The 55,824-nt window shown below is 72.2% G+C and carries 54 protein-coding genes and 3 tRNA genes (2 of these 57 cut by a window edge); 38 read left to right on the top strand and 19 right to left on the bottom strand.

What is annotated here, in order from left to right:
- The 4 genes in view from AB0P29_RS04620 to AB0P29_RS04605 are tightly spaced (at most 27 nt apart) and all read left to right on the top strand, a layout consistent with a single transcriptional unit that may run on beyond the window.
- Positions 1–424 carry the 3' portion of a cytochrome c biogenesis protein CcdA gene (locus tag AB0P29_RS04620; protein ID WP_253035510.1) on the top strand. The gene continues 392 nt to the left of window position 1, outside the view, so only the last 424 of its 816 coding nucleotides appear in the window; the start codon falls outside the window, past its left edge; the stop codon is at positions 422–424.
- Entirely contained in the window at positions 405–2,153 is a 1,749-nt protein-coding gene (locus AB0P29_RS04615) for a cytochrome c biogenesis protein ResB (RefSeq protein ID WP_363378859.1), read from the top strand. The genes AB0P29_RS04620 and AB0P29_RS04615 overlap by 20 nt, the downstream gene beginning before the upstream one ends.
- Before the next feature lie 27 nt (positions 2,154–2,180).
- A complete protein-coding gene (ccsB, locus tag AB0P29_RS04610; protein WP_363378857.1) occupies positions 2,181–3,209 on the top strand; it encodes a c-type cytochrome biogenesis protein CcsB in 1,029 nt (342 codons plus the stop codon).
- 5 nt (positions 3,210–3,214) lie between these two features.
- Positions 3,215–4,084, top strand: a complete 870-nt coding sequence (locus AB0P29_RS04605; RefSeq protein WP_363378855.1) for a metal-dependent hydrolase — start codon at positions 3,215–3,217, stop codon at positions 4,082–4,084.
- 229 nt (positions 4,085–4,313) lie between these two features.
- Here AB0P29_RS04605 and AB0P29_RS04600 read toward each other — a convergent pair whose 3' ends face one another.
- Both AB0P29_RS04600 and AB0P29_RS04595 read right to left on the bottom strand, forming a co-directional pair.
- On the bottom strand, positions 4,314–6,617 hold the full coding sequence (locus tag AB0P29_RS04600) for a YhgE/Pip domain-containing protein (protein WP_363378853.1): 2,304 nt from the start codon (positions 6,615–6,617) through the stop codon (positions 4,314–4,316).
- Positions 6,614–9,478, bottom strand: a complete 2,865-nt coding sequence (locus AB0P29_RS04595) for an MMPL family transporter (protein ID WP_363378851.1) — start codon at positions 9,476–9,478, stop codon at positions 6,614–6,616. Before AB0P29_RS04595 ends, AB0P29_RS04600 begins: the two co-directional genes overlap by 4 nt.
- A gap of 106 nt (positions 9,479–9,584) precedes the next feature.
- Here AB0P29_RS04595 and AB0P29_RS04590 point away from each other — a divergent pair, with 106 nt between their 5' ends.
- Entirely contained in the window at positions 9,585–10,181 is a 597-nt protein-coding gene (locus AB0P29_RS04590; protein WP_363378849.1) for a helix-turn-helix domain-containing protein, read from the top strand.
- A 3-nt stretch (positions 10,182–10,184) separates the two neighbouring features.
- Here the strand turns inward: AB0P29_RS04590 and AB0P29_RS04585 are convergent, their stop codons facing one another.
- Positions 10,185–11,168, bottom strand: coding sequence for an o-succinylbenzoate synthase (locus tag AB0P29_RS04585; protein ID WP_363378847.1), 984 nt, complete (start codon positions 11,166–11,168; stop codon positions 10,185–10,187).
- 86 nt (positions 11,169–11,254) lie between these two features.
- Between AB0P29_RS04585 and metH the strand changes: the two genes are divergently transcribed.
- Positions 11,255–14,881 (top strand): methionine synthase, encoded by a 3,627-nt coding sequence (metH, locus tag AB0P29_RS04580; RefSeq protein ID WP_363378845.1) that lies wholly within the window; start codon positions 11,255–11,257, stop codon positions 14,879–14,881.
- A gap of 21 nt (positions 14,882–14,902) precedes the next feature.
- On the opposite strand, the gene AB0P29_RS04575 is transcribed toward metH, so the two are convergent.
- Positions 14,903–15,715: a DUF1206 domain-containing protein gene (locus AB0P29_RS04575; RefSeq protein ID WP_363378843.1), complete on the bottom strand. Its 813-nt coding sequence runs from the start codon at positions 15,713–15,715 to the stop codon at positions 14,903–14,905.
- A 76-nt stretch (positions 15,716–15,791) separates the two neighbouring features.
- On the opposite strand from AB0P29_RS04575, the gene AB0P29_RS04570 reads away from it, so the two are divergent.
- Positions 15,792–16,793, top strand: coding sequence for a LacI family DNA-binding transcriptional regulator (locus AB0P29_RS04570; RefSeq protein WP_363378841.1), 1,002 nt, complete (start codon positions 15,792–15,794; stop codon positions 16,791–16,793).
- Positions 16,794–16,875: 82 nt separating this feature from the next.
- Positions 16,876–18,387 carry an alpha-N-arabinofuranosidase gene (locus AB0P29_RS04565; RefSeq protein ID WP_363378840.1) on the top strand — a complete coding sequence of 504 codons (1,512 nt, stop codon included), beginning with the start codon at positions 16,876–16,878 and terminating at the stop codon, positions 18,385–18,387.
- Positions 18,388–18,504: 117 nt separating this feature from the next.
- Here AB0P29_RS04565 and AB0P29_RS04560 read toward each other — a convergent pair whose 3' ends face one another.
- On the bottom strand, positions 18,505–19,398 hold the full coding sequence (locus AB0P29_RS04560) for a zinc-ribbon domain-containing protein (RefSeq protein WP_363378838.1): 894 nt from the start codon (positions 19,396–19,398) through the stop codon (positions 18,505–18,507).
- 44 nt (positions 19,399–19,442) lie between these two features.
- Between AB0P29_RS04560 and AB0P29_RS04555 the strand changes: the two genes are divergently transcribed.
- Positions 19,443–20,192 carry a hypothetical protein gene (locus AB0P29_RS04555; protein ID WP_363378836.1) on the top strand — a complete coding sequence of 250 codons (750 nt, stop codon included), beginning with the start codon at positions 19,443–19,445 and terminating at the stop codon, positions 20,190–20,192.
- Between the two features lie 7 nt (positions 20,193–20,199).
- On the opposite strand, the gene AB0P29_RS04550 is transcribed toward AB0P29_RS04555, so the two are convergent.
- From AB0P29_RS04550 to AB0P29_RS04540, 3 genes are read right to left on the bottom strand one after another with little or no spacing between them, the layout of a single operon-like run.
- Positions 20,200–20,613, bottom strand: coding sequence for a glucose-6-phosphate dehydrogenase (locus tag AB0P29_RS04550; protein ID WP_363378834.1), 414 nt, complete (start codon positions 20,611–20,613; stop codon positions 20,200–20,202).
- 43 nt (positions 20,614–20,656) lie between these two features.
- Positions 20,657–23,395, bottom strand: a complete 2,739-nt coding sequence (locus tag AB0P29_RS04545) for an ABC transporter ATP-binding protein (RefSeq protein ID WP_363378832.1) — start codon at positions 23,393–23,395, stop codon at positions 20,657–20,659.
- Complete coding sequence (locus AB0P29_RS04540; RefSeq protein ID WP_363378830.1) at positions 23,392–23,928, bottom strand: hypothetical protein; 537 nt, start codon at positions 23,926–23,928, stop codon at positions 23,392–23,394. The genes AB0P29_RS04545 and AB0P29_RS04540 overlap by 4 nt, the downstream gene beginning before the upstream one ends.
- A 95-nt stretch (positions 23,929–24,023) precedes the next feature.
- On the opposite strand from AB0P29_RS04540, the gene AB0P29_RS04535 reads away from it, so the two are divergent.
- Genes AB0P29_RS04535 through AB0P29_RS04525 form a run of 3 tightly spaced genes read left to right on the top strand, consistent with a single transcriptional unit; the run spans position 24,024 to position 27,078 of the window.
- Positions 24,024–24,926: a 1,4-dihydroxy-2-naphthoyl-CoA synthase gene (locus AB0P29_RS04535; RefSeq protein ID WP_359919597.1), complete on the top strand. Its 903-nt coding sequence runs from the start codon at positions 24,024–24,026 to the stop codon at positions 24,924–24,926.
- 8 nt (positions 24,927–24,934) lie between these two features.
- On the top strand, positions 24,935–26,089 hold the full coding sequence (locus AB0P29_RS04530; RefSeq protein ID WP_363378828.1) for an AMP-binding protein: 1,155 nt from the start codon (positions 24,935–24,937) through the stop codon (positions 26,087–26,089).
- An 11-nt stretch (positions 26,090–26,100) separates the two neighbouring features.
- On the top strand, positions 26,101–27,078 hold the full coding sequence (locus AB0P29_RS04525; RefSeq protein ID WP_253035344.1) for a 1,4-dihydroxy-2-naphthoate polyprenyltransferase: 978 nt from the start codon (positions 26,101–26,103) through the stop codon (positions 27,076–27,078).
- A 3-nt stretch (positions 27,079–27,081) separates the two neighbouring features.
- On the opposite strand, the gene AB0P29_RS04520 is transcribed toward AB0P29_RS04525, so the two are convergent.
- Positions 27,082–27,339 (bottom strand): DUF4229 domain-containing protein, encoded by a 258-nt coding sequence (locus tag AB0P29_RS04520; RefSeq protein WP_253035345.1) that lies wholly within the window; start codon positions 27,337–27,339, stop codon positions 27,082–27,084.
- Between the two features lie 77 nt (positions 27,340–27,416).
- On the opposite strand from AB0P29_RS04520, the gene AB0P29_RS04515 reads away from it, so the two are divergent.
- Genes AB0P29_RS04515 through AB0P29_RS04505 form a run of 3 tightly spaced genes read left to right on the top strand, consistent with a single transcriptional unit; the run spans position 27,417 to position 30,515 of the window.
- Positions 27,417–27,812 carry a PLDc N-terminal domain-containing protein gene (locus AB0P29_RS04515; protein ID WP_253035346.1) on the top strand — a complete coding sequence of 132 codons (396 nt, stop codon included), beginning with the start codon at positions 27,417–27,419 and terminating at the stop codon, positions 27,810–27,812.
- A gap of 1 nt (position 27,813) precedes the next feature.
- Entirely contained in the window at positions 27,814–29,601 is a 1,788-nt protein-coding gene (gene menD / locus AB0P29_RS04510) for a 2-succinyl-5-enolpyruvyl-6-hydroxy-3-cyclohexene-1-carboxylic-acid synthase (protein ID WP_363378825.1), read from the top strand.
- A gap of 56 nt (positions 29,602–29,657) precedes the next feature.
- Positions 29,658–30,515, top strand: coding sequence for a PPK2 family polyphosphate kinase (locus AB0P29_RS04505; RefSeq protein WP_363378823.1), 858 nt, complete (start codon positions 29,658–29,660; stop codon positions 30,513–30,515).
- A gap of 4 nt (positions 30,516–30,519) precedes the next feature.
- On the opposite strand, the gene AB0P29_RS04500 is transcribed toward AB0P29_RS04505, so the two are convergent.
- From AB0P29_RS04500 to AB0P29_RS04490, 3 genes are all read right to left on the bottom strand, one after another.
- Positions 30,520–31,323: an alpha/beta hydrolase gene (locus AB0P29_RS04500; RefSeq protein ID WP_363378821.1), complete on the bottom strand. Its 804-nt coding sequence runs from the start codon at positions 31,321–31,323 to the stop codon at positions 30,520–30,522.
- Between the two features lie 9 nt (positions 31,324–31,332).
- Positions 31,333–31,470: a hypothetical protein gene (locus AB0P29_RS04495; protein ID WP_363378819.1), complete on the bottom strand. Its 138-nt coding sequence runs from the start codon at positions 31,468–31,470 to the stop codon at positions 31,333–31,335.
- 76 nt (positions 31,471–31,546) lie between these two features.
- Positions 31,547–32,962, bottom strand: a complete 1,416-nt coding sequence (locus AB0P29_RS04490; protein WP_363378817.1) for a DUF222 domain-containing protein — start codon at positions 32,960–32,962, stop codon at positions 31,547–31,549.
- A 398-nt stretch (positions 32,963–33,360) separates the two neighbouring features.
- Here AB0P29_RS04490 and AB0P29_RS04485 point away from each other — a divergent pair, with 398 nt between their 5' ends.
- The 4 genes from AB0P29_RS04485 to AB0P29_RS04470 are packed head-to-tail and all read left to right on the top strand — an operon-like array spanning position 33,361 to position 35,466.
- Complete coding sequence (locus tag AB0P29_RS04485) at positions 33,361–34,131, top strand: alpha/beta fold hydrolase (protein ID WP_363378815.1); 771 nt, start codon at positions 33,361–33,363, stop codon at positions 34,129–34,131.
- Positions 34,128–34,817 (top strand): alpha/beta hydrolase, encoded by a 690-nt coding sequence (locus AB0P29_RS04480; RefSeq protein ID WP_363378813.1) that lies wholly within the window; start codon positions 34,128–34,130, stop codon positions 34,815–34,817. Before AB0P29_RS04485 ends, AB0P29_RS04480 begins: the two co-directional genes overlap by 4 nt.
- 4 nt (positions 34,818–34,821) lie before the next feature.
- Positions 34,822–35,163, top strand: coding sequence for a hypothetical protein (locus tag AB0P29_RS04475; protein ID WP_363378812.1), 342 nt, complete (start codon positions 34,822–34,824; stop codon positions 35,161–35,163).
- 6 nt (positions 35,164–35,169) lie between these two features.
- On the top strand, positions 35,170–35,466 hold the full coding sequence (locus AB0P29_RS04470) for a hypothetical protein (protein WP_363378810.1): 297 nt from the start codon (positions 35,170–35,172) through the stop codon (positions 35,464–35,466).
- 6 nt (positions 35,467–35,472) lie between these two features.
- Here AB0P29_RS04470 and AB0P29_RS04465 read toward each other — a convergent pair whose 3' ends face one another.
- On the bottom strand, positions 35,473–36,717 hold the full coding sequence (locus tag AB0P29_RS04465; protein ID WP_217530697.1) for an isochorismate synthase: 1,245 nt from the start codon (positions 36,715–36,717) through the stop codon (positions 35,473–35,475).
- 79 nt (positions 36,718–36,796) lie between these two features.
- Between AB0P29_RS04465 and AB0P29_RS04460 the strand changes: the two genes are divergently transcribed.
- The 4 genes from AB0P29_RS04460 (at position 36,797) to AB0P29_RS04445 (ending at position 41,096) form a co-directional block, all read left to right on the top strand.
- Positions 36,797–37,543, top strand: a complete 747-nt coding sequence (locus AB0P29_RS04460) for a demethylmenaquinone methyltransferase (RefSeq protein ID WP_363378807.1) — start codon at positions 36,797–36,799, stop codon at positions 37,541–37,543.
- Between the two features lie 23 nt (positions 37,544–37,566).
- Positions 37,567–38,628, top strand: a complete 1,062-nt coding sequence (locus AB0P29_RS04455; protein ID WP_311285397.1) for a polyprenyl synthetase family protein — start codon at positions 37,567–37,569, stop codon at positions 38,626–38,628.
- 61 nt (positions 38,629–38,689) lie between these two features.
- A complete protein-coding gene (locus AB0P29_RS04450; RefSeq protein ID WP_363378804.1) occupies positions 38,690–40,063 on the top strand; it encodes an FAD-dependent oxidoreductase in 1,374 nt (457 codons plus the stop codon).
- A gap of 7 nt (positions 40,064–40,070) precedes the next feature.
- Positions 40,071–41,096, top strand: coding sequence for an alpha/beta hydrolase (locus AB0P29_RS04445; RefSeq protein ID WP_363378802.1), 1,026 nt, complete (start codon positions 40,071–40,073; stop codon positions 41,094–41,096).
- A 217-nt stretch (positions 41,097–41,313) separates the two neighbouring features.
- Here the strand turns inward: AB0P29_RS04445 and AB0P29_RS04440 are convergent, their stop codons facing one another.
- Entirely contained in the window at positions 41,314–41,913 is a 600-nt protein-coding gene (locus AB0P29_RS04440; RefSeq protein WP_363378800.1) for a TetR/AcrR family transcriptional regulator, read from the bottom strand.
- 109 nt (positions 41,914–42,022) lie between these two features.
- Here AB0P29_RS04440 and AB0P29_RS04435 point away from each other — a divergent pair, with 109 nt between their 5' ends.
- Both AB0P29_RS04435 and AB0P29_RS04430 read left to right on the top strand, forming a co-directional pair.
- Positions 42,023–42,847 (top strand): sugar phosphate isomerase/epimerase, encoded by an 825-nt coding sequence (locus AB0P29_RS04435; RefSeq protein ID WP_363378798.1) that lies wholly within the window; start codon positions 42,023–42,025, stop codon positions 42,845–42,847.
- Positions 42,844–43,971, top strand: a complete 1,128-nt coding sequence (locus tag AB0P29_RS04430) for a Gfo/Idh/MocA family oxidoreductase (protein ID WP_363378796.1) — start codon at positions 42,844–42,846, stop codon at positions 43,969–43,971. The genes AB0P29_RS04435 and AB0P29_RS04430 overlap by 4 nt, the downstream gene beginning before the upstream one ends.
- A gap of 58 nt (positions 43,972–44,029) precedes the next feature.
- On the opposite strand, the gene AB0P29_RS04425 is transcribed toward AB0P29_RS04430, so the two are convergent.
- Both AB0P29_RS04425 and AB0P29_RS04420 read right to left on the bottom strand, forming a co-directional pair.
- A complete protein-coding gene (locus AB0P29_RS04425; protein ID WP_363378794.1) occupies positions 44,030–44,215 on the bottom strand; it encodes a hypothetical protein in 186 nt (61 codons plus the stop codon).
- A 111-nt stretch (positions 44,216–44,326) separates the two neighbouring features.
- A complete protein-coding gene (locus tag AB0P29_RS04420; RefSeq protein ID WP_217530714.1) occupies positions 44,327–44,818 on the bottom strand; it encodes a YajQ family cyclic di-GMP-binding protein in 492 nt (163 codons plus the stop codon).
- A gap of 64 nt (positions 44,819–44,882) precedes the next feature.
- On the opposite strand from AB0P29_RS04420, the gene AB0P29_RS04415 reads away from it, so the two are divergent.
- From AB0P29_RS04415 to AB0P29_RS04390, 6 genes are all read left to right on the top strand, one after another.
- Complete coding sequence (locus AB0P29_RS04415) at positions 44,883–45,725, top strand: LysM peptidoglycan-binding domain-containing protein (RefSeq protein WP_363378791.1); 843 nt, start codon at positions 44,883–44,885, stop codon at positions 45,723–45,725.
- A 51-nt stretch (positions 45,726–45,776) separates the two neighbouring features.
- On the top strand, positions 45,777–46,091 hold the full coding sequence (locus AB0P29_RS04410) for a hypothetical protein (protein ID WP_363378789.1): 315 nt from the start codon (positions 45,777–45,779) through the stop codon (positions 46,089–46,091).
- Between the two features lie 43 nt (positions 46,092–46,134).
- Positions 46,135–46,623, top strand: a complete 489-nt coding sequence (locus tag AB0P29_RS04405; RefSeq protein WP_064002942.1) for an FBP domain-containing protein — start codon at positions 46,135–46,137, stop codon at positions 46,621–46,623.
- Between the two features lie 87 nt (positions 46,624–46,710).
- Positions 46,711–46,795, top strand: a tRNA-Tyr gene (locus AB0P29_RS04400).
- Positions 46,796–46,842: 47 nt separating this feature from the next.
- Positions 46,843–47,274, top strand: a complete 432-nt coding sequence (locus AB0P29_RS04395; protein ID WP_363378787.1) for a hypothetical protein — start codon at positions 46,843–46,845, stop codon at positions 47,272–47,274.
- Between the two features lie 117 nt (positions 47,275–47,391).
- Positions 47,392–48,429: a hypothetical protein gene (locus AB0P29_RS04390; RefSeq protein WP_363378785.1), complete on the top strand. Its 1,038-nt coding sequence runs from the start codon at positions 47,392–47,394 to the stop codon at positions 48,427–48,429.
- A 3-nt stretch (positions 48,430–48,432) separates the two neighbouring features.
- Here the strand turns inward: AB0P29_RS04390 and AB0P29_RS04385 are convergent, their stop codons facing one another.
- Positions 48,433–49,998 (bottom strand): NAD(P)/FAD-dependent oxidoreductase, encoded by a 1,566-nt coding sequence (locus AB0P29_RS04385; RefSeq protein WP_363378784.1) that lies wholly within the window; start codon positions 49,996–49,998, stop codon positions 48,433–48,435.
- Between the two features lie 31 nt (positions 49,999–50,029).
- Between AB0P29_RS04385 and AB0P29_RS04380 the strand changes: the two genes are divergently transcribed.
- The 5 genes from AB0P29_RS04380 to AB0P29_RS04360 all read left to right on the top strand — a co-directional run bounded on the left by AB0P29_RS04380 (position 50,030) and on the right by AB0P29_RS04360 (position 53,322).
- On the top strand, positions 50,030–50,818 hold the full coding sequence (locus AB0P29_RS04380) for an inositol monophosphatase family protein (RefSeq protein ID WP_253035627.1): 789 nt from the start codon (positions 50,030–50,032) through the stop codon (positions 50,816–50,818).
- A 185-nt stretch (positions 50,819–51,003) separates the two neighbouring features.
- Entirely contained in the window at positions 51,004–52,347 is a 1,344-nt protein-coding gene (locus AB0P29_RS04375) for a M23 family metallopeptidase (protein ID WP_363378781.1), read from the top strand.
- Between the two features lie 64 nt (positions 52,348–52,411).
- Positions 52,412–52,483, top strand: a tRNA-Thr gene (locus AB0P29_RS04370).
- 23 nt (positions 52,484–52,506) lie between these two features.
- A tRNA-Met gene (locus AB0P29_RS04365) sits at positions 52,507–52,580 on the top strand.
- Between the two features lie 307 nt (positions 52,581–52,887).
- Complete coding sequence (locus AB0P29_RS04360; protein WP_217530727.1) at positions 52,888–53,322, top strand: hypothetical protein; 435 nt, start codon at positions 52,888–52,890, stop codon at positions 53,320–53,322.
- 375 nt (positions 53,323–53,697) lie between these two features.
- Here the strand turns inward: AB0P29_RS04360 and AB0P29_RS04355 are convergent, their stop codons facing one another.
- Positions 53,698–53,955 (bottom strand): hypothetical protein, encoded by a 258-nt coding sequence (locus AB0P29_RS04355; RefSeq protein ID WP_217530731.1) that lies wholly within the window; start codon positions 53,953–53,955, stop codon positions 53,698–53,700.
- Between the two features lie 115 nt (positions 53,956–54,070).
- Here AB0P29_RS04355 and AB0P29_RS04350 point away from each other — a divergent pair, with 115 nt between their 5' ends.
- Positions 54,071–54,565, top strand: a complete 495-nt coding sequence (locus AB0P29_RS04350; protein WP_363379052.1) for a metallophosphoesterase — start codon at positions 54,071–54,073, stop codon at positions 54,563–54,565.
- Between the two features lie 15 nt (positions 54,566–54,580).
- Complete coding sequence (locus AB0P29_RS04345; RefSeq protein WP_363378779.1) at positions 54,581–55,240, top strand: hypothetical protein; 660 nt, start codon at positions 54,581–54,583, stop codon at positions 55,238–55,240.
- Here the strand turns inward: AB0P29_RS04345 and ligD are convergent.
- On the bottom strand, positions 55,201–55,824 hold the 3' portion of the coding sequence (gene ligD, locus AB0P29_RS04340; RefSeq protein WP_363378777.1) for a non-homologous end-joining DNA ligase. Its footprint extends 609 nt past the window's final position; 624 of the gene's 1,233 nt are visible here — the last part of the coding sequence; its start codon lies beyond the right edge, outside the window — the gene reads right to left on this strand; the stop codon is at positions 55,201–55,203. The genes AB0P29_RS04345 and ligD overlap by 40 nt on opposite strands.

The following is a 55,824-nucleotide window of genomic DNA, read 5'->3' as shown; positions in this document are numbered from 1 at the left end:
GGGCCTGATCTTCGTCGGGGTGCTCGGGCTCGCCCAGCGCACCTACCGTCCGCCGCTCACGCAGAACCTCGGACTCGTCGGGGCGCCGTTGCTCGGGGTCGCGATGGGCGTCGGCTGGGCGCCGTGCATCGGGCCGACCCTCGCGACGATCCTGAGCATGGCCTACAGCCAGGCCGATCCGACGCGCGCGGGTCTGCTCGCCGTCGCCTACTCGCTGGGCCTCGGCATCCCCTTCGTCCTGCTCGCCCTCGGTGCGTCGTGGGCGACGCGGTCGGTCGCGTTCATCCGCCGCCACATCCGCGTCGTCAACATCATCGGCGGTGCGATGCTCGTCCTCCTCGGCCTCCTCATGGTGACGGGGATCTGGACGACCCTGATGGCCTCGTTCCAGGGGGTGGTGGCCGGTGTCCCGACGTTCCTCTGACCCGCGCGCCGACGTCGTCGACGGCCCGCTCCGACCGGGCGACCACCTCGACCGCACCGAGGACCGCCTCGACCCCGCCGTGCGCGGGCGCGAGGAGTCCGACGGCATCACCCAGCCCGCGCTGGGTTTCGTCGGGTGGCTCCGGTGGGGCTGGCGTCAACTGACGAGCATGCGGACGGCCCTCGTCCTCCTGCTGCTGCTCGCGATCGCCGCAATCCCCGGATCGCTCGTGCCCCAGCGCAGCGCCGACCCGAACGGCGTCACGCAGTGGCGCGCCACGAACCCCGATCTGTACCCGACGTTCGACGCGCTGCAGCTGTTCGACGTGTACATTTCGGTGTGGTTCTCGGCGATCTACATCCTGCTGTTCATCTCGCTGATCGGATGCGTCCTCCCGCGCACGAAGCACCACTGGAAGGCGCTGCGGGCCCGCCCGCCGCGGACCCCCGTGCGGCTCTCGCGGCTCGCCGACCACAGCGAGACGACGGTCGCGGTGCCCGAGGGAAAGGATGCCGCGGGGCACGCCGCGCACGCCGTCGACCTCGCCGAGGCGCAGCTGCGCTCGGCCCGCTACCGCGTCGAGCGCTACGACCGGAACGGCGTCGCCTCGGTCTCGGCCGAGCGCGGCTACCTGCGCGAGACGGGCAACCTGATCTTCCACGGCGCCCTCGTCGGCGTGCTCCTGTCCGTCGGCATCGGCGGCGGCTTCACCTACATGGGGCAGACCGTGATCACCGAGGGCGACGGCTTTGTCAACTCGCTCGGCCTCGGCTACACGTCGTTCAACCCCGGCCGGTTCGTCGACACCGAGGCGCTGACGCCGTACTCGATCACCCTCGATCGGTTCGACGTGACCTACGCGCCCGGCTCGGGGCAGGCGGGCGACTTCGCCGCCCACGTCACGACCCGCTTCCCGGGTCAGGACCCCGAAGACCAGGTGATCGAGGTGAACCACCCGATCACGATGGCTGGCGACCGGGTCTACCTCATGGGCAACGGCTACGCGCCGACGATCACGGTGCGCAACGGCGCCGGCGACGTCGTGTTCAGCGAGTCGGTCCCGTTCCTGCCGCAGAGCGCGACGATGACCTCGCAGGGCGTCGTGAAGATCCCCGACACGGGCGGCGAGCAGCTCGGCATGGTCGGCTTCTTCTACCCGACGGTCGCCGAGCTCGACACCGGTGCGCTGACGTCGGCGTACGGCGACCTCCTCGACCCGCGGCTGACCTTCTTCGTGTACGAGGGTGACCTCGGCATCGACGACGGCACGCCGCGCTCGGTGTACGCGCTCGACACCGACGGCATGACCGAGATCGCGGGCCGCAACGCCGACGCCCCCTCGCTCGAGCTCTCACCCGGGCAGACGATCGACCTGCCCGGCGGCCGCGGCACGGTGACCTTCGAGGATGAGCGCAGCGCCGGCGCACCCGAGTCGGTCAAGCGGTACGTCTCGCTGTCGATCCACAACGACTCGAGCGCCACGTGGGTGCTCGTGTTCGCGATCCTCGCCATGCTCGGGCTGTTCACGGCGCTGTTCGTGCCGCGCCGCCGGATGTGGGTGAAGGCGACCCCGGTCGGCGACGACGAGGTGCGCATCGAGTACGCGGGCTTGGCCCGCGGCGAGGACCCGGCCATCGCCGTCGCGGTCGCCGACCTCGCCCGCCGCCACGGCACCGCGTTGGGTGAGCAACCGGCATCCGCCCCGGTCAGCCCGGCGAACGTAGACTGAAACCACCCATCTCCTCTGGAGGACCCCATGTCGTTCGATGACATCTCCGTCCTGCTGTTGTGGACCGCGATCGCGATCTACACGCTCGGCTTCCTCGCCTTCACCGTCGACCTCGCGCGCCGGTCCGAGCTCGCGATCGCCGCCCAGGACGCCAAGGCCAAGACGCAGGCGCGCACGCTCGTCGCCGCCGGCGGCGGGCAGACGATCGACGAGATCCGCGCGGAGGAGGCCGCCGCGAAGATCGCGCTCGAGGCCGCGCCGTCGCAGCGCGGACGCTACCTGTTCGCGCGACTGGGTGTCGTGCTCACCACGATCGCGTGGCTGTTCCACCTCGGCGCCGACGTGACGCGCGGCATCGCGGCGGGCCGGGTGCCGTGGTCGAACAACTACGAGTTCGCCCTTACCGGCACGCTCCTCGTCGTCGCCGTCTTCCTCACGGTGCTCGTCAGGTACGACCTGCGCTTCCTCGGCGCGTTCATCAACGGCCTCATCGTCGTCCTCCTCGGCGGCGCCGCCCTCGCGTACTACGTCGAGGTCGTGCCGCTGTCCGACCCGCTCAAGAGCGTCTGGCTCGTCATCCACGTCTTCGTCGCGTCGCTGGCGTCGGCGTTCTTCGCGATCGCGTTCGCGCTCTCGGTCGTGCAGTTGCTGCAGTCGCGCCGCGAGCGCCTCGCGCTGGCCGCGGTGGGGTCGGATGCCGCGCCCCGCACCCGCCTGTCGTTCCTGCGCACCCTGCCGAGCGCCGACGTCCTCGAATCCCTCGCCTACCGCTTCGCGATCATCGGGTTCGTGCTCTGGACCTTCACCCTCATCGCCGGCGCCATCTGGGCCAATGACGCGTGGGGCCGCTACTGGGGCTTCGACACGAAGGAGGTCTGGACCTTCGTGATCTGGGTCGTCTACGCCGGGTACATCCACGCCCGCGCGACGCGCGGCTGGCGCGGCACCCGGTCGGCGTGGCTGTCGATCGTGGGCTTCACGTCGGTGCTGTTCAACTTCACGATCGTGAACCAGTTCTTCAAGGGCTTGCACTCCTACAGCGGCCTGTCCAGCTGAGCCTCGTGACGCAGATCCCCGCCACCGTCGTGACCTACCCCGACGGGGACGTCACCGGAACGGCGACCGTCGTGCACGCGGTGCTACTCGCCGACGGGCGGACGGGCATCGTCCTCGATCGCACTCCGTTCCACCCCGTCGACACCGCCTGGCCCGATCAGCCCGCCGACGTCGGCGTGCTGCGAAGCTCGTCCGGCGAGTTCCCCGTCGTCACCGCCCTGACCGGGGGAGTCCGCGAGGGCGACCTCGTCATCGGTTCGGACCTCCCGGTGCGCATGGGCGCCGAGGGCTGGACGTTCGTCGTCGTCCACGTCGTCGACGCGCCTGCCCCCGCCGTCGGCGAGAGCGTAGAGGCGTACGTCGATCCCGAGCTGCGCGCTGCGCTGTCCGCCGGGCACACCGCCTGCCACCTGGCATCCCTCGCCCTCGACGCCGCCCTCGCGGATGCGTGGACGAAGGAGGTTCCGACGGATGCCGCGGGTCACCCCGCGTTCGACATGCTCGCGATCCAGACGTCCCGCATCACGGCGTACGGCTCGACCGACGTCTACCGCATCGGCAAGTCGCTGCGCCGGAAGGGGTTCGACCCCGCTGCGCTCGACGACCTGCGCGCCGTCGAGGAGCGCGCGAACGCGACGCTCGCCAGCTGGGCCGAGACGCCCGGAGCCATCGGCATCCATCGCGGGGATCGCACCCTCGCCGGTCGGCGCACGTGGCGCTGCGAGCTGCCCGAAGGTGCCGTCGAGCTGCCGTGCGGCGGCACGCACCGGACCTCGCTCGCCGAGGTCGAGGCCATCACGGTCGCCCTGGCCTCGGCCGAGGTCCCCGGTGGCGTCGAGCTGACGATGACCACCGGCATCCGCCTCGCCCACTGACCCGCGCGGTCGTCCTGCGCCCCGCGCCCGCGCCCGCGCCCCGCGCTCCGCGCGCTCGAGCCGGCCTGTGCGCCGAATCACCACTCGAGCGCCGAATCACCACCGGCCTGCCCGCAATCCGGTGGTGATTCGGCAGCCCGTTGGTGATTCGGCGGATGTGAGCGAGGAGGCTCGCAGTCGCAGTCGCAGTCGCAGTGGCAGTGGCAGGCGCGCGGGCCGGCGCCGCCGCTCAGGCGGGCTGGGCGAGCACCGCGCGGGCGGACGTGGAGCGGTGCCGCGTGACGGCCAGCACGCTCGCGGCGATCGCGAGCACCGTCCAGACGACGAGGGCGATCGCGGCGGGGGCGCCGCCTCCGGCATCCGTCAATGCGGCCAGCATCGCCGTGTAGGCGGGCGCCGTCGGCAGGAGCCCGGCCACGTCGAGGAGCGTGCCCGGAACGGTGGAGACGATGCCCGTCGCGACCGCCAGGACACCCACGAGCACCGAGACCCAGCGCCCGATGCCGCCGAGGAGGGCGACGAGCGCGTGGTTCACCGCGGCGAACGCGACACCGGCGAGGACGCACATCGCCGCGAACAGCGCCCACGCGCCGAGGTCGTACCCGGCGGCGAGCTGGACGACACCCGCGACGAGCACGCCCTGCAGCGCGCCGACCGCGGCGCCCGGGGCGAGCGCGCGCAGCGCGAGCGCCGCGGACGACCGCCGCGACGAGAGCGCCGTGCGCGGGATCGCCTGCAGCACGACGAAGGACGCAAGGCCGCCGAACCAGAGGGCGAGCGTCGCGAGAAGCGGGACGGCCGAGGCCCCGAACAGCGACGTGCCGGTGCCGTCGGCGACGACGGGCTCGGCCACGACCGCGGCGAGGTCCTTCGCCTGCGCGTCGGTGTAGGAGGGTACGCCGTCGACCGCCTGGTCGAGGCCGCCGGCGAGGTCACCGGTGCCGTCGGCGAGCTTGCCGACGCCGGTCGACAGCTCGCCGGCCCCGGTCGCCAGCGCGCCGACGCCGTCGGCGAGCTGGTCCGTTCCGTCGGCGGCGGTCCCCGCGCCGCTGGCGAGGGCCTGAGCCCCGGTCGACAGCTGCCCCGCGCCCGAAGCGAGCTGGTCTGCGCCGCCCGCGAGCTGGTCGGCGCCGCCCGCGAGCTGGCGCACACCCGTCGCGGCTTGCCCTGCCCCGTCGGCGAGCCCGGCGGCTCCGGTGGACAGTTGGCCCGCCCCGCCGGCGAGCTGATCGGCGCCGTCGGCGAGCTGCCCCATCCCGGTCGCGAGCTGCTGGGCCGCGGCGGCGGAGGTCTGCAGCCCCTGCGTCAGGGTCGGTCCGAAGTTCGCGAGGGTGTCGATGTCCTTCGCGAGCTGCTCCGCGTCGCCGACGGTGGCCTGCAGGCCGGGGAGCGCCGTCGTCGCCTGGGCCGCGGCATCCGTCAGCGAATCGCACAGCTCGGCCCCCGCCACCGCGGGGTCGCAGGCCTCGGCGGCGGCCGAGATCGCCTCGACGGCGGCCGTGACCGCCTCGCGGTTCTGGGCGCCGTCGGCGGTGAGCGCCTTGATCCCGTCGACGATGCCGCTCGGGACCGCGGGGATGGCCGCGGTCTGCTCCGCCGCCTTCGTGAGCCCGTCGGCGAGTTCCTGCGTGCCGGAGGCGATCGGCCGCGCACCGGCGGCCCACTCGTCGAGGCCCGTCGAGGTCTTCGCCGCGCCGTCCGCGAGCTGGTCGGCGCCGTCCGCGAGCCGGTCGATGCCGTCCGCCGCGGTACCGGCACCGTCGGCGAGGCCGCGGGCGCCGTCGGCGATGCCGGTCGCGCCGGTGGAGAGCGCCCCCGCGCCCGACGCGATGCCGGACGCACCGGACGACAGCTGCCGCACGCCGTCGGCGAGCGAGTAGCCGCCGTCGGCCGCGGTCGTCGCGCCGTCGGCGAGCTGCGCGGCACCGTCGGCGGCGCTCGTCGCGCCGTCGGCCAGCTGCGTCGCACCGTCGGCGGCCTTGCCGAGCTGCTCGTTCAGGGTGGTGAAGCCGAGGAACACGTTCTCGAGGTAGGTCGTGGTCAGCTGTTCGCCGAGGACGGATGCCGCGGTGCTCGTCACCTGGTTGGTGATGGCGTCGTCGACGATGCGCGCGTCGGGGGAGGGCGTCAGCTCGATCGTCGCGCGCTCGGGCGTGCCGCCGGGGGCGGTCGAGGTGGCGGCGGCCGAGAAGTTCTCCGGGATGGTGACGATCGCGTCGTACGTGCCGTCCTCGAGGCCCTCCGTGGCGTCGTCCTCGTTGGAGATCGTCCACGTCAGGTTGCTGTCGAGGTCGTCGGAGCCTTCGACGAGTCCGGCCGTCAGGAGGCGCCCGAGGGGTGTCGTCTGCCCGTTCACCTCCACCGGCTCGTCGTTGTTGACGATGGCGGTGTTCATCGCGTCGAGCCGCTCGGTCGGGTTGTAGAGCGCCGCGACCAGGATGCCGCCGATCACGGCCGGCAGCAGGAGCACGCCGAGCAGCGTGAGCCACGAGACGGGCCGTCGGGTCTGTGCGCGTTCGAAGAGGAGAGTCATGAGGGGATCACCTGGGTGTCGGCGTCGGTCGTGCGGAGGGTGGGGGCGGTGAGGCGCAGGAGCTCGGGCCTCGGCCGGTAGGCGTCGCCCAGGAGGACCCGCGCCGCGTCGAGGTCGCGCGCCGAGGCGACGATCGTCAGCGCACCGGCCTTCGCGGCGACCGCGTTGGCGGCGTCGCGGAGGAGCGCGGCGGCCTGATCGCGGGATGCCCCGGTCAGGGTGTCGAGACCGGCGATCACGACGAAGCGCGTGCGCCCGGCGAGGGCGCTGCGCAGCTCGCTGAGGGGGGCGTCGGCGCCGGCGAGATCGGCGACCGAGACGTGGGCGCGGACCCACGGCGCGCGCCCGGGCAGCAGGTGCCCGGAGACCCGGAGGAGTCCGGCCGCCGGCTCGATGCGCCCGGCGACGGTCAGCAGGAACGCCCGCGAGACGTGCGGGTCGTCGGCGGTCACGAGGAGCGTGCCGCCGTCGTCGAGCCGGACGCTCGCGCCGGAGAACAGCACGAGGTCGGTGTCGGCGGTCTCGGCGCGGACCTCGAGGTCGTCGGCCGCCAGCGCGCCGCGGTAGTCCGGCTCGGGCCAGTCGGCGTGGCTGCGCTCGTGCTCGACCGCCTCGCCCTCGATGTCGACCTTGGGAAGCAGGCGTTCGAGCCAGCGCGGCATCCACCACGCCTTCTCGCCCAGCAGGGCCATGACTGCGGGGGTGAGGGTCATGCGCACGAGGAAGGCGTCGACGGCGATGCCGACGGCCAGCCCGAGGGCGATCGGTTTGATCGAGCTGTCGCCTTCGGGGACGAACGCCGCGAAGACGGCGAACATGATGACGGCCGCGGCCACGACGACGCGCGCCGAGGCGGTGAAGCCGGAGCGGACGGCGGCGACGGCGGTCGCGCGGTCGGCGCGGCCCCCGCGGGCGCGCACGGCGTGGACGAAGTCCTCCCGCATGCGCGAGACGAGGAAGACCTCGTAGTCCATCGCGAGGCCGAACAGCACGCCCATGAGGATGATCGGCATGAAGCTGATGACGGGGCCCGTCCGCGTGACGTGGAGGAGGTCGGCGAGCCAGCCCCACTCGAACACCGCGGCGACCGCGCCGAAGGCGGCGAGGATCGACAGCAGGTAGCCCAGGGTCGCCTTGAGCGGCACCCAGATGGACCGGAAGACGATCATCAGGAGGATGAAGGAGAGCCCGACGACGAAGACCCCGAAGGGCAGCAGGGCCGCGCCCAGACGATCGGAGACGTCGATGCCGACGGCGGTGTAGCCGGTCACCTTGAGGTCGACGCCGTACTCCTTCTCCCACTCGTCGTGGTGAGACCGCAGTTCGCGCACGAGGTCGGCGGTCGCGGGATCGTCGGGAGCCGTCGTCGGAACGATCTGGATGAGGCCCGTGTCGGCGGTCTCGTTCGGCGTGGCGAGCGCGACCCGCTCGACGCCGGGGATCGCCTCGACCTCCTTCTTCAGGTCTTCCATGAGGCCGAGCGGATCGGTCGAGGTGACGATCGTGCCGGTCATGACGAGCGGGCCGTTCGACCCGGCGCCGAAGTATTCGGCGTTGAGATCGTAGGCCTGACGCGCCTGGCTCGACGGCGGCTGGACGCCCGCGTTGGGCAGGGCGAGGTGCAGGCTCGCCGAGGGGATCGCCATCACGCCGAGTCCGACGATGACGGCGACCGTCGCAATGATCGGATGCCGCGTCACGAGCATCACCCAGCGGTTGGGCGGCATGACGGCCGGGGCCGCGGGCGCGGCATCCGTCGTGTCGGCCTCGGCCTCGGTCTCGTCGGCCTCCTTCTTGCGGCGTCGCGTCGGGACGCCGCGCTGCAGCATCCGTCCGCCCCAGCCGACGACGCGCCCCTTCGCGAAACCGAGCAGGGCGGGCGTCAGGCTGACGGCGACGGTGACCGCGACCGCGACGGCGACGGCGGCGGCGATGCCCATGGTCGACAGGAACGGGATGCCGGCGATGCTGAGGCCCACGAGGGCGATCATGACCGTCACCCCGGCGAACACGACCGCCGAGCCCGCGGTGCCCACGGCGCGGGCGGCGGACTCCTCGGGGTCCATGCCGGCGCGCACCTGATCCTGATGGCGCGACACGATGAACAGGGCGTAGTCGATGCCCACCGCGAGCCCCAGCATCACGGCGAGCATGGGGGTGGTCGACGAGATCGACGCGACCGCGGTCGACACGAAGATGAGGGCGATCGCGAGGGCGACGCCGATCAGCGCGCTGACGAGGGGGAACCAGGCGACGGCGAACGAGCGGAACGTCACGATGAGGACGAAGAGCGCGACAAGCACGCCGATCACCTCGACGATCGACAGGGCCGGGAGGGACGTCGCGAACAGGTCGCCGCCGAGCGCGGACTGGGCGCCCGCGGGGAGCCGGTCGTGGAAGTCGGCGGCGGCCTTCTCCACCGCCGAGATGGTCGCATCGGTCACCTCGGTGGACTGACCGTCGAACTGCATCTGGACGAGTGCGGCCCGCGCGTCGTCGGAGACGAGACCGTCGACCATCTCGTCGAAGGGCGAGGTCGCCGAGGTGACCCCGTCGATGTCGCCGAGCGTCGTCACGAGGTCGTCGATCTCGCCCCGCAGCGGCTGGTCCTCGACGCTCTCGCCCTCGGGCGCGACGACGATGAGCTGCGCGCTCGCGCCGCTCGCCTGCGGGAACGTGCGGTTCAGCAGCTCGAGACCCTGCTGCGCCTCGGTGCCCGGGATCGTGAAGGAGTTGTCGGTGCTCTTGGCGAAGAGGGCCACACCGCCGCCGACGATCCCGAGCAGGACGAGCCACGCGATGAGCACGCGCCAAGAGTGGCGGTAAGCCCATCGGCCGAGGGTGAAGAGGATGGTGGACACGGGCGCTCCTGGTCAGAGTCGGACGGGTTCGATACAGCGCTGTATCCGATACGCATGTGTATCGTAGACCCGCATTCCGGTGCCGAGCCTGAGGGGTGGGTGTGAGATGACGCGAAGCCGAGAGAACACGCGAGCGCGCCTGCTCGAGGCCGCGCACGAGGTGTTCGCCGAGGTCGGACTGGATGCGGCATCCGTCGAGGCGATCTGCGAGCGCGCCGGGTTCACCCGCGGCGCGTTCTACTCGAACTTCGAGTCGAAGGACGAGCTGTTCCTCGCCCTCATCACGCGGGTCTCCGAGGACAAGCTCGACGAGGTGTCGGTGCGCGTCCGGCGGCTCTCCGGCACCGACAGCCCGATCGACCTCGTCCGCCAGATCGCCGACATGTCGCTTGCGGAACGCATGGAGCCGCAGCTGCTCAGCGAGGTGCGGACGCAGGCGCTGCGCGACCCGCGACTGGCGGAGGCGTTCCTCGCGTGGCGGGCGCAGATGCTGGGCCGCATCGAGACGATCGTCCGCGACGTGAGCGAGCGCCACGGACTGCCGCTGCGGATGCCGGTGGCCGACGCGGCGTCGCTGCTGCTGGACGTGTCGGAGCAGTGCAGCGTGCAGGCGGCCCTCGAGCGGCTGTCGGAGCGCCAGGCGAACCGGGCGATGCAGTCGCGCCTCGAGCAGCTCGTGCCGCTGATGGTCGGCGAGGCCTGACGCCTACTCGGCGAGGATCGCGTGGCAGCGCTCGAGGCGAGCGAGCCACCAGTCCCGCCGCTCGGGCTCTGCGGCGTGGTCGTCGAGCAGCGCGGCGTCGGGGGTGACGCGACCGACCGGCAGCGCGCCGGACCGCGGCCGCAGCGGCTCCGCCGCGACGTCGGCGGCGAGCAGCGACGCGGTGCCCAGCCCGCAGTCGAAGGCGAGGTCGGGCAGGGCCGCGGCGAGGGCCGTGCCCATCGCCAGGCCCACCGAGGTGTCGAGGGCGCTCGAGACGACGGCCGGCAGCCCCGCCTCGGCGACGATCTCGAGCGCACGACGCACGCCGCCGAGGGGCTGCACCTTGATCACGAGGAGGTCCGCCGCGCCCGCGCGGGCGACGGCGACCGGGTCGTCCGCCTTGCGCACGCTCTCGTCGGCGGCGATCGGGATGTCCATCCAGCGGATGCGGGTGCGCAGCTCGGCGAGCTCGGGCACCGTTGCGCACGGCTGCTCGACGTACTCGAGGTCGAAGCCGGCGAGGGCGTGCACGGCGTGCTCGGCCTCGTCGACGTTCCACGCGCCGTTGGCGTCGATGCGGATGCGGCCCTCGGGTCCCATCGCGGCGCGCACCTCCCGCACGCGCGCCACGTCGTCGGCGAGGGTCTGCCCGGGCTCGGCGACCTTGACCTTCGCGGTGCGGCATCCGTCGAACCGGGCGAGCACCTCGGGGACGGATGCCGCGGCCACCGCCGGCACCGTCGCGTTCACCGGGACCGTGTCGCGCACCGCCGCGGGCGTGCGCTCCCAGCCGTACTCGATCGCGGCCTCGAGCCACGCCGCCGACTCGCGGTCGTCGTACTCGACGAAGGGCGAGAACTCGGCCCACCCCTCCGGTCCCTCGAGCAGCAGCGCCTCGCGGACGTCGATGCCGCGGAAGCGGGTGTGGAGCGGGAGGGCGACCACCCGCGCGCTCGCGCGCAGGTCGGCCAGCGGAGGCAGGTGCATGCCCCCATCCTGGCCCTCGTCGCGGTCGTGACGCCCGTGGTCGGCGGGCGGGTCCGCGATGCCGCGCCGGAAGTAGACTCGCGCGGGTGAGCAGCCCCCTCGCCCTCCGTCACCCGCTCGACGTCGAGTCCGTCCCGCGCCCCGCCCGGGCGCAGGCGCTGCTGGACGCGCTCGCCGAGCGGGTCGTGATCGCCGACGGCGCGATGGGCACGATGCTGCAGCGGCACGACCCGACGCTCGAGGACTACCGGCAGCTCGAGGGGTGCAACGAGATCCTCAACGTCTCGCGCCCCGACATGATCGCCGCCATCCACGACGAGTACCTCGCCACCGGGATCGACGCCATCGAGACCAACACGTTCGGGGCGAACTGGTCGAACCTGTCGGACTACGGCATCGACGACCGCATCCACGAGCTCGCCGCCGCCGGGGCGCGCATCGCGCGGGAACGCGTCGACGCCGCCGAGGCGCGCGACGGCCGCCTCCGCTGGGTGCTCGGATCCCTGGGCCCCGGCACGAAGCTCCCGAGCCTCGGTCACACGACCTACGACCACCTCAAGCAGACCTTCGCGCTGCAGGCGGAGGGCCTCATCGACGGGGGCGCCGACGCGCTGCTGATCGAGACGTCGCAGGACCTCCTGCAGACCAAGGCCGCCGTCAACGGTTGCAAGCAGGCGATCGTGAGTCGCGGCATCCGTCTGCCGATCCTCGTCGAGGTGACGGTCGAGACGACCGGCACGATGCTCATGGGGTCGGAGATCGGTGCGGCGCTCACGGCGCTCGAGCCCCTCGGCGTCGACGCGATCGGTCTCAACTGCGCGACCGGTCCCACCGAGATGAGCGAGCACCTGCGGCACCTGTCGAAGCATTCGACCGTCACGGTCGCGTGCATGCCGAACGCCGGGCTCCCCGTGCTGACCGCCGACGGGGCGCACTACCCGCTCACGCCGGACGAGCTCGCGACGGCGCACGAGCAGTTCGTCCGCGAGTTCGGGCTGGGACTGGTCGGCGGATGCTGCGGCACGACCCCCGAGCACATGGCCGCCGTCGTCGAGCGCCTGCGCCCGGTCGCCGCGCCCGCACCGCGGTCGCCCGTGACCGAGCCGGGGGTCGCGTCGCTGTACCAGCACGTGCCGTTCGACCAGGACACCGCCTACCTCGCGATCGGGGAGCGCACGAACGCGAACGGGTCGAAGGCCTTCCGCGAGGCGATGCTCGAGGGGCGGTGGGACGACTGCGTCGAGATCGCGCGGAACCAGATCCGCGTCGGCGCGCACCTCCTCGACGTCTGCGTCGACTACGTCGGTCGCGACGGGGTCGCGGACGTGCGCGAGATCGTGTCGCGGTTCGCCTCGGCATCCACTCTTCCGCTTGTCATCGACTCCACCGAGCCCGCCGTCCTGCAGGCGGGTCTCGAACTGATCGGCGGGCGTCCGGTCGTGAACTCGGTGAACTACGAGGACGGCGACGGGCCCACCAGCCGGTTCGGGCGGATCATGCCGCTCGTGAAGGAGCACGGCAGCGCCGTCATCGCCCTCACGATCGACGAGCAGGGGCAGGCGCGCACCGCCGTCGACAAGCTGCGCATCGCGTCGCGGCTCGTCGACGAGCTGGTCGGCGAGTGGGGGATGCGGGTCTCGGACATCGTCGTGGACTGTCTCACCTTCCCGATCGCGACCGGTCAGGAGGAGACGCGGCGCGACGCGATCGAGACGATCGAGGCGATCCGCGGACTCGTCGAGAAGTACCCGGGCATCAACACGACCCTCGGCGTCTCGAACGTGTCGTTCGGGCTGAACCCGGCGGCGCGGTCGGTACTCAACTCGGTCTTCCTGCACGAGGCGACGCAGGCGGGTCTCACGTCGGCGATCGTCGATGCGGCCAAGATCGTCCCGCTCGCCTCGATCCCCGAGGAGCAGCGGAAGGTCGCGCTCGACCTCGTGTGGGACCGGCGCGAGACGGATGCCGAGGGGAACGTCACCTACGACCCGCTCGCCGTCATGCTCGACATGTTCGCCGGGGTCGACACCACCGCCCTGCGCGACCAGCGCGCCGCCGAGCTCGCCGCCCTGCCCGTGGGGGAGCGGCTCGAGCGTCGCATCATCGACGGAGAGCTGAAGGGCCTCGAGGCCGACCTCGACCTCGCGCGCGAGGGCGGCATCGCCCCGCTCGAGATCATCAACGACCACCTGCTCGAGGGGATGAAGGTCGTCGGCGAGCGGTTCGGCGCCGGCCAGATGCAGCTGCCGTTCGTCCTGCAGTCCGCCGAGGTGATGAAGACCGCCGTCGCGCTGCTCGAACCCCACATGGAGCGCACCGACGCGTCGGGCAAGGGCACGATCGTGCTCGCGACCGTCCGCGGCGACGTGCACGACATCGGCAAGAACCTCGTCGACATCATCCTGACCAACAACGGCTACACCGTCGTGAACCTCGGCATCAAGCAGCCCATCGCCGACATCATCGCCGCCGCCGAGGAGCACGACGCCGACGTCATCGGCATGAGCGGCCTGCTCGTGAAGTCCACGGTCGTCATGAAGGAGAACCTCGAGGAGCTCGCCTCGCGCGGGCTCGCCGGCCGCTGGCCCGTGATCCTCGGCGGCGCGGCGCTGACCCGCGCCTACGTCGAGGACGACCTCGCCGGGATCTTCCCGGGCGAGGTCCGCTACGCGAAGGACGCCTTCGAGGGCCTCGCGCTCATGGAGCCCCTCGTGAAGATCGCCCGCGGGGCGGACCCGGCATCCGTCGGCCTCCCGCCGCTGAAGAAGCGCATCCACTCCGCGGGGTCGAAGCTCACCCTGACCGAGCCCGAGGCGATGCCCGGGCGGTCGGACGTGGCATCCGACAACCCCGTGCCGGCGCCGCCGTTCTGGGGCACCCGGATCGTGCGCGGTGTCGCGCTCGCCGACTACGCCGCCTTCCTCGACGAACGCGCGACGTTCATGGGGCAGTGGGGGCTGAAGCCCGGGCGCGGCGACGACGGCCTCACGTACGAGCAGCTCGTCGAGACCGAGGGGCGGCCGCGGCTGCGGTACTGGCTCGACCGCATCCTCGCCGAGGGCATGCTCGACGCGTCGGTCGCCTACGGCTACTTCCCCGTCGTCAGCGAGGGCGACGACGTCGTCGTGCTGCACCACGGCGCGGATGCCGCCGGTCGCCTCGGGGTGCCGGGGTTGCTCGCCCCCGACGGCGGGTCTGGGGGCGAGGTCGGCACTGAGCGGCTGCGGTTCTCGTTCCCGCGCCAGCGGCGCGACCGGCACCTCTGCCTCGCGGACTTCGTGCGCTCCCGCGAGTCGGGGCAGGTCGACGTGCTGCCCGTGCAGCTCGTGACGGCGGGAGCCCGGATCGATCAGGTCACCGCGAAGCTGTTCGCCGAGGACCGGTACCGCGACTACTACGAGCTCAACGGGCTCGTGATGCAGCTGACCGAGGCGCTCGCCGAGTTCTGGCACGCCCGCATCCGTGCCGAGCTCGGCTTCGCCGGCGAGGATCCCGCCGACACGGCCGGGCTGTTCAAGCTCGAGTACCGCGGCGCGCGCTTCTCGCTGGGGTACCCGGCGTGCCCCGACATGGAGGACCGGCGGAAGGTCGTCGAGCTGCTGCATCCCGAACGGATGGGGGTCGAGCTCAGCGAGGAACTGCAGCTGCATCCCGAGCAGTCGACGGATGCCTTCGTGTTCCACCACCCCGAGGCGAAGTACTTCTCGGTCTGACGGGCGCCCGGTGAGCGGGCCTCACAGGCGCGTGTAGCGGGCGCGGAAGAAGGCGTAGACGCCGTACGCGATCCAGCCGGCGCCCACGAGGACGAGCAGGATCTTGCCGGCGGGGAGGTCGGCGATCGTGCGCAGGGCTCCGTCGAGTCCACTGGACTTCTCGGGGTCGTTGGTCGCCGCGGCGAAGAGGAACAGGACGCCGACACCCGCCATCGCGACGCCGCGGGCGATGTAGCCGACGGTGCCGAGGATCCGCACGCCGCGGCCCGCGGTCCCGCCCGGCACGCTCAGGTCGCGCTCGAATCGACGCGTGACGCCCTTGACCACGAGGTACCCCGCGATGGCGATCAGCACGATCCCGATGGCGACGACGAGGAACACACCGCCGGGCGTCGAGAGCAGGCCCGCGGTGAGCGAGGTCGTCGAGCCCGAAGAGCTCGACGACCCGCCGACGGCGAACGTGCCCGCCGTGACGGCGAGGGCGAGGTAGACGAGCCCCTTCGCGCCGTTCTTGACGATGTGCACGGCGCGGTCCTTGCCGGAGTCGGCGCTGCGGTCGAGGACGGCGCTCAGCAGATGCCACAGCCCGAGGGCGGCCAGCCCGATCGTCACGGCCCACAGCAGGAAGACGCCGCCGGGGGCTGCGGCGAGCTGCGCGAGGGCGCCCGACTGGTCGGCCTCCTGTCCGCCGGCGCCGCCGAGGGCGATCGAGATGGCGATCACGCCGATGAGGATGTGGACGATCCCGCTCGCGGCGAAGCCCGCCCGGGCGAGGACGTGGACCGCCCGGCTGTTCTTGGCGTCGTGGGCCGCGCTCTTGGCTGTCGAGGTCATGGCGTCAGCCTAGGGATTGCGACCGCCGGCCACGCAGGGGTTGCGCTCCGCTGTACAGTGACGCGCGGGAGGGCGGATGACACCGACACTGCACGACGTCGCACGGGTGGCCGGCGTGTCGATCAAGACGGTGTCGAACGTCATCAACGGCCACCCTCATGTGCGGGCGTCGACGCGGGAGAAGGTGCAGCGGGCGATCGCGGAGCTCGGGTACACCCCCAACCTGACCGCCCGGAGCCTCCGCAGCGGACGGACGGGCGTCATCGCCCTCGCCGTGCCGGATCTCTCGTTCAGCTACTTCGCCGAGCTCGCGGGGATGGTCATCGCCCGCGCCGAGGAGCGCGGCGTCGTCGTGCTCGTCGAGCAGACCGGCGGGGAGCGCGACCGGGAACGCGAGCTGCTGCGCAGTCCCCGGCTCGGGCTGACGGACGGGCTCATCCTCAGTCCGCTGGGGTTGGAGGCATCCGACCTCGCCGACCGCCCGCGGACGTACCCGACGGTGCTGCTCGGCGAACGGGTCTACGAGGCGGCCATCGATCACGTGACCATGCGCAATACCGAGGCGGCGCAGGCGGCGACGGCGCATCTTCTGGCCGCGGGCCGTCAGCGCATCGCCGTGCTCGGCGCGCACGACGACGACGGCGCGGCAGGGCTGCGCCTGCGGGGTCACCGCGCAGCTCTCGCCGACGCGGGTGTCGCGCACGATCCGGGCCTGATCGTCGCGACGCGGTTCTGGGACCGGGCGGGCGGCGCCGACGCCGTCCGCGACCTGCTCGCGCGCGGCGTGGACTTCGACGCGGTGTTCGGGCTGAACGACACTCTCGCGCTCGGTGCGATCCGCGCGCTGCAGGAGGCGGGGCGACGCGTGCCCGACGAGGTGGCCGTCGTGGGGTTCGACGACCTCGACGAGGCGGCGTACGCGATTCCGTCGCTCACGACGATCGACCCGGGTCGGCGGTGGATCGCGCAGACCGCGGTCGACACGCTGCTGCGCCGGGTGGGGGATGCCGCGGGCGAAGCGCGCGTGGTGTCGGCACCCTTCGAGCTGCGCGTGCGGGAGTCCGCGCCGGCGCGCTGACGCTCGGCTGAGACCTTGACGACCGGCATCCGCGCCGTCATCATGAATTACAACGTTTACCGGTCCGACAAGAAAGCCCTACATGACCTCTGCACGCCTCATCGTCGACGCCGCAGCCCCCATCGGGGAGGTCCGCCGCAAGATCTTCGGCGGCTTCGTCGAGCACCTCGGCCGGCACATCTACGACGGCATCTTCGAGCCGGGTCATGAGACGGCGGATGCCGAGGGGTTCCGCACCGACGTCATCGACCTCGTCAAGGAGCTCGGGGTCGACACGATCCGCTACCCGGGCGGCAACTTCGTGTCGGGCTTCCGCTGGGAGGACTCGGTCGGTCCCGTCGCCGAGCGCCCGCGCCGCCTCGACCTGGCCTGGCACTCGACCGAGACCAACGAGGTCGGCCTGCACGAATTCTCGTCGTGGCTCGACAAGGTCGGCAGCGACCTGATGATGGCCGTGAACCTCGGCACGCGCGGCACGCTCGAGGCGATCGACCTGCTCGAGTACTGCAACATCCGCTCGGGCACGACCCTCAGCGACCAGCGCGTCGCGAACGGCGCGACCGAGCCCTTCGACATCCGTATGTGGTGCCTCGGTAACGAAATGGACGGCCTCTGGCAGCTGGGTCACCGCTCGGCGGAGGACTACGGCAAGCTCGCGTCCCGCACCGCGAAGGGGATGCGGCAGCTCGACCCGTCGATCCAGCTCGTCGTCTGCGGCTCGTCGGGTGCGACGATGCCGACGTTCGGCGAATGGGAGCGGGTCGTCCTCACCCACACGTACGACGACGTCGACCTGATCTCGTGCCACGCGTACTACGAGGAGAAGGACGGCGACATCGGCAGCTTCCTCGCCTCGGCGGTCGACATGGACCGCTTCATCGAGACGGTCGTCGCGACCGCCGACCACGTCGCGGCCGTCAAGCGGTCGTCGAAGAAGATCGACATCTCGTTCGACGAGTGGAACGTCTGGTACCTCTCGCGGTGGGAGAACGTCGAGAAGATCGACGGCATCGACAACTGGCCGGTCGCGCCGCGCCTGCTCGAAGACGTCTACTCGGTGGTGGATGCCGTGGTGTTCGGCAGCCTCATGATCTCGCTGCTCAAGCACGCCGACCGCGTCGCGAGCGCGTCGCTCGCGCAGCTCGTGAACGTCATCGCGCCGATCATGACCGAGCCGGGCGGACCGGCGTGGCGCCAGACGACGTTCTTCCCGTTCTCGCTCACGTCGCGCCTCGCGCAGGGCGAGGCGATGCGGGTGCTCGTCGACGCGCCGTCGTACGAGACCGCCGTGTTCGGCGAGGTGCCGCTCGTCGACGCCGTCGCCACGCACGAAGACGCCACGGGGCGGAGCGCCGTGTTCCTCGTCAACCGCAGCACGACCGAGTCGATCGAGGTCACCGTCGACGTGTCGGGCCTCGGTGCCACCTCGATCGCCGAGACGCACACGCTCTCGGACGACGACGTGTACGCGAAGAACACGCTCGACGACCGGGAGCGCGTCGCGCCGCGCGCGAACGACTCCGCCGCCCTCGACGGCGGCACCCTGACGATCACGCTGCCCCCGGTGTCGTGGACGGCGGTCGCGCTCGCCTGAGACGGGTGCGATCCGATGGCGAGTGACACAGGTTCCATGGCATCCCGCACGTGCTAGCACCGGGCACGGTGCCGCTCGGCAACGCCCGCGTGATCGGTTGGAACGAGCCGATCTGACTCACCGCCGGTAGGCGTCGACGACGAGGTCGCCGCGGATCCCACGCAGCGCGTCGCGGATCGCCGGAACCGTCTTCGTGCCCGCCGTCCGCAGTACGACATCGTGCGGGCCGAGGGGCTCGAGCCCGCCGGTGCGGACCCGCACGACCTCCCAGCCTGCGGCGCGCAGCAGCGCATCCTTGCGCCGATCGGATGCCTCCCGCTTCCCCACGTGCTCGAGCCCGTGCCGCCCCGGAGTGTCGTACTCGATCGCGACTCGCAGTTCGGGCAGCAGGATGTCGGGCCACACCTCGCGGTGCCGGAAGAACGGCCGCCCGACGCGCACCGCCGTCATCCCCTCGGTGAAGAGCAGGGCTTCGCTCAGCTGCAGGCGCAGTCGCCCTTCGGCAGCGGATGCCGGTCGCGGCGCGCACGCGCTGACGAACGGCTCGCCGACGGGCAGGTCGGGGGTCTTCTCGCAGACCGCGGGCGCCGCCCGCTTCGATCGCGGGGCCGGAGCGGGGGCCACCGGCATCCGCACCGCCTTGGCGCGGTCGACGGCCGCGAGCACCTGCGCGGCATCCACCCGCTCGATGACCTTCACCGGTCGCGGCGCCGCGAGGGCGGAGCACTCCGGGCACCACGCCGAGCGCCGCCGCACCCGTCCCGGCCGTTCGCGCTGCTCGGTGGGTGTCGCCGCGAACCGGTGGCCGGCCGTGCACTCCCAGCACAGCAGCACGTCGGCAGCGGGCGGGATCTGCGACAGCGAGATCCCCTCGTTGAGGTCGGGGTGGTACTGCCGCACGAGCTCGGGGTAGGCGGCCCACGCCGACCGGTAGGTGCCGACGGGGTAGGGCACGTCGACGCCGCGCGAGAACTGGCGCCGCTGCCACCACCACCGCACCGGTTCCGTCACCGTGCCGACGGTAGGCGGGGGCTCGGACACGGCATACTGCGAGGATGCGCCTGCTCCGGATCCTGCTCCTCGTCGCGGGACTCGCCGTCGTGCTGACGGGCTGCGTGTCGACGGCGGGTCTGGAGTCGGCGCGGACCCCGACGTCGTCACGCACGGCCGTGTCGTCACCCGACGACGCCCACGCGTGCACGGTGGCGGCGAGCGAGGACCTCCGCATCGGCAACTCTGTAGACGGGATGCCGGGACTCGACGACGTGTCGACGATGCAATGGAGCTCGGCGCGGGACGTGCGAGGCGACGGATCGTGCGCCCCGGCCAAGACGGAGCCTGGCTATCCGGCAGCGGCGTGCACCATGGCAGTCGGTGACACCCCGGCATACTCCGAGCCCGCCGACGACATGTTCGCGGCGGGAGCGACGGATCAGACGCCTGCGCGCGTCGGCGGTGAGACGGACGACGCCGTCGAGTTCGCCTATGCGGCATCCGTCTGGCGATTCGGATCAGCCAGGCAAGCTGCCGGTGCACCACTCGTGGGCCTCATCGCCTCGTGCGACGGCGCTGTCGATCGGTCGGAGGGTGGCGTCCTGCGCTACGACGTCCTCGAAGGTGACGAGCCGCACCTGAGGGTCACCGTCGTCGACTCCTCGGTGTTGCTGCTGCGCAGCATGCAGACGGCAGGAGGGAACGGGACGACCGGTCTCTCGACGGGTTCGGGGCTTCTGCCCGGCTCAGCCATCGATCACCTCGAAGAATGGTGGCTCGCGAACGTTGCGGACGTCCCGCGTCAGCCGTGACGTCCGCTCAGGCGACCTGCTGACCGCACATTCCGCAGACGCCGGTCGCGGAGACCTCGACGAAGCAGTCCGGGCACATCGCGCGCACGACGTCGAGCGAGGCCGCGGGGCGCTTCGGGGCGACGGTGCGCTCGGGGCGCGGCTTCGGGGCGGTGCCGCGCGGCTTGCCGGGCCGGGCGACCGACGGCGGGGGCGGCGGGGCGGTCTTCGGGGCGTGCTCGGCGCAGTAATACCGCACGAAGCCCGCGTGATTGTTGGGATGCCGGTGCTTCACGACCCACAGTTCGGTGCGCTCGCGCGGCTCGCTGCCGGCGGGGCAGCTCACGCAGCGGGTCGGTTCGCCGGGCACGGCCTCAGCCGCGAGCACGGGCGTCTCGAATGGAAGAGCGTCCCGCCAATCGGATGATCTCGTGATCTTCATGCGGGGGGTCCCTCCGCGGCGCTCGTCGGGGGTGAGGGCCGCCCTACAAGCTTCGCACGACGGCGACGGGTTCGGGCGTCCCGGGCACTGCGACGGGCGCCGAGACCGGCTTCACGCGGCGCAGCGAGCGCAGCAGGGGGCGTCCCACGAGCGCGATCCCGACGACGGTGGTGACCGCGCGCACGGTGTCCCATCCCGCCGTCGAAGTGACGAGCGAGTAGAGCAGGAAGCTCGCGAGGTTCTCGGTCAGCGGCGCGCCGGGGACGTAGGAGATCGACGTCCCCGCCCCGACGGCGAACGGCCAGAACCAGAGGTTCATGACCAGGCCGAACAGGTACGACGCGATCACCCCGTACCCCGCCAGCATCACGACTTCGCCGCGCGCCCGCACCCGCGCCGGCAGGAGAGCGGCGCCTGCCGCCACCCAGCCGCACGCGAACATCTGGAACGGCAGCCACGGCCCGACCCCGCCCCACACGAGCGACGACAGCAGCAGCGACGCGGCGCCCAGCAGCATCCCGAACCGTGCGCCGTAGGCGCGGCCGGCGAGGATCAGCAGGACGAACAGCGCCTCGACGCCGCCGACCCCGGTCGACGCGAGCCGGATCGCGCCGCCGATCGCGGCGAGCGTCGCCAGCAGCGCGAGCGTGTGGGCCGACCGGATCGACGCGTCGACCGCCGTCGCGACGAGCACGACCGCGAGAGGGGCGAGCGCGAGGGCGATGACGGGCGCCGCGGCCTGCGCCTGCGACGGTAGCGCGGCGGCCACGAGCGGCCACGCGAACGCGCCGGCCGCGAGCAGGTTGGCGGCGAGCAGAACGAGGCCGCGCGAGCGCGGGCGGGCGGGCGCGGCATCCGATCGTTCGCGGATTCGGACGACGTCGCGGGATGCGGATGCCGGGGGCACGTTCGATCCGAATCCCGCGACGATCTCCGAATCCGACGGCAGGCCGCCCGGACGCAGCACGCCGCCGTCGATCCGCACCGCGCGGTCGGCCAGCACGCCCGCGAGTTCCGCGTCGTGCGTCGCGAACACGACCGCGGCGCCCGAACCGGCTGTCCGCACCAGCGCCGCCGCGACGAGCGCGCGGGCGGCGGGGTCGAGGCCGCGCGTGGGCTCGTCGACGAGCAGGGCCGCGGGCCGCCGGGCGCGCTGGATCGCGATCGCGAGACACCGTCGCTGGCCGGCGGACAGATCGAGCGGATGCCGCCGGCTCAGCGCCGTCGCCGCGGGCGAGTCCGCGGGCACCCCGAGCAGGTCCAAAAACACCGCGGCGGTGCCGGTCGTGCGGGCCCGACGGTCGGCGTGACGGCACTCGGCCTCGACGGTGTCGCGCACGAAGAGGTCGTCCGAGGCGTCGGGCACGAGCGCGACGCGACCCGTCGCCCGGGCCCCCGGCGCGCCGAGGGCGAGCGCCGTGAGGAGGCTCGACTTGCCCGCGCCGTTCGGTCCCTGCACGGCGACGATTTCGCCCGCCGCGACGCGGAGGTCCGCGCCGTCGCCCGCGACCCGCGCGCCGTGGCGGACGGTCACCCCGTGCGCCTCGAGGACGGTCGCGCCGACCTGCCGCGCGCCCGCACGGGGCAGCGGCACCTCCTCCCGCCGCCCGACGCCGACGACGCCGTCCGCGACGCCCGCGAACTCGTCCGCGCGGTGCTCGGCAACGACGACGCACACGCCCGACCGGCGAGCGAGATCCGTGAGCAGCGCGACGATCCGGGCGCGGGCGGCGGTGTCGAGATCCGCGAGCGGCTCGTCGACGAGCAGCAGTGCCGGGGCGTCGACGACGGCCGCCGCGATCGCGACGAGGGTCGCCTCACCGGCCGACAGCTCGCGCACGCGGCGGTCGAGGAGCGCCGTCACCCCGACGCGCTCCGCGGTCTCGGCGACCCGCGCATCGATCTCGGGGGTCGCCGCGCCGCGCAGGTCGAGCGCCAGTCCGATCTCGTCGCGGACGCGCTCGGCGGCGAACCCCTGACGCGGGTCCTGCAGCACGACCCCGACCGACCGGGCGGTGTCCCTCGGCAGCCGCGCGGCGCGCGGCATCCCGACCACGTCGATCGTCCCGGCGCTCCATCCGCCGTCGGTCGTCGTGTGCAGACCGGCGAGTCCGCGCAGGAGGGTGCTCTTGCCGGCGCCCGTGGGACCGACGACGAGGGTGAGCGTGCCGGCGGTCAGGTCGAGCCGGTCGACGGCCGCGACCGTCCGATCGCCGAAGCCCCACGCGGCGCCGTCGAGGCGCACGACGGGGTCGGCCTGCGCGACCGCTCCCGCGCCGGCGTACCCGCGCAGTTCGAGCGCGGTTCCGAGGGCGACGGCGCGCTGCAGGGTGCGCTCGAGCACCGGGGCGAGCAGCCGCACGCCGGCGCGCTCGCCGCGAAGGCGCGCGGCCCGTCGCGCGGCGCGCACCGCGTCGGCCAGCGCCGGGAGCGTCGCCCAGGCGAGCGCGAGGGCGCGCGCGAGGCCCTGCACCGGGCCGCGACGTGCGCCGCGCGCGAGAAGTCGCGGCACGTCGAGCACCGCGACGAGCGCGCCGACGATCAGGAGCGGCACCGCGATGGGCAGAGCGGATGCCGCGGCCTCCGCGATCCCGCCGGCGGTCACCGGGCCGAGCACCTCGACATGCGCGAACGGCGCGGGCAGGCGCCAGGACGGCAGGTCGAGGAGGAGCGTCCCGCCGCCGTCGGCACCGCCGAACAGGACGCGGTACAGCACCCGGACCACGACGAACCCGGCCGCGACGGCGGTCGCGGCCCGCAGCGGTCCGGGTCGGACGGTCACGGCGTCGGCGCCGCCGGTTCGCCGTCGAGCGAGAAGAGCAGTTCGAGGCTCTCGCCAGGGGAGAGCTGCAGGGTCGCGATGCCCTCCTGCGCGAAGCCCCACTCCGCGTCGGCGGACGGGCGCACCCACAGACCCCAGTACGCGAAGCCGGCGGGCATGCTCTCGCAGGACTCGACGTAGTCGGGGTCCTCGGTCGATCCGACGGGCTCGTCGGCTGCGGGCAGGCCGTTCACGCGGCAGACGATGGCGTCACCGTACTCGGTCGTCCCCTCGAGCTCGACCCCGGCGGCGGCGAGGGCGTCGGTCGCGCCGATCGGCTCGTCGGCCGGCACGCACGTGTCGAGCGCGACCTCGTCCGCGCCCGGCAGGTTCCCGCCATCGACGATGACGGTCACCCCGGAGTCGGCGGTGCACGTCGCGGTGGGCGGCGTCGGCGACGGCGAGCCGGGATCGGCCTTCGGCGCGGCGGGCGCGCAGGCGGACAGGGTGAGCGCCAGCACGGCGGCGGCGAGGGCGGGGAGGGCACGGGACATCACCGCTCCAGGGTAGGGGTGTGGGGCTCCTCGCGACGGCGCGTGTGACGCTGCGCGGCATCCGCTCGGCTCGGCCCCGCGCGTAGGCTGGCCGGGTGACCGTCTCCGAGCTCTTCGACCCGGCGGAGTGGACTGCGGCGCCCGGCGCCGAGGCCTACACCGACATCACCGCGCACGTCTCGACGGACGGGCGGATCGCGCGTATCGCGTTCGACCGGCCGGAGGTGCGCAACGCCTTCCGCCCGCACACCGTCGACGAGCTGTACCGCGCCCTCGACACGGCGCGGCAGGACCCGAGGATCGGCGTCGTGCTGCTGACCGGCAACGGTCCGAGCCCGAAGGACGGCGGGTGGGCGTTCTGCTCCGGCGGCGACCAGCGCATCCGCGGTCGCGACGGCTACACCTACGCCGCTGACGATGCGACGACTCCGGATCCCGCGCGGGCGGGACGCCTGCACATCCTCGAGGTGCAGCGCCTCATCCGGTTCATGCCGAAGGTCGTCATCGCCGTCATCCCCGGCTGGGCGGCCGGCGGCGGGCACTCGCTGCACATCGTCTGCGACCTCTCGATCGCCAGCGCCGAGCACGGGCGTTTCAAGCAGACCGATGCGGATGTCGGGTCGTTCGACGCCGGCTACGGCTCGGCGTACATGGCGCGTCAGGTGGGCCAGAAGGTCGCGCGCGAGGTGTTCTTCCTCGCCGAGGAGTACTCGGCGCAGCGCGCGTACGAGATGGGCGCCGTCAACCGCGTCGTGCCGCACGCCGACCTCGAGCGCGAGGCGATCTCGATGGCCCGGACGATCCTCGGCAAGTCGCCCACGGCGATCCGCATGCTGAAGTTCGCGTTCAACGCGATCGACGACGGGATGGTCGGCCAGCAGGTGTTCGCCGGTGAGGCGACGCGGCTCGCCTACGGCACCGACGAGGCCGTCGAGGGCCGCGACGCGTTCCTCGAGAAGCGCGACCCGGACTGGTCGCCGTACCCGTACCACTTCTGAGTCCCACGATGCAGCTGCGCCCGCTCGACTCCGCCGATCCCCGCGACGTGCTGCGGGCGCTGCGCTCCGCGGTGCTCGGTGCGGGGCCTGCGGTCGCGCTCGGCGCGGCATCCGATCTTCCGACCGACGTCCCCGCGGGCACGGCCGTCGTCGTCACGACGAGCGGATCGACGGGCTACCCCAAGTCGGTCGCGCTCAGCCGGTCGGCGCTGACCTCGTCGGCGCTCGCGACCGCCGAGCGGATCGGCAGCGGCGCCTGGCTGCTCGCCCTGCCCGCGACCTACGTCGCCGGCGTGCAGGTCATGGTGCGCGCGCTCGTCGCCGGGCGCGACCCGGCGATCCTCGCAGGCTCGTTCACGGCGCAGACCTTCACCGCCGCCGCATCGGCGATGGCCGCAAGCGACGGCGGGCGCCGCATCCCGACGTACACGTCACTCGTGCCGGCGCAGGTGCAGACGCTGGTCGAGGCGGGGGAGAGGGATGCCGCGGTCGCCCGCGCGTTCGCCTCGTTCGAGGCCGTGCTCGTCGGCGGGCAGGCCCTACCGCCCGCGCTCTCCGAACGGGCCGCGGCCCTCGGCGCCCGGGTCGTCCGCACCTACGGGTCGACCGAGACGAGCGGCGGCTGCGTCTACGACGGGCGGCCGCTCGAGGGCGTGCGCATGCGGATCGCAGACGGCGAGGTGCAGCTGAGCGGCCCGACGCTCGCCGACGGCTACCTCGGCGAGCCCGAGCTCACCGCCGAGGTGTTCGTGCGCGACGCGGACGGGACCCGCTGGTACCGCACGGGCGACACCGGGTCCGTCGAGGACGGCGTGCTGCGGGTGACGGGGCGCCGCGACAACGTCATCGTCTCCGGCGGGGTGAACGTTTCGCTCGACCGGGTCGAGCAGGCCGTGCGCACCGTGCCGGGGCTCGAGGGCGCCGTGATCGTGCCGACGACGGACGAGCGGTGGGGCGCGGCATCCGTCGTCGTCCTCTCGCGGGCGGCGCTCGCCGACCGAACCGAGCCCGACGTGCTCGACGAGGCGCGCCGCGTCGTCGCCGCGGCGATCGGTGCGCCGGCGCGACCGCGCGAGCTGCTCGTGCTCGACGCGGTGCCGTTGACGACGAGCGGCAAGCCCGACCGGGCGCTGCTCCGACGGCTGCTGGCGGAGGACGAATAGGATCCTTGCTCGTGGCCGCATCCCGAAAGACCTCCCGTAAGCCCGCCGCGAAGCGCTCCGGTTCGCGCGGCAACCCGGCGAAGGCGCGCGTCTCGTCCGCCCCGCCGAAGCCCGCCCCGGTGACGGCGCGCGACTGGATCGGCGCCGCGCGACTGCGCACCCTGCCGCTCGCGATCAGCCCGATCCTCGTCGGCACGGGTGCGGCGATCGCCGTCGGCGCCGGGTTCCACTGGGTGCTCGCGCTGAGCTGCCTCGTGGTGGCCGTGTCGCTGCAGATCGCGGTCAACTTCGCGAACGACTACAGCGACGGCGTCCGCGGCACCGACGACCACCGGGTCGGCCCGACCCGCCTCACCGCCTCGGGACGCGTCGCGCCCCGCGCCGTCCTGATCGCGGCTCTCCTCTTCTTCGGGATCGCGGCCGTCACGGGCCTCGCGATCGTCATCCGCACGCAGTTCTGGTGGCTGCTCGCCGTGGGCGCGGTCTGCATCGTCGCGGCGTGGTTCTACACCGGCGGCAAGCGTCCGTACGGCTACTTCGGCCTCGGCGAGCTGTTCGTCTTCGTCTTCTTCGGCCCCGTCGCGGTCATCGGGACGACGTTCGTGCAGGCGGGGTCCGTGCCGCAGGAGTCCTGGGTGCCCTCGATCGCCGTCGGCGCCCTCGCGTGCGGCGTGCTCGTGACGAACAACCTGCGCGACATCGATCAGGACCGCGTCGCCGGCAAGCGCACGCTGACCGTGCTCATCGGCAAGCGGGCGTCGCAGGTGCTCTACACCGTGTTCATGCTCGTGCCGTTCGCGGTCGTGCCGGTGCTGGCGGTCTTCTACCCGGTGGCGTGGTTGTCGCTCATCGTGCTGCTCGCGACGCTGTCGGCGACGCTCATCGTCTGGACGTACCGCACGCCGCGGGAGCTCATCGTCGCGCTGCAGCTCAGCTCGCTCGCGTCGCTCGCGTGGAGCGCGTTCATCCTCTGGGCGTACGTCGCCTGAGCGTCAGTTCGCGTCGTCGTCGACGGCTTCGTCGCTCGCGGCACGCTTGCGCGCCGCGCGGGTCTCGGCGATGCCGGTCGAGACCTCGTCGAGGGGGCGACGCAGGAAGAGCATCGAGAGGCTCAGCCCGATGAGGGCCGCGAAGATCGCCGCAAGCCAGTACTGCTCGCGCAGCACCGGGAAGAGCATCATGATCCCGAACGGGACGAAGAAGGCGAGCAGCCGCAGCAGCGCGTAGACGAAGGCTGACCGGGCACGCATACCGCCATTCTACGGCCGTGCACCCGGGGGTTCGCCCCGGCCGCCTCGGGCCGCGGGCGCGTGCCTAGGATGGAGGAATGGCGCGCGTGTACCTCGTTCTGGCGCTGCTGCTGGCCGCGTTCTGGGTCTACAGCATCGTCGATTGCGCCGTGCAGTCCCCGACCCGTCACCGCGGGGTCAGCAAGCCGATCTGGCTGCTCATCGTGATCCTGCTGCCGGTCGTGGGCGGCATCCTCTGGTTCGTCATCGGTCGCTCGCGCGCTTCGTCGAACCGGGTGGTCTTCCGCGCCCCCGACGACGACCCCGACTTCCTCGGTCGCCTCAACACCACGAGCGATCAGGACGAGCGCATCCGCCGCCTCGAGGAGGAGCTCGCCGCCCTCGACTCCGAGGCGCCCGACCCGCGCGAGCGCCCCGTCGACCCGCCGGCGGACGACGACTCCGACGAGCAGTCGCGCGGGTCGCGTTCCTGACATGACGCGCGACGGATCCGGCCGCGCGCCCGCGACCGACGCCGCGGCGGCGCTGCTCGGCCGGTTGATCGAGCGCGGGCTGCGCCACGTCGTCCTCTCGCCGGGCTCCCGGTCGCAGGCCCTCGCGCTGGTCGCGGCCGAACTCGAGTCGCGCGGCCTCATCCGGCTGCACGTGCGCATCGACGAGCGCGTCGCCGGGTTCACCGCGCTCGGCATCGGACGCGAGGACCGGATGCCGGCGGCCGTGATCTGCACGTCCGGCACCGCGGTCGCGAACCTCCTCCCCGCCGTGCTCGAAGCGCACCACTCCGGTGTGCCGCTGCTGCTGCTGACCGCGGACCGCCCGCCCGAGCTGCGCGGGGTCGGCGCGAACCAGGCCACGCGCCAGCCGGGGATGTTCTCGGGCTTCGTCCGACTCGAATCCGACCTGCCGGTCGCCGAGGCGCTCGCGGACGCGATCGACGGCGACGAGGTGGCGCCGTTCCGCGCCGCCGCCGACGAGGGGTGGGATGCCGCGGTGGGCGCCGGATCCCGCGTCGCCGGGCCCGTGCACCTCAACGTCCCGTTCCGCGAGCCGCTCGCCGGTGCGCTGCCGGAGTGGCTGCCGTCGTCGACCGGTGTCGTCGCGGCATCCGACCCTGCGGACGCCGCCGACGAGACCGCCGAAACGGAGTGGGGCGCCCACTACCAGGGCGGCGGGGGCGTCGGTGCGGCGCTCCAGGTCGCCGGTCCGGAGCCGGTCGTGCTCGCGGCGGGGCCGCGGACGGTCGTCGTCGCGGGCGCCGATGCGGGGACGGATGCCGAGCAGTTGGCGCACGAGGGCGGGTACCCGCTCATCGCCGAGATCGTGAGCGGCGCGCGGTTCGGTCGGCATCTCGTGCACGGGTACCGGCGGCTGCTGTCCGACCCCGAGCTCGGCGGCCGCGTCAAACGGGCGGTCGTGTTCGGGCACCCGACGCTGAGCCGCGAGGTCGCCCGGCTGCTGAGTCGCGCGGACGTCGAGGTGCTCGCGGTGCGCGGTCCGGGCGAGCAGCTGAACCTCAACGGCACGACGGTCGCCGTGGACGGCGTGACCGCTCCGTCGGCGGCCGCGGACCGGGAGTGGCTCGGAGCGTGGATGAGGGCGTCGCGGGAGCAGATCGTCGACCTCAGTCCCGCCGCGCCCGATGCCGATGCGCTGTCGTCGGCGGTGCCGGCCGAGCGGTTGGGGGCGATCTCCGCCGAGCTCGGCGCGATCCGCGCGCCCGTCGATCGGGCGGTTCTGGTGGATGCCGTGTGGCGGGCCACGTGGCCGCACGACCGGCTGCTGTTCGGGTCGTCGCGACTGGTCCGGGTGGCGGACGAGATCCTCGGCGGCAAGAAGGTGCCGGTGCACGCGAACCGCGGGCTCGCCGGCATCGACGGCACGGTCGCGACAGGGCTCGGGATCGCGGCCGCCTCGCAGCGCGGTGCGACGCCGGGGGTCACGCGGGTGCTGCTGGGCGACCTGGCGTTCCTGCACGACGTGGGGGCGCTGCTGCATCCTCCGGCCGAGGGGGAGCCGCGGATCCAGGTCATCGTCGGCAACGACGGCGGCGGGACGATCTTCGACGGTCTGGAGGTTGCCGGGATCGCCGGTGCCGAGGCGTTCGACCGGGTGCAGTTCACGCCGCAGACGGCACGTGTCGAAGAGATCGCCCGCGCGTACGGGTGGGAGTACCGCCGGGTGACGACGCGCGGCGCGCTCGACCAGGCGTTGACGTCGCCGGCCGGGGGACGCCAGATCATCGAGGTCCCGCTGACGCGGTAGCCGCGGCATCCGCAAGACCGTCGCGCGCAGGTCGCGGGCAGGGCAGGATATGCCGCATGAGTGCTGACGATCATTGGACCGGGTCTCCGTCGACGCTGTTGCGGGTGGGGGCGGGGTTCCGCCTCGCCGACGTCGACCCGGCGGCGACGCCCGGGTACGACGGTGACAAGAAGTCGGGGCAGGCGGATCTCGCCGCCGCGGCGGAGGAGTTCGATCAGTTGCAGGAGCGGCTGTACGCGCAGAGTCGCACGCAGTCGGATGCGCCGTCGGTGCTGCTCGTGCTGCAGGCGATGGATTCGGCGGGCAAGGGCGGGATCGTCCGGCACGTGATCGGGGCGACGGATCCGCAGGGCGTGCATCTGAAGGCGTTCAAGAAGCCGACGCCCGAGGAGCTGTCGCACGACTTCCTGTGGCGGATCGAGCGGGAGGTTCCCGAGCCCGGTTACATCGGGGTGTTCGACCGGTCGCATTACGAGGACGTGCTGGTCGGTCGGGTGCGGCAGCTCGCGGCTCCCGAGGAGATCGAGCGACGGTACGGCGCCATCGTCGACTTCGAGGACCGGTTGGCGGAGCGCGGTGTGCACCTTGTGAAGGTCATGCTGCACATCTCGCCCGACGAGCAGAAGTCCCGATTGATGGAGCGGCTCGACCGACCGGACAAGCACTGGAAGTACAACCCCGGCGACGTCGACGAGCGGGAGCTGTGGCCGGCGTACATGGACGCGTATCAGGCGGTGTTCGACCGGACGTCGACGGATCGTGCGCCGTGGTTCGTGGTGCCCGCGAACCACAAGTGGTACGCGCGGTTGGCGGTGCAGGCGCTGCTGATCGAGGTCCTGGAACGGATCGATCCGCAGTGGCCGGCGGCGGACTTCGACGTCGAGGCCGAGAAGGCGCGGCTCGCGGCGACCTGAGCGGTCAGCCTAGGTGCGAGCGGATGGCGCGGACGACGGCGTCGGGCCGTTCGACGGGGACGAAGTGCCCGCATCCGGGGATGACGTCGAGGCGGACGTCGGTGACGTGGTCGGGCAGCCTGTCGGCCCAGTCGGTCGGGAACAGCGGGTCGGCGCCGGGCCACAGCATCGTCGTCGGAACGGTGATGGGGGCCGTGTCGGCGGTGTAGCCGCGGTTGGCGACGTACCACTGCAGGCTGGCGGCGAACGCGCCCGGCCGTGCGTAGGCAGCGATGATCTCGTTGAGGTGCGGCGGGGGTGCGGCATCCGCTCGCCAACTGTTCCAGGTGTGGGTGAGGTAGGTGCGGACTGCGCGTTCGTCGCCGTCGATGAGCTGGGTGGCGACGGGGTCTCGGTGGAAGTGCTGGTACCAGAACACGGAGGCGAGGGCGGGGGATGCGGCGCGGTCGCCGACGCCCGGGTAGGCCGGGGTGAGGACGGCGCCGTGGAACCGGCTCGGGTCTGCGCGGAGGGCGGCTTGGGCGATGCGGCTGCCGATGTCGCAGCCGACGATGATGACTCCGGTCGTGATGCCGGCGTCGTCGAGCCCCGCGAGGACGCGTTCGGCGTGCGATTCGGCGGTGGATGCCTCGACGCTCGGGATGCCGTCGAATCCGGCCCCCATGCCGAGAAGGTCGGGGGCGAGAAGGTCGGGGGTGAGGGTGCGGAGGTCGGTCAGGTCGGCGGTGACCGCGTCGTAGTCGGAGGGGAGTCCCGGCCAGCCGTGCAGGAGGACGACGGTGCGGTCGTCGCGGATGTCGGTCGTCATGGCGGCACCCTACAGATCGTCGCGGACGTCGCCGATGACGCGGTCGATGCAGCGCCCGTCGGGGATGACGGCGGTCACGCCCGGCAGGAGCAGGAAGTCTGTGCCGATGCGCGAGCGGAGGGAGGCGACGTAGTCGGCCATCGGCATCGGTCGAGTGTGGGCAGTGGGTCGTGTCTGTGCGGAGGCGTGCGCGGCGGGGACGCGCTTGTTCGCGCCGCGGGCGTCAGAAGGGTGCGGGTTCCGCTGGTGCGGTCGGCGGTGGTGGTGCGGCAGGCGTGAAGGCGACGGCCGGTGTCGGTGCGTCTTCTCTGTAGATCCTGCCGAGGGGTGAAGTCCATTCCAGGACGCCACCCTTGAGTTGTCGGACCCTCCACGCGGTGAATTGCTTCATCGAGTGATGCCGTTGGCACAAATGAGCGAGGTTCGACAGTTCGGTGCGCCCGCCGAGGGCATGGTCGTGGGTGTGATCGACCTCGCAGCGGATGGCGGCGACGCGGCATCCGGGGAACCGGCAGTGCTGGTCCCGGGCTTGCAGGAACCGTCGCATCCCCGACGGCACACGGTACGAGTCGGTCGACACGGTGACCCCGGTGGTCGGGTCGTGGAACAGGCGCTCCCAGATGTGTGTGCCACCGGCGAGGGCGCGGGCCGTCGCGGGGTCGATCGGGGAGCGTCCGGTGAGGTCGCAGGGCCCGTCGTCTTCTCCGGTGAGTGTCGCGGCGGGGACGAGGACCTGTACGCGAGCGCGGATCGCGCCCAGCGGTCCTGCTGTGGTGTCGCGGGTGTCATCCAGCGCCGGGGTCCCGGCGAGGAGCAGATCGGCGAGCACGTCCGCCCGGACCTGATCGGTGGAGCGCTGGTCGGTGGCAATAATCGTGGCGGCGTCATCGTCGCGGTCGCCGTCAGTGTCGCCGTCAACAGTGCGTGTCGCGGCGGCTTCCCCGAAAGCGTCACCTGCCCCGCCGCGCGCGGCGGCGCGCTCGTCCCGGGTGTCGATGATCGCCCGCGCTTGCTGCGTGAGTCGGTCGTGGATGCCCTCGGCGATCACCGTCGGCAAGGTCGCGACCACATCGCTCATCCCATCCCGCCCCGGCACCAATCGCACGCACCGCCCAGCCGCAGCTTCCTCGTGCCGTTCCGCGAATGAGCGAGGGTGCATCCGGTACGCGAGGATCTCCAACTCTCCCCGCACCCGGTTCGGAGTGTCCCGTTCGCACCGGGTGATCGCCACCTGCTCGAACTCGGCCCACATCTCCGCGGGGAGGCTCGTCCCGGTCTCCACGATCGCCATCGCGTGCCCTCGGACGATCCGGCCCCGCTCCCACGCCTCGACAGTCGCCGGGAACCCTTCGATCAACGTCCGCGCTTCGCCGATGCGCCGTTGCACGGTCCGGTCGGTCACGCGCATGACCCCACCGACCTCGGCCGCGATCGACCGCAGGGCCATGTCGTGGACCTGCACGCGGGCGTTGCGCTGCGCGGTCTGCACATCCGCCAACCGCCCTGCAGCGGCCAGCGCCCGAAGCTCCCGGATCTGCACGCGCGCCAACTCGACGGCCACAGCCCCAACATCAGCGACGATCCCCGCCAGGGCGGCGAGATAGTCCTCGCCACCGGGGGTTTCCGCCGCATCCGTCATACCTGCACTCTGCCACCGACCACCGACATCCATCTCGGCAAAACCGGCCCAGAACACATGATGCGGACACACCGAAAATGAGAGTCCTCTCATTTTCGGGGATTCATTCGAGTGGCGGATCTTCCGCACCCTCCGTTCCGGCGCAGCCCCCATGCGGGCCGAGCACCCGCCGCATCCCGAACCGTCCCGGCGCCGCACCCTCGACATCCACCCCTTAGCGCACGACGTCATCGCGCCGGATTCGGACATCGTCATCGGATTCGGACCGGATGCCGCCACCGCATCCGATTCCGCGCCCACCCTCCGGATCCGCACCTCACCGCGCCGCCAGGTCAACCCCCGCACGACACGTCCCGCACCGGGCTACCGTGAACCTCTCCGGCGACGAAAGGCATCGCGTGAGGGCACGTCCAGACGGGCCGTCGATCCAGGAGGTCACGGTCGGCGGTAGCACCTTCCGCGTCGTCCTCTCGCCGCGCGCCGACGCGGCGCACACGTACCTCCTCGTGCACGGCATCGGCATGTCGCACCGCTATCTGCGCCGCCTCCACGCCGAGCTGGCGCACGACCACGCCGTCGTCTCGATCGATCTGCCGGGGTTCGGCGGGCTCCCTCAGCCCGCGCGCGAGCTCGACGTCCCTGCGATGGCCGCCGCGATCGCCCGCCTCCTCGCACACCTCGACCTCCCGCCGGTCGTCGCGGTCGGCCACTCGATGGGCAGCCAGTGGGTGATCGAACTCGCCGCGCAGCGTCCCGATCTGGTCACGCACGTCGTCGCGATGGGTCCCGTCGCCGACGACCGGCACCGCACACCCACAGCCCAGGCACTCGCGCTGGCGCTCGACATCTTCCGCGAGCCGCCGCTCGCGAACTGGCTCGTCCTCAGCGATTACGTGCGGTGCGGCATCCCCTGGTATCTGCGGCAACTGCGCCACATGCTGGCCTACCGCATCGAGGATCGGGTGCGAGCGCTCGCACGCCCTCTGCTCGTCATCCGCGGTGCGCGCGACCCCATCGCGGGGGCGGCGTGGTGTCGACGGCTCTCCGCCGGTGCCGCGGATGCCGAGACGTCGGAGATCCCCGGCAGCGGACACGTCGTCCAGCACAGCGCCCCGCGAGGGGTCGCCGACGCGATCGTCGCGTTCCGCGCACGGCAGGAGTCGCGATGACCTCTCTCGTCCGCAACGCGGCGTGGTGGGCGCGCGACTACCTCTACGCGCTGCGCTGGCAGGTCGCCGCGCCCCTGACGCGCACCGATCCGCGACAGTTCCTGGCGGGTGAGCTCACGCCCATCGTCATCCTGCCCGGCGTGTACGAGACCTGGCGGTTCATGACGCCGCTCATCCGCGCGATGCACGACCGCGGGCATCCCGTGCACGTCCTGCCGGTGCTCCGCCGCAACCGACGTCCCGTCGATGACGCCGCCGCCCGGGTCGTCGGCTACCTCGCCGAGCAGGACCTGCGCGGCTGCGTGCTGCTCGCGCACAGCAAGGGCGGACTGGTCGGCAAACGCACCATGGTCGTCGACGCGCCCACCGGCCGCGTGCGCGCGATGCTCGCCGTGGCCACCCCGTTCGGCGGATCACGTTACGGCCGACTCATGGTCCTCCCGTCTCTGCGGATCTTCTCGCCCCGCAGCGCGACGATCCTCGCTCTGTCGCGGGAGCACGAGGTCAACGGGCGCATCGTGTCGGTCTACGGCCGGTTCGATCCGCACATCCCCGAGGGCAGCGAACTGCCTGGCGCCGCCAAGAACGTGCGCCTCGACACGGGCGGCCACTTCCGGGTGCTCGCCCACCCGCGCGTCATCGCGGAGCTGATCGGCCTGTCCGAGGACCCGCTGGCCGTACCCTGAACCCGTGCGACTGTACGTTCACAGCACCGACCGCGACCCCGCATCCGCATGGCCCTCGTCGGCGCAGTCCGACGCGCATCACCTGCCTTTCGATCTCACCCGCCCGCTGGACGAGCACGCGGCCACGCTGACGGATGCCGCGCCGACGGGCGCTGTCGTATTCGCCCATTCCGCCGCTGCCGTCCCCGTCGCGCTCGCGGCAGCCCGGCTGTCGCCCCGAGCTCTCGTCCTCGTCGAGCCGGCGCTCTACGACGTCGCTCGAGGCCATCCCGCGATCGAGGCCCATATCGCCGGGATCTCCCGTGCGCGGAGCGTTGCCGACGCGGGCGATCTGTTCGGCTACTGATCCATCGTGCGCCCGCTGATGTTCGGCGGGTCGGCCGACCCCTCGCGCTGGGAGTCCGAACGCCCGGGCGTCGAACGGTTCGCGGCGAGGCGACCGCCCTGGGGGTTCGGCGTGGACGCCGCGATGCTGCGCGGCATCCCGACCCTCGTCGTCACGGGCGGGTGGAACGCCGAGTACGACGCGATCGCCGAGGTGCTCGAGCGACACGGTGCGCATCGCCGGACCCTGTCGGGCCATGGTCACCGGCCCCAGGACCACCCCGACTTCGCCGCGACCGTCGAGACGTTCCTCGCGGACGTCTGACCGCCCTCAGGCGAGCGCGTCGACGATGGGACGGAACTTCACCCGGGTCTCGAGCATCTCGGTCTCGGGGTCGCTCCCGGCGACGATGCCCGCGCCGGCGTGGGCGGTGAGCGCGATGTCGCCCTCGCCGTGCACGTCGAACTGCGCGCACCGCAGCGCGATCGCCCATTCGCCGTCGCCGTTCGCGTCGATCCAGCCGACCGGCCCGGCGTAGCGGCCGCGGTCGAACGGCTCGACCCGACGGATCACCTCGAGCGCCGCCTGCGTCGGAGTTCCGGCGACCGCCGCCGTCGGGTGCAGCACCTCGACGAGGTCGAGCGCCGACGCGTGGCCCGAGAGCGTGCCCTCGACATCCGTCGCGAGGTGCCACACGTTCGGCAGCTTCAGCATGAACGGCTCAGGCTCGGCCACCAGCGCGGTCGTGTGCGCGCGCAGCGCCGTCAGCACACTCTGCACGGCGTACCGGTGCTCGTCGAGGTCTTTCGCACTGGTGGCGAGGGCGACGGATGCCGCGGTGTCGGCGTCGGCGTCGGCGCCCCGCGCGGCGGTCCCGGCCAGCACACGCGCCGTGACCGTACCGCCCGAGACCGTGACGAGGGTCTCGGGGCTCGCTCCGATCGCGCCGTCGACGGCAAAGGTCCAGGTGTCCGGGTAGGCCGAGGCGAGGGCGCGGACGAGTCGTCGCAGATCCGATCCGGCAGGCACGGAGCCGACGAGGTCGCGCGCCAGCACCACCTTGGCGACCTCGCCCGAGGCGATCGCTTCGAGCCCGGCCCGCACCTCCGCCTGGTAGCCGTCGGGTGTGCAGGCCCCCGGCCCCACGACCGCCGACCAATGCGGCCCGAAGGGGATGGACTGCGGCTCGGGACGCTCGGGCTCACCGTCGGTGAAGACGTGGGTGACCCAGCTCGTGTCGCCGCGGCGGCCGATGATCATCTTCGGCACCGTCAGCGTCGCGCTCGACGAGCTGTGGGCCGGGTCGAACGGCAGCGCGCCGAACGCGACGAGGCCGGATCCCGGCATCCGCACCTTGTCGTCGACCTCGGCCGCGGCGCTGACGGCCCGCCACCAGGCGACGGCGGACTCTCCCGCCGGAAGCTCGGCGGCGCGGCCCCAGCCGACGAGCATGTCGCCGCGACGCGACCAGACCGTCGGGTCGTCGGGCGCGGCGTAGGAGAGGGGGTCGTCGACCGGCTCGATGCGGCGGGTGACGGCGCGCAGCCGGGGAGCGCCGAGCGCAGTCGAAGTCACGCTCTCAGCCTAATCCGGCAGCACCCACCCGAGCCTCGCGCGCAGCCCCGCGGCATCCCGCCCCGATTAGGCTCGACACGTGACCGAACAGCCCTCCCGCACCCCGTCCACCCGCGCGGACCTCGGCAAGGATCCCGCGCGCGTCAGCGGCATGTTCGACGAGGTCGCGGCGGGCTACGACCGCACCAACACGATCCTCAGCCTCGGCAACGACAAGCTGTGGCGCATCGCGACGACGCGCGCCATCGCACCGCGGCGCGGGCAGAGGATCCTCGACCTCGCCGCCGGCACCGGCGCGAGCTCGGTCTCGCTCGCCCGCTCGGGTGCCGAGGTCGTCGCGGGCGACTTCTCGGCGGGGATGATCGCGGAGGGCAAGCGGCGGCACGGCGGCATCCCGAACCTGTCCTTCGTCGAGGCGGACGCGACGGCCCTGCCGTTCGGCGACGAGGAGTTCGACACCGTGACGATCTCGTTCGGGCTGCGCAACGTCAACGACCCCGATAAGGCGCTGCGCGAGATGCTGCGCGTCACCAAGCCCGGCGGAAGCCTCGTCATCTGCGAGTTCTCGCTCCCGCCGGCAGCGCTCATGCGCAGGCTGTACCGCTTCTACAACGACCGCGTCCTGCCCGTCGTCGCTCGGGCGTTCAGCTCGAACGCCGACGCCTACGACTACCTCAACGAGTCGATCCGCGACTGGCCCGATCAGCGCACCCTCGCCGGCCGCATCCGCGCCGCCGGGTGGGAGCAGGTCGCCTGGCGCGACCTGAGCTTCGGGATCGTCGCACTGCACCGCGCGCGCAAGCCCGCAACCCCGGGCCGGGCCTGAGGCGCGACGGGTACGCTGGAGGCATGACCCCCCGTCCCGGTACTCCGGGCTCGCAGATCGCGAGCCGTCTCGGCGTCACCGAGCGCATCTTCGTGGGCCCGCGCATGCGCAAGCTGCTCGCCACGGTCGAAGAGGGGCTCGACCTCGTCGAAGCCCGCCTCGCCGGAGAGCTGAAGGTCGGGGACTCGCTCGCCGACGTCACCTCGCGCTACCTCTACGAGGCGGGTGGAAAGCGGATGCGGCCGATGCTCGCCATCCTCACGGCGCAGCTCGGCTCCGGGGTCACCGACGACGTCCTCGCGGGCGCGACGGCTCTCGAGATGACCCACCTCGGCTCGCTGTACCACGACGACGTCATGGACGAGGCCGACCGTCGCCGCGGCGTTCCCAGCGCCCACGCGGTGTGGGGCAACAGCGTCGCGATCCTCACCGGCGACCTGCTCTTCTCGCGGGCCAGCCAGCTCATGGCCCAGGTGGGCGAGCGCGCCATCCGGCTGCAGGCCGACACCTTCGAGCGCCTCGTGCTCGGTCAGATGCACGAGACCGTGGGGGCGCAGCCGGGCGACGACCCGGTCGACTTCTACCTGCAGGTGCTCAGCGACAAGACCGGTTCGCTGATCGCCGCCGCCGCCGAGACCGGTGTCGTCTTCTCCGACGCCTCCGACGAGTACGCCGCGCCGGTGCGCGAGTTCGGCGAGCGCGTGGGTGTCGCCTTCCAGCTGCTCGACGACGTCATCGACCTGTCGGCCGACGCCGAGGAGACCGGCAAGGTCCCCGGCACCGACCTGCGCGCCGGCGTGCCGACGATGCCCTACCTGCTCCTCGGCCGTGCGACCGACCCGGCCTCGCAGGCGCTCAAGGTCACGATCGACGAGGGTGTCGCCCGCATCTCCGACGGCGCCGATCCCGTCATCCTCGACGCCCCGCTCGCGCAGCTGCGCGACCACCCCGCGACCGAGGCCACCCGCCGTCTCGCGCACGAATGGTCGGACCGCGCCGTCGCCGCCCTCTCGCCCCTCCCGGACGGCCTCGTCCGTGAGGCGCTCACGCGCTTCGCGCAGGTCGTCGTCGACCGCTCCAGCTGATCACCGGCGGAACCGCCGCTTCTTCGTCACGCCCGCGCGCGGGCTCTCGGAAAGGACACCCATGACCAAGCTCCGGCTGGCCATCGTCGGCGCAGGACCCGCCGGCATCTACGCGGCGGACATCCTCCTGAAGGCGGAGCGCAAGTTCGACGTGTCGATCGACCTCTTCGACCACCTTCCGGCGCCCTACGGCCTCGTGCGCTACGGCGTCGCCCCCGACCACCCGCGCATCAAGGGCATCATCAACGCCCTGCGCGACGTCCTCGACCGCGGTGACATCCGCATCTTCGGCAACGTCCGGTTCGGCGTGGACATCACCCTCGCCGACCTGAAGAAGCACTACAACGCGGTCATCTTCGCGACCGGCGCGATCAAGGACGCCGACCTCGACATCCCCGGCATCGACGCCGAGGGCTCGTTCGGTGCGGCGGACTTCGTCAGCTGGTACGACGGGCACCCGGACTTCCCGCGCGAGTGGCCGCTGGATGCGGCGTCCGTCGCCGTCCTCGGCAACGGCAACGTCGCGCTCGACGTGGCGCGCGTGCTCGCCAAGCACGCCGACGACCTGCTGCCCACCGAGATCCCCGCGAACGTCTACGAGGGCCTGAAGGCCTCGCCCGTCACCGACGTGCACGTGTTCGGCCGTCGCGGTCCCGCGCAGGTGAAGTTCACCCCCCTCGAGTTGCGCGAGCTCGGCGAGCTGCGCGACGTCGACATGGTCGTCTACGACGAGGACTTCGACTACGACGAGGCGTCGAAGGCCGCGATCGCCTCGAACAAGCAGGTCATGGTCATCGACCGCGTCCTGCAGTCGTGGCGCCAGCGGCCGAGCGTCAACAACGCCGGCGGCGAGGCGAGTCGCCGGCTGCACCTGCACTTCTGGGCGCGTCCCGTCGAGATCAAGAAGGATGCCGACGGCCGCGTCGCGGCGATCGTCACCGAGCGCACCCGCCCCGACGGCTCCGGCGGGGTCGAGGGCACGGGCGAGCTCCGCGAGATCCCGGTCGGCCAGGTCTACCGCGCCGTGGGCTACTTCGGTTCGCCGCTGCCGGACGTGCCGTTCGACAAGCGCCACGGCGTCATCCCCAACCATGAGGGTCAGGTGCTGAAGAAGGGCTCGAACGAGCGGGTCCCCGGCGTGTACGCGACCGGCTGGATCAAGCGCGGCCCGGTCGGCCTCATCGGTCACACGAAGTCCGACGCCATGGAGACGATCCGCCACCTCATCAACGACCAGGCGTCGTGGTGGACCCCCGAGGACCCGTCCGACGAGGCGATCATCGCGCTCCTCGCCGAGCGTCAGGTCGCGTGGACCGACCTCGACGGCTGGCACCGGCTCGACGAGCACGAGGTCGCCCTCGGTGCACCGCACGAGCGCGAGCGGATCAAGGTCGTCGACCGCGAAGAGATGGTGCGGGTCTCGCGCGGCGAGTGAGGTTCCGATGAGCGGCGAGTGGGAGACGGACGTCCTCGGGCGTCCGTTCCAGTCCCTGACGCTGCCCCTCGGCGCCGACCAGGAGGGCGAGGTCGTCGCGACGCTCGTCCGCCTCGAGCCGCCGACGCTCGCGCGGCTGACGGGGCCGCTGCGCGACGTCGACGTCCTCTATCTGCACGGCTGGTCCGACTACTTCTTCCAGGTCGAGCTCGCCCGGTTCTGGACTTCGCACGGAGCGCGCTTCCACGCGCTCGATCTGCGCAAGTACGGCCGCAGCCTGCGCCCCGGCCAGACGCCCGGGTTCGTGACGTCGCTCGAGGTGTACGACGCCGACATCGCCGCGGCCCTCGACGCGATGGGCCACGGCCTCGAGGGTGCGCCGTCGCGGCGCCGGCTCGTGATGATGGGGCATTCGACGGGCGGCCTCACCGCGACGGTCTGGGCCTCGCGGCACCACGGCCGCCTCGCGGGGCTCGTCCTCAACAGCCCATGGCTCGAACTGCAGATCGGCACCCTCGGGCGCCAGGCGCTGTCGCCCCTCGTGCAGATGCGGGCACGCGTCGATCCGTTGGGTGCGCACCCCGTCGTCGACCTCGGCTTCTACACCCGCGCGCAGACCGAGGTGGGCGCGCTGCCCGTCCGCGGCTACCGGCGCGAGTGGCGGCCCGAGCGCGGGTTCCCGACGCACCCGGGCTGGCTCGCCGCGATCGTCGAGGGGCACCGTCGGGTGTCGGCGGGCATCGACGTGGGCGTTCCGACCCTCGTGATGCTGTCCACCGCGTCGACGAATCCGTTCGCGTGGAACGCCGAGATGACCGGCAGCGACTCGGTACTCGTCGTCGACGACATCGCCCGCGCCGCCACCCGGATCGGGCGCGACATCACGCTCGCGCGGATCGAGGGCGGCATCCACGACCTCTTCCTGTCGCGTCCGGGCCCTCGCGAGCAGGCCTACCGTGCGCTCGAAAGGTGGCTCACGACGGGTGCGATCGGGCGCTCGCGCGGTTCGAGGCGATCCCGAGCGTCAGGCTGAGCAGCGCGCCGACGAGCATGACGCACGCCATCGGCACCGCGGTCTCCTCGCCCCACAGGCCCACCACGGGGGTGATGAGGGCGCCGACCGGTGGCGAAGGCGCAGCCGATGAAGAGCGGGATCGACAGGATGCCGGTGGCCGCCGAGATCGCGAACGGACCGACCGCCGAGAGGAAGCCGAGGACGACGACGAGCCGGCGCGTGAGGCGCGACCCGGTCATGCGGGCGGGCGCAGGAGCGCGCCGAGGGTGCGCAGGGTCGATTCCAGCCCGACCGCCGGATCGAGCAGCCACTGGATCTGCAGACCGTCGGATGCCGCGATCAGAAGCGACGCGAGGTGTTCGGCCGAGACGTCGTCGCGCACCAGGCCCTCGGCCTGCTGTCGCTGCAGGCTCTCGGTCATCGTGGCGCGGAGCCCGGTGAAACGGGCCGTGAAGAACTCGCGCCCGACGCCGGAGTCCGTCTCGAGCGAGGCGGCGAGCAGGGTGGAGTACAGGGTGACGAGACCGGGCACCTCGACGTTTCTGATCGCCGCCTCGATCATGGTGTCGATGCCGGGGCGGAGGTCGGGGGAGTCGACGCGGCTGTCCTCGGCGTGCTTGTAGACGGCGACGAGCAGCTGTTCGCGCGAGTCGAAGTAGTGCAGCAGGGCGGCGTGCGAGACGCCGATGGCCTCGGCGATCTTGCGGAGCGACGTGCCGTGCGCCCCGCGCTCGCGGAAGACCTCGATCGCGCGATCGAGGATCTCCTGCCGCCGGGCGATGCCCTTCGGCTGCGATCCGCGGCGGCCGATCACGCCCTCGTCGTCCTGACCCATGGGGACAGAGTAGGGCCGTCGACGAAAAACCTCCAACTGGAGGTTCTTCTGCTATCGTCGTGGCCACGCCGCCCCGCGGCATCCGACAACGACGTACGAAGGAAGGCCCATGGCTCTGCCACTCGCCTCTGTCCAGCTCTACACACTCGCCACAGAGTTCAGCGAGGACATGTCCGGATCGCTCGACAAGCTGGCTGCGATCGGCCTGCGCAACGTGGAGGCGTTCGACTTCGTGCGGCGTCCCGACGAGATCCGCGCGGCCCTCGACGCCAGCGGCCTCGCCTCTCCCACCGGCCACGCGCCGCTGCTCTCGGACGAGCTCTGGACCCCGGACGGCTCGATCCCGACCCCCGCTCCCGAGGTCGTCTTCGAGGCGGCCGCGAAGATCGGCATGACGACGGTCATCGACCCGTTCGTGCCCGCCGAGCGCTGGCTCACCGAAGAGGGTGTCGCCGACATCGCCGAGCGCATGAACCGCGCCGCCGAGAAGGCCGCGGAGTTCGGCCTGACGGTCGGGTACCACAACCACGCGCAGGAGTTCGTGGCGGACTTCGGCGGTCAGACCGCCTACGAGCGCTTCCTCGAGCTGACCGACGACCGCGTCGAGATCGAGCTCGACCTGTTCTGGGCGCTCACCGGCGGCCAGGACGTGCCGGCGCTCGTGAAGAGCCTCGGCGACCGGCTCGTCGCCGTGCACGTCAAGGACGGCATCGCCCCGGCATCCAACCCGTGGGCGCCCGGCGCCGACGCGTTCGGTTCCGACTCGCTCGAGCAGCTGCGCGCCGGCACGGGCGACGTGCCCCTCGCCGAGTCGCTGCAGGCGGGCACGGGCATCAAGTTCGCCGTCATCGAGTACGACAAGGCCCCCGGCGACGTCTTCGAGGACATTGCGGCTTCCTACGCCTTCCTGAAGGACGGCGGGTTCATCGCATGACCGGTCCCGTCGGAGTCGGCATCGTCGGTGCCGGTGTCATCAGCCAGACCTACCTCGAGAACCTCACGTCGTTCCCCGACGTGAAGGTGGTCGCGATCGGCGACCTGATCCCCGAGCGCGCGAAGGCGAAGGCCGAGGAGCACGGGGTGCCCTCGTGGGGCACGCTCGAGGACGTCCTCGCCAACCCCGAGGTCGAGCTCGTCGTGAACCTCACGATCCCCGAGTCGCACATCGCGGTCTCGGCGCAGGCGGTCGCGGCCAGCAAGCACGTGTGGACCGAGAAGCCGCTGGGCCTCGACCGCGAGGGTGCTCGTCAGCTGCTGAAGGATGCCGAGGCCGCGGGTGTCCGCGTCGGTTCGGCGCCCGACACGATCCTCGGCCCGGGTTTCCAGACCGCGAAGCGCGCGATCGCCGAGGGTGTCATCGGCACCCCGCTGTTCGTGCAGACCGCATTCCAGACGCAGGGCCCCGACCTGTGGCATCCCGAGCCCGCGTTCCTGTTCGCGAAGGGTGCCGGCCCGCTGCTCGACATGGGTCCGTACTACTTCTCGGCCCTCGTCAGCCTGCTGGGGCCTATCGCCGGCGTCGCCGCGCGCGGGTCGCGGTTCCGCACGGAGCGTCACATCCACACCGGTCCCCGCGCGGGCGAGACCTTCCCCGTCGAGGTGCCCTCGTCGGTGCAGGTCCTCTCGACCTTCGAGGGCGGCCAGCACGGCACGCACCTGCTGAGCTTCGACTCGGCGCTCGAGCGTCACGGCGTCGTGGAGATCCACGGCACCGAGGGCTCGATCGTGCTGCCCGATCCCAACCGCTTCGAGGGGCGCACGGCGTACGTCAAGCCGCTCGGTGTGTTCCGCGACGGTATGAAGACCGAGCAGGAGTGGATCGAGGTCGAGCAGCAGGGCACGGTCGTCGGCCGCGGCCTCGGCGTGCTCGACATGGTGCGGGCCGTGGCAGAGAACCGGCCGCACGTCGCGACCGGCGAGCTCGGCTTCCACGTGCTCGACGTGCTGCTCTCGGCGCAGGACTCGGCCGAGACCGGCCAGTACCTCGAGATCGACAGCACGGTCGCCCCGGTCCCGCCGGTGCCGGTCGACTTCGACCCCTTCGCCCGCACGCTCTGAGCCGCTGACGCGACGACGGCCCGGACCCTTCAGGGGGTTCGGGCCGTTCGTCGTCCGGTCAGCGCGGCTGAGTCGCGCGGACGCGGAACCAGAGGCTCAACTCGCGTGCCGCCCGCAGGGTGGCCGACGGGTCGCCGTGCGCTTCGAGGTCGTCGAACGTGTTGCCGTCGCGACTGCCGACGTGGAAGCCGTCCTCGACGCGCGCCCAGACCGTGCCGGGGGTGGGATGGTGGTGCTCAGGCACAGCGGGGACCTCACAAGCTCGTGGTGCTGACCTGCCACGCTAGGTGAGGGCTCCGACGCTCGCGCGGGCTTGACAACCCGCCCGCGCTCCCGTGGTGCTCGGGCGCTGTGCTCAGCGGTAGTTGACGAACTGGAGGTCGACGTCGAGGTCGGCCGCCTTCAGCATCCGCTGCACTTCCTGCAGGTCGTCGCGGGACTTCGACTGCACTCGCAGCTCGTCGCCCTGGATCTGCGCCTTCACCGACTTGGGGCCCTCGTCGCGGATCATCTTGCTGATCTTCTTCGCGTCCTCGGAGGAGATGCCCTCCTTGAGCGTCGAGACGATGCGGAACTCCTTGCCTGAGGGCTGGGGCTCGCCGGAGTCGAGGCTCTTCAGCGAGATGCCGCGCTTGATCAGCTTCGACTGGAAGACGTCGAGCACCGCCTTGGCGCGCTCGTCGCTGTTCGCCTTGATGAGGATCGACTCGCCGCTCCATTCGATCGAGGCGCCGGTGCCCTTGAAGTCGTAGCGCTGCTCGACCTCCTTGCGTGCCTGGTTGAGCGCGTTGTCCGCCTCCTGGCGATCGATCTTGCTGACGATGTCGAATGAGCTGTCGCTGGCCATGCGTTCGAGGGTACCGCCGCCGGATCGTTGCGCGCCCGTGACCCGGGCGGGATAGCGTCAGGGTATGGATCGTCGGGGGAAGATCATGCTCGGTATCGCCGTGGGGTCGGTGGTGGGCCTGCTGGCTCTCGCCGCGCCCGCTGTCATCGGGATGATCCCGACCGACGAGGTGGTCGCCGAGGCGCCGCCCACGACGGCGGCACCGCCGCGGACGGCGACACCCACGCCCACGCCCGTGCCGACGAGGCTCGCGCCCCTTCCCACGCCCGTCGAGACGACTCCGGCGCCGGAGAGCAAGTGCCTGGGCGTTCCGGCGGGCACGGACCGCGGCGACATCTCGCCCGGAGCGACCGGCGTGGTCGAGCGCTCCAATGGGAAGGGCCTCGCGACGGTCTACCGGGTGGTCTCGGGCGACTCGTACTGGGCGATCGTCGAGCGCTTCTGCCTCGCCAGCGCGGACTTCAACAGCGCGAACAACTTCGGCGGTGCCGGCGACATCTACGCCGGCGACTACCTCGCCGTCCTCGCCGAGGGGCAGCCCGAGGCCCTGGCACTCAACGAGGCGGCCAAGGGCGGCTACCGCACGCATCAGGACTGCGACGCGATCGCGCGCATCTCCCTCGCAGAGCCCAACGCGGAAGGGCGGATCCCGGTCAGCATGTCGGGCACGGTCGTCGACACCGGGAAGGGCGAGTACGCCGAGGGCCCGGTCGAGAAGGTCGACGGCAAGCCCACCTTCTACACCGTGCAGCCGGGGGACACCTACCGCGGCATCGGCGACCGCTTCTGCGTCGACGCGATCACCGTGCAGGCGTTCAACGAGGCGGGCGGACCGGAGCGCGTCCTGCAGCCCGGCGACCGCGTGCAGTTGCGGCCGACGAGCCGCACGATCGCGGCGCAGGGCTGACGTTCCGCGCGTCGCCGCATCCGTCGTCGCGTCCAGCCGTAGCCTGACGGGGTGACCACGCCCGCCGTCCCGCTCCTCGCCCAGCGCGCTTGGGGCATCGGCGCCGTCGCGCTCGTCGTGCTCTCGGTCCTGCCGACCCTGTTCGTCCTGCTGCTCGCCGCGACCGTCGACGAGCAGTACGGCTGGCTCCTGATCCCGGCCTTCGCCCTCCTCGTCGGCGGCGGGTCGGTCGCCATGCTCACCGGCATCGTCGGTCTCGTCTTCGCTGGCATCCGCCGCCGCGGGTTCCTGTGGCCCGCGATCGGCACGGCAGCGGGGATCGGTCTCGTCGGCACCGCCTCGCTCATCCTGAACCTCGGCGCCTGACGTCGGCGGAGCCGCGGCATCCGCCCCTTCGTACAATGGGCTGATGCGGCCGCTGACAGAGGACCAGTTGCGCGACGTGCTGGTGAACGCGACGAAGGACGAGCGGGAACGCCTCGAGCCGCCCCACGACTTCCCGCTGCTCGAGTGGGATCACCTCGACTTCCTCGCGTGGCGCGATCCCACGACGCGCAGCCGGGGCTATGTCGTCGCCGAGATCGACGGGCACCCGACCGGCATCGTGCTGCGCGCCGCGAACGGTGCGACGCAAGGTCGCTCCGCCATGTGCAACATCTGCCACACGATGCAGCCGGGCAATCAGGTCACGATGTTCACCGCTCGACGGACCGGGGATGCCGGTGACCGCGGCGACAGCGTCGGCACCTACGTGTGCGCGGACCTGACCTGCCACGACAACGTCCGCATCGCGGGGCCGCTGGCTCCGAGCGAGATCCGGGCGAGCGTGGATCGCCGCATCGATGGCACCCGCCACCGCCTCGAATCCTTCGTCGAGCGCGTCGCGTCGGCCGCCTGACGCCGCGGTTTTCGTCACGCCCGCGGGGAGGGTAGAGTAGGGGATCGCGCCTCCGGTCGACTGCACAAGCCGGGCGGGTGCGCACCTGGCGAGTTACCCAAGCGGCCAAAGGGATCTGACTGTAAATCAGACTGCATTGCATTCGGGGGTTCGAATCCCTCACTCGCCACCACGAAGGGCTGCGGAGATCTCCGCAGCCCTTTCCCGTTCCCGCGGGGGATGCCGCGCGATAGCCTGCGGGCAGGATCACCACGCACCGGTCGATCCGCGCCGCCGCCGCCGCGACAGCCGTCGCTCGCGCCGTCGCGTTCGCGGGATGCGCGCCGCTCGCGGAACGCTCGATCGCCGTCGCCCCCGACCAGGTCGCCGCCATCGAGTTCTTCGAGTACCCCTCGACCGACGTGCCCGACACCGTCGGATGAGTTCGACGGCGCGCAGACCCAGTCCAGTCGGCTGATCCTCACCGACGGCCGCGAGATCGAGATCACGACGATCTGGGTCGGCCCGCACGACAACGTCGTCCTGTGGCCCGACGCCACCGTGTGGCGCACCGAGTGGTGGTCGCCCCGCGTGGTGGAGGCGTACGCCGACGTCGCGCAGATCCACCAGGAGAGCGCCGACGAGCTGCCGGTGGTCGTCCTCCCCGGGTGATGTCCTCCACACCCCGGTGACGCGCCGCCACCCCTGTGGACATCCGAGCTGCTCATCGGCCGGTCTGACAGGATGGGGGCGAGCGCGGGGGAGGCCTCCGCCGAAGGGATGTCGAGGATGAGCGAACCGATCACCGCCCCCCGTTCGAACAAGATCTTCCGCGCAGCGATCTGGGTCGCGATCGGCGCCCTGATCGCCGCGGCGATCGTCTGCGTCGTGTGGGTGCTCCTCGGGGACTCGAACGGCATCGTCGGGCGAGCGTTCCTGACGATCCTGCTGCTCGCGGCCTTCGCCGGGATCTCGATCCTCGAGGCATCCCTCGCCAGCCGTCGCCCCGCGTGGTTCGCTCTCGCGAGCATCGTGTCGTGGGTCGTCGCGCTCATCATCGGCGCGTTCATGATCTGGATGCCGGAGGCCGCCGGCGACTACGGCGTCGGCGCCGAGCGCTTCTTCAAGTTCCTGCTGATCCTGCTGATCCTGCAGGGCGCGCTGCTGCACGTCCGCCTCTACGCGAAGGCCTTCGCCCGTTACCAGACCACCTTCACGAGCATCGTCACCTACGTGACGATGGGCCTCGTCGTGATCCTCGCGATCATGCTGATCATCCCACTGATGCTCGAGGAGTTCATCGAGTTCCGCGAGATCTACTGGCGTGTGCTCGTGTCGGTCGCGATCCTCGCCGCCGTGGGCACGGCGCTCGTCCCGCTCGTGAACGCCCTCTTCGCCCCGAAGAAGGAGCGTCCGCAGGTCGCGGCGGCACCCTACGGCGCGCAGGCGTACGCCACGTCGGGTCAGCCCGATGGTGGTGCGTACACGGCGTCGGCCACGGGGCCTGCGCAGGCATGGCCCACGTACGCCGACGGTCGCACGCCCCTGCCGGTCATGCCCGACGGCAGCCCCGACTGGAACGCGTACTACACCGGCTGGCCCACCTACCCGCAGCAGCCCTACGGCGCCACGACGCCCGACGGAGCGTCGGCTCCCGAGGCGGCTCCGGCGGCCCCGGCAGCTCCCGCTGCTCCGCCAGCGCCCGCATCCGCGCCGGACGCGCCCGCTGCTCCGGATGCTCCCTCGCCGCAGGTCCCGCCGGTGCCGCCCCTCCCGGGCGCGCCCGACGCGCCTCCGGCGCCGCCCGTCCCGCCGCAGCAGCACTGAGCCTCAGCGCGACAGCATCTCCAGGGCCGCCATCGCGGCGTTGTGGCCGCCGATCCCACTGACGGCGCCGCCGCGCCGGGCGCTCGACCCGCACAGCAGAACACCCTCGACACCGCTCGAGACCCCCCACCGATCCGCGGGGGTCTCGAGCGGTTCGTCGTCCGCGGCCCACGGCCACGACAGGTCGCCGTGGAAGATGTCGCCGCCCAGCATCCCGAGATCCCGCTCGAGGTCGGCCGTCGTCCGTGCCTCGACGCACGGCGAGCCGTCCGGCGTCCGATGGAGCACGTCGGCGATCGGTTCGGCGAGCACCGCGTCGAGCGAACGCTGCGCGGCGACCCACAGGGCGTCCCGGTCGACGGCGCCGTCCGCGACGAGCCGGTGCGGGACCTGCAGTCCGAACAGGGTCAGCGTCTGCGCGCCCGAGGCCCGCAGTTCCGGCCCGAGGATCGACGGGTCGGTGAGGGAGTGGCAGTAGATCTCGGCCGGCAGCGGATCCGGGATGCCGCCCTCCGCCGCCCGGTCGTAGGCGGCATCCAGCTGCGACAGCGTCTCGTTGATGTGGAACGTCCCCGCGAACGCGGCGCGCGGGTCCACCGCCGTGTCGCGCAGACGCGGAAGTCGCGAGAGCAGCATGTTGACCTTGATCTGCGCGCCCTCGGGCGTCGGCGCTTCCGTCCCCGCGGCGCCGCCCGCGCGGAGCAGGCGGTCGAGGACCGCCGCACCGACTCCGCTCAGCAGCACCCGGGCACCGAGCCGCTCGCCGTCGGCGAGGGTGACCTCGCCGTCCGGCGAGGCGGCGACGACCTCGGCGCCGGTGCGGATCTCGGCGCCGGCGCCCCGCGCCGCCCGCTCGAGCTCGCCGCTGACCGCACCCATGCCGCCGACCGGGACGTCCCAGTCCCCGGTCCCGCCGCCGATGACGTGGTACAGGAAACACCGGTTCTGGCGCAGGGAGGTGTCGTCCGAGCGCGCGAACGTGCCGATCAGTCCGTCGGTGAAGGCGATACCGCGTGCGATGTCGGTCTGCAGGCCGTCGCGCAGGAACTCCCCGAGCGGGCGGGCGGTGACCGCCTCCCACAGCGCGTCGTCGCCCACGGCGGCGCGGGCGTCGTGCTCCCGTGGCAGCGGCGCGGTCACGGTGGGGAACAGCGCCGCGCCGAGCGGGGCGAGACGCTCCGAGAAGCGCGCGAACCGGCCCGCTTCGTCGGCGTCGCCGGTGGCCCGCGCGAAGCTCGCGGCGGTGGCCGCGGCATCCGCGTTGTCGATGAGGATGCCCCGGCTCGGGTCGTCCGGCAGGGGCGTGTACGACGAGTAGCGGCGGCGTTCGAGGCGGATGCGCAGCCCCAGGTCGTCGATGACGGTGCGGGGGAGCAGGCTCACGAGGTACGAGTAACGCGAGAGGCGCGCGTCGACGCCCGCCCACGGCCGTTCCGAGACGGCGGCGCCGCCGACGTGGTCCTGCCGCTCCAGCACCGTGACGGTGCGTCCTGCCCGGGCGAGGTACGCGGCGGCGACGAGGGCGTTGTGGCCTCCGCCGATGATGACGACGTCGCGGCTGGCGCTCATAGTGCCCAACCTAGCGGCGTAGCGTGGAGGGATGGATGCCGCTGCGCTCGCCGACCTCGCCCTCGACATCGCCCGCGAAGCCGGCGCCCTCGCCCGGCAGCGCCGCGAGGAAGGTGTGGCCATCGCCGCGACGAAGTCCGCGATCGCCGACATCGTGACCGAGGCCGACCGCGAGGTCGAGGCGCTCATCCGTGCGCGGCTCGCCGCCGAGCGCCCGGACGACGGCTTCCTCGGCGAGGAGTCCGGTGCCGAGCGGGGCACCTCCGACATCACGTGGGTGGTCGACCCGATCGACGGCACGGTGAACTACGCCTACGGGATGCCGCACTACGCCGTCAGCATCGCCGCGGTCTCCGGTGAGCCGACACCGCCCACCTGGACGGCGCTCGCGGGCGTCGTGCACAACCCGGCGGTGGGGGAGACGTTCCACGCCGTCCGCGGCGGCGGTGCCTGGCGGGGCGAGCAGCGCCTCGCGGTGTCGCAGGTCGGCGAAGCCGGCGGGCTGGTGGCGACCGGATTCGGGTACGACCCGAAGCACCACGAGGGCGACCTCGCCCGCGTCGCGGCGGTCATGCCGCTCGTGCGGGACCTCCGCCGTGCCGGCGCGGCCTCGCTCGACCTCGCGTACGTCGCGGCGGGGCGCCTGGACGGCTATTTCGAGCGCGGTCTGCATCCGTGGGACCACGCCGCGGGTGCGCTGCTGGTGACCGAGGCGGGCGGCCTCGTAACCGGTGCGCCGGACGGATTCCCCGGCCGCGAGATGACGGTCGCCGCCGGACCGGACCTCCTCCACAGGATCGTCGCTGCGATCGGGTTGTGAACGGACATGCCATTCTCAGCCCCGTCGTGTAGCGTGTTTATCTGATCGTTACCTTCGCTGCCCGAGCGGAGGATTCTGACCTTGCAGCCCGCGGCCCCCGCCGCTCTACCCGAGAGCCCGCACGTTTGACTTTCGAGACCTCCCCCACCGACGCGCCCGCAACGCATCGCGACCGGCATTCCCCTGTGTCCGGCGCCACGCCGCTGACCCGTGCGGAGCTTCGGCGCCGCGCCGCCGCCGCTCCGGCTGCGAGCGAGGCCGAGGTCGCCGCGGCGCAGGCTGTCGCGGCGATGGGCGAGGTCATCGCAATGGTCCAGGCGAGCGAGACCCCGGCGCTGCGCCGTCGTCGCGACCGTGCCGCCGCGTCGGCGGAGTCCACCGTCGCCGAGTCGGAATCCGCGAGCCGCGAGTCCGCGTCCCCCTCGATCGTCGAGTCGGTCGTCGCTGAGACCCTCGCCGAGGCGCTCTCGGATACCTCCGCCGCCACCCTTCCTCTTCGTCGCCGTACGCGCACCCCGCGGACGGCGACGGTCGTTTCGCCCGTCCCCGAAGCTCCGCGGGTGCCCCAGTTCCTCGACGAGACGATCGTCCTGCCGTCGGCGTCCTCGACCCACACCTCGCCGCAGGATGCGGGCCCCGCCGTCGACGAGTTCGAGTTGGCGGCGAAGGTGTTCTCCTTCACCGGTGAGACGCCCGTCCAGGTCGCCCGGGCCGCCGTCGACGCCGAGGAGCACGCACGGCGCACGACCCGCGTCCGCATGGCCGAGCAGCCGCGCCGCCCGCGACGTGGTCGCGTGCTGCTGAAGCGGGCTGCTGCGGCATCCTTCTCGATCAGCGTCGTGGGTGTCGTCGGTCTCCTCGCCATCGGGACGACCACTCCCGTCACCGCCGTCGGTGCGTTCGGTCAGGACGTGAGCGGCGACATCTCGCTCGCCGCCCAGGCCACGGACGCCGACGCCCCCGAGATCCAGGCGTACGTCGCCGGCTCAGACGCCGGTGAGACGACGCTCGCCCGGTCGGGGGAGTACGACATCGAGTCCATGGCCGACGTGGCCGCCCAGTCCGGTGTGACGCAGTTCGCCGGCACGTGGGTGAACGACGAGACGGCCGCCGTGCAGTGGCCGTTCCCGGTGGGTGTGCCGATCTCGGCGCAGTTCGGTTCGAAGTCGTACCTGTCGAAGTTCTCGCGCCCGCACCGCGGCACGGACCTCACGTCGGGCGCCGGCGCCGAAGTCCACGCCGTCGCCGCGGGCACCGTCCGCATCGCGACCGAGGCCGGCGGCGACTACGGCGTCACCGTCGTCATCGACCACATCATCGACGGCAAGCTCGTCTCGACCCGGTACGGCCACATGCAGTACGGATCGCTGCGGGTCTCGCCCGGCGAGACGGTCGACGCCGGTGACGTTATCGGGCGGGTGGGGAGCACGGGCAAGTCGACGGGTGCCCACCTGCACCTCGAGGTGCTGCTCGGCGGCACCACCCGGATCGACCCCATGCCGTGGCTGGAGGAGCACACGGAGGGCTGACCCGTGACATCGGGGATGCCGCGACTCTGGTATCCTCTTCTAGTTGCCCGCGTGCGGGCAGCACGCCCCGATAGCTCAGTGGCAGAGCACTTCCATGGTAAGGAAGGGGTCGTCAGTTCAATCCTGACTCGGGGCTCGCAGCATCTCTCGGATGCTCGTGGCGGGGTAGCTCAGTTGGTGAGAGCGCACGACTCATAATCGTGAGGTCGCGGGTTCAAGCCCCGCTCCCGCTACGCAAAACCCCCGGCTCCACCCGGGGGTTTTGTTGTTCTCGTGTGCCGGGTGCGCGGGCCGATATGCTCGCCGCATGCTGCCAGGGCGCGCTCCACGAGCACTGGGTCTTCCCGGCCACGGCGCGGGTGATCGAACGCGCGAGGTGACGACATAGTTAGCCGGCGATCGTCGCTGTCCGTTGCGGCCACGGTCCTCACGGTCACGGTTCTCTCCGCATGCAGCGCCGGCTCCCCGCCGACGGGTCCTCTGTTCGAGGACGTCCCGGACGGGGCGCACGCCTATGTGTATGTGGCCAAGGGGCAGCCCATGGAGTTCACCGACGGCTTCGACACCTTCGCCGCACCCGAGGATTCCGACGTCGTCATCGAGTCGGTCCGATCGATCGGTGACTCCGACGAGGTCACTGTGATCGGCACGCTGCTCTCCGGTCCTCTGGGCGAGAACGGCATCTGGCAATCGTTCGACGCCTATCCGCCGGTCGAGGGACTCGATGGCGACACGTTCGAGGCGGCCGGGGCACGCATCCCCGCGGGGTCGGGGCACTATCAAATCCTGATCGGGTATCGCGGCGACCTCACGAGGATGTCCGTCCGGCGAGGAGTCGAGGTCACCTACCGGATCGGGGACACGACATACCGGGACACGTTGCGGGCAGGCATCGTCATGTGCCCACCCGATGAGGAACAGGCATGCGGCGACGAGATGGACCAGCTCGTGGACGAGCTCGCCGACACCAGCTGAGCAGAGACTCGGGGTGTCGTGTCCGGGGTCAGCCCGCGGTGGACGCCCGCACCACCAACTCGGGCGGGAACACGGTCTTCGGGACCGCGTGCAGACCGTCATCAACGCGGGCGCCGGGCTCGGCGTGCTCGTGTCGGACCGGTTGCGCTGTTCGCGGACGAGCAGCGGGTCGGCATCGTCGCGGCGTGGCGCGCGCAGTGACGGGCGTGCTGCTCGTGTGGAGCACCCGCGTCTTCGTCGACAGCCCCGCGGCCGGCGTCCTCGCGAGTCCTGACCGGTCTCGCGTACGCAGATGCAACAGATCTGGCGCGACACGCCGCTCCGCCGGGGCGGGCGTCGGCGTGTCGGGCCGGATCCCTTGCATTCGTGAACGGGTCAGAGGTCCTCGGGCGACAGGTCGCCCTCGCCCTCCTCGCCCAGTTCGACGACCACGGGGTCCTCACCCTGCGATTCGGGCTGGATGTCGCTCGCGGCATACGTCTCTTCGGGGTCCTCCGCCGGGGCGTCGTCGAGGGGGCGCCCCTCGAACTCCGCGTCGGCCGCAGCGGTGTCGCCGACGGTCGTGTCGCCGAGCGGCGCATCGGCCGGGTCGAGGCGGATGCCGTCGTTGTCGCCGGTCTCGGGTGTGCTCATGTCGCGGTCCTTCCTCGCGTGCCCGGGCGGTCGCACCGGGGCATCCACTCTGCGCTTCCTCGCCATCGGTCCGCAGGGGCTGTCGCCCACCGGGCGCCTCGGCTACCCTGCCGCGATGACCACCCGGCTGCTCCTGATCTCCGACACGCACATCCCCGGCCGCGCCCGGCGCCTGCCCGACGCAGTACTGCGAGAAGCGGATGCCGCAGATCTCATCGTCCATGCCGGGGACTGGGTCGCGGCATCCGTCCTCGACGACCTGCGGCAGCACGGCGACGTCCTCGGGGTCTACGGCAACAACGACGGCGAGGACCTGCGCGCCGTTCTGCCGGAGGTCGCGCGCCGCGAGGTCGAGGGCGTGCGGATCGCGGTCGTGCACGAGACGGGGCAGAAGCAGCGTCGCGAGGAACGGATGGACGTCGCCTACCCGGATGCCGACCTCCTGGTCTTCGGCCACAGTCACATCCCGTGGGACACGACGACGCCGCGCGGGATGCGGCTGCTCAACCCGGGTTCGCCGACGGATCGGCGTCGGCAGCCCCACCACACGTTGATGACGCTGGAGCTCGCGGACGGCGGCATCCGCTCTGCCCGGCTCCACAGCATCTGACGAGGTGCCCTGCAGGTGGGCTTCCTGCTGCTCGCCCTGGCGGGCGGCTCTTTCGTTGCAAGTGGGGCCGCGGGCGCGTTCAGCGGCAAGGTCCCGGCGGTCGTCGTGGTGCGTGTCGGCATCCTGGCCGAGATCGTCGGCATCGCGTGGGCCGGGTTCATCATCGGACCGGATGCCGCCTGGGGCTGGCTCATTCCGGCGCTCGCCGTGTACGGGTTCGGCGTCGGACTCGCGACGGCGCAGCTCACCGGCGTCATCCTGCAGGATGTCCCGGTCGAGAAGTCGGGCCAGGGGTCGGGCATGCAGTCCACCGCGCGCCAGGTCGGCTCGGCGCTGGGCGTCGCGATCCTCGGGACCGTGCTGTTCACGACGACCGGAGGTGTGCTCGCGGCATCCCTCGACGACGCCGGCGTGCCCGCCGCGCAGGCCGACACCGTCGTCTCGGCCGTCGTCGATTCGGCCGGCGCCGCGATCGCCGGGTTCGAGGCGGACCCGGCGCAGGCGCAGATCGCGGATGCCGCGCGCACCGCATTCTCGGACGGCACCCGCGCTTCGGCGCTGACCGCCGCGGGCTTCTTGGTGATCGGCCTCGGCGCGACCTTCGCCCTGGGCTCGGGGCGCCGGCGCGAGGAGTCTCAGGAGCCGCGGCCGGCGGAGCGCGTCCAGGGGTCGTAGTCGACCTCGAGCGGCTCCTGCGTAGGCCGCTCGGACTCGGGGACGTGCTGCAGGTTGACGCGGACGCGGTACCAGAGCGAGCTCGACCCGCGCATACCGTCGACGAGCACGTCGGCGGGGGAGAGGTGACGGGTGACGTCGGAATGCCGCGCCTTCCACCGGTCGAGACCTTCGAGGGCCTCGTCCTTCGTCGCGGCGCGTGAGATCTCGATGAGCGGCATCGTCGACTGCCGGCGCCCGGTGCCGTCGCCGGCCCGGGGCGCCTTCTCCGCGGGCCCCAGCTGCTCGGCGAGGTCGAGCAGTCGGCCCAGCGAACCGGGTGCGTCGTCGATGCCCGCGTGCGCGTCGCCGCGCTCGGCGAACAGGGCGGGAACCGTGCGCACCGTGAACGCCTCGGGGCGGACCTCGCGCAGGTCGTCCCAGTCGACCGGCATCGACACGCGGGCGTCGGGGACCGGGCGCACCGAGTAGGCCGAGGCGACCGTACGGTCCTTCGCGTTCTGGTTGAAGTCGACGAACACGCTCTCGCCGCGTTCCTCCTTCCACCAGTGCGCCGTGGCGAGCCCCGGCGCCCGGTTCTCGAC

The sequence above is a fragment of the Microbacterium sp. NPDC080220 genome (assembly GCF_040686395.1).
In the GTDB taxonomy this organism is placed as follows: domain Bacteria; phylum Actinomycetota; class Actinomycetes; order Actinomycetales; family Microbacteriaceae; genus Microbacterium; species Microbacterium gawkjiense.
The sequence above is the reverse complement of the archived record's forward strand: the minus strand, read 5'-3'. Positions and strand labels throughout refer to the sequence as shown.

Coding starts and splice junctions, on each gene's coding strand:
- AB0P29_RS04575 (WP_363378843.1), bottom strand. CDS start 15,715: ATGACCTCGACAGCCAAGAGCGCGGCCCACGACGCCAAGAACAGCCGG.
- AB0P29_RS04455 (WP_311285397.1), top strand. CDS start 37,567: ATGACCCCCCGTCCCGGTACTCCGGGCTCGCAGATCGCGAGCCGTCTC.
- AB0P29_RS04565 (WP_363378840.1), top strand. CDS start 16,876: ATGACCTCTGCACGCCTCATCGTCGACGCCGCAGCCCCCATCGGGGAG.
- AB0P29_RS04495 (WP_363378819.1), bottom strand. CDS start 31,470: ATGCCGATGGCCGACTACGTCGCCTCCCTCCGCTCGCGCATCGGCACA.
- AB0P29_RS04405 (WP_064002942.1), top strand. CDS start 46,135: ATGCGGCCGCTGACAGAGGACCAGTTGCGCGACGTGCTGGTGAACGCG.
- AB0P29_RS04430 (WP_363378796.1), top strand. CDS start 42,844: ATGACCGGTCCCGTCGGAGTCGGCATCGTCGGTGCCGGTGTCATCAGC.
- AB0P29_RS04530 (WP_363378828.1), top strand. CDS start 24,935: ATGCAGCTGCGCCCGCTCGACTCCGCCGATCCCCGCGACGTGCTGCGG.
- AB0P29_RS04435 (WP_363378798.1), top strand. CDS start 42,023: ATGGCTCTGCCACTCGCCTCTGTCCAGCTCTACACACTCGCCACAGAG.
- AB0P29_RS04350 (WP_363379052.1), top strand. CDS start 54,071: ATGACCACCCGGCTGCTCCTGATCTCCGACACGCACATCCCCGGCCGC.
- AB0P29_RS04550 (WP_363378834.1), bottom strand. CDS start 20,613: ATGAAGATCACGAGATCATCCGATTGGCGGGACGCTCTTCCATTCGAG.
- ccsB (WP_363378857.1), top strand. CDS start 2,181: ATGTCGTTCGATGACATCTCCGTCCTGCTGTTGTGGACCGCGATCGCG.
- AB0P29_RS04415 (WP_363378791.1), top strand. CDS start 44,883: ATGGATCGTCGGGGGAAGATCATGCTCGGTATCGCCGTGGGGTCGGTG.
- AB0P29_RS04500 (WP_363378821.1), bottom strand. CDS start 31,323: ATGACGACCGACATCCGCGACGACCGCACCGTCGTCCTCCTGCACGGC.
- AB0P29_RS04600 (WP_363378853.1), bottom strand. CDS start 6,617: ATGACTCTCCTCTTCGAACGCGCACAGACCCGACGGCCCGTCTCGTGG.
- AB0P29_RS04445 (WP_363378802.1), top strand. CDS start 40,071: ATGAGCGGCGAGTGGGAGACGGACGTCCTCGGGCGTCCGTTCCAGTCC.
- menD (WP_363378825.1), top strand. CDS start 27,814: ATGACGCGCGACGGATCCGGCCGCGCGCCCGCGACCGACGCCGCGGCG.
- AB0P29_RS04585 (WP_363378847.1), bottom strand. CDS start 11,168: ATGCACCTGCCTCCGCTGGCCGACCTGCGCGCGAGCGCGCGGGTGGTC.
- AB0P29_RS04515 (WP_253035346.1), top strand. CDS start 27,417: ATGGCGCGCGTGTACCTCGTTCTGGCGCTGCTGCTGGCCGCGTTCTGG.
- AB0P29_RS04520 (WP_253035345.1), bottom strand. CDS start 27,339: ATGCGTGCCCGGTCAGCCTTCGTCTACGCGCTGCTGCGGCTGCTCGCC.
- AB0P29_RS04355 (WP_217530731.1), bottom strand. CDS start 53,955: ATGAGCACACCCGAGACCGGCGACAACGACGGCATCCGCCTCGACCCG.
- AB0P29_RS04590 (WP_363378849.1), top strand. CDS start 9,585: ATGACGCGAAGCCGAGAGAACACGCGAGCGCGCCTGCTCGAGGCCGCG.
- AB0P29_RS04385 (WP_363378784.1), bottom strand. CDS start 49,998: ATGAGCGCCAGCCGCGACGTCGTCATCATCGGCGGAGGCCACAACGCC.
- AB0P29_RS04570 (WP_363378841.1), top strand. CDS start 15,792: ATGACACCGACACTGCACGACGTCGCACGGGTGGCCGGCGTGTCGATC.
- AB0P29_RS04395 (WP_363378787.1), top strand. CDS start 46,843: ATGCCGCGCGATAGCCTGCGGGCAGGATCACCACGCACCGGTCGATCC.
- AB0P29_RS04380 (WP_253035627.1), top strand. CDS start 50,030: ATGGATGCCGCTGCGCTCGCCGACCTCGCCCTCGACATCGCCCGCGAA.
- AB0P29_RS04390 (WP_363378785.1), top strand. CDS start 47,392: ATGAGCGAACCGATCACCGCCCCCCGTTCGAACAAGATCTTCCGCGCA.
- AB0P29_RS04540 (WP_363378830.1), bottom strand. CDS start 23,928: ATGTCCCGTGCCCTCCCCGCCCTCGCCGCCGCCGTGCTGGCGCTCACC.
- AB0P29_RS04440 (WP_363378800.1), bottom strand. CDS start 41,913: ATGGGTCAGGACGACGAGGGCGTGATCGGCCGCCGCGGATCGCAGCCG.
- AB0P29_RS04420 (WP_217530714.1), bottom strand. CDS start 44,818: ATGGCCAGCGACAGCTCATTCGACATCGTCAGCAAGATCGATCGCCAG.
- AB0P29_RS04480 (WP_363378813.1), top strand. CDS start 34,128: ATGACCTCTCTCGTCCGCAACGCGGCGTGGTGGGCGCGCGACTACCTC.
- AB0P29_RS04555 (WP_363378836.1), top strand. CDS start 19,443: ATGCGCCTGCTCCGGATCCTGCTCCTCGTCGCGGGACTCGCCGTCGTG.
- AB0P29_RS04360 (WP_217530727.1), top strand. CDS start 52,888: ATGGAGTTCACCGACGGCTTCGACACCTTCGCCGCACCCGAGGATTCC.
- AB0P29_RS04450 (WP_363378804.1), top strand. CDS start 38,690: ATGACCAAGCTCCGGCTGGCCATCGTCGGCGCAGGACCCGCCGGCATC.
- AB0P29_RS04490 (WP_363378817.1), bottom strand. CDS start 32,962: ATGACGGATGCGGCGGAAACCCCCGGTGGCGAGGACTATCTCGCCGCC.
- AB0P29_RS04505 (WP_363378823.1), top strand. CDS start 29,658: ATGAGTGCTGACGATCATTGGACCGGGTCTCCGTCGACGCTGTTGCGG.